We start from the raw sequence: 56,871 nt of genomic DNA, 5'->3' as shown, positions 1-56,871 counted from the left end.
CGCCCGCTCGAAGGCGGCAGGCCCTGCCAGCGACGCCTGAACCATCACGATCCGTGGCGAGGGAGCAAGCTCCCTCGCCACGAAAGCAACTGCGGCACTTCTTGGCGGTCCTTGTCGTCGAACAGGCATCTGGAAAGTTACCAGCGGCCTATTGTCGTTATGTTCCCGCAAGGTTTTTGAATGGATCACTACACCCCGCGCGCCTGGCAGCCGCACGAACGGCCGACGCTGCCCGGTTCGCCCTCGACGCCGTTGCATCCCACGCCCAAGCGGCTTGCCTACGCGCTGGTGGGCGTGCTGGTGGCATTGACCGGGGGCTTGGGCAATTCGCTGGTGATCGCCAATCTGCCCTATCTGCAAGGGTCGCTGGGCGCCACCACGGCGGAGATGGCCTGGTTGCCCGCGGCCTACGTCATGACTAACGTCTCGATGAACCTGCTGCTGGTGAAGTTCCGCCAGCAGTTCGGCTTGCGCGCGTTCACCGAAGTGTTCCTGGCGCTCTACGCCCTGGTGACCTTCGGCCATCTGTTCGTCAACGACCTGAACTCGGCGATCGCCGTGCGTGCGGCCCATGGCATGGTGGGTGCGGCCCTCAGCTCCCTGGGCCTGTATTACATGGTCCAGGCTTTCCCGGCCAAGTGGCGGCTCAAGGCACTGGTGTTGGGCTTGGGCACTTCGCAGCTGGCGCTGCCAATGGCCCGGCTGTTCTCTGAAGACCTGCTGCAAATCGCCGAATGGCGCGGCTTGTACCTGTTCGAGCTGGGCATGGCGCTGCTGTCGCTGGGCTGCGTGCTGCTGCTCAAGTTGCCGCCGGGTGATCGCTTCAAGACCTTTGAAAAACTCGACTTCCTGACCTTCACCGTGCTCGCCAGCGGCGTCGCCTTGCTGTGCGCGGTGTTGTCGCTGGGGCGCATCGACTGGTGGTTGGAAGCGCCATGGATCGGCGTGGCCTCGGCGGCTTCCATCGTGTTGATCATGGCAGGCCTGGCGATCGAACATAACCGCAGCAACCCGATGCTGATGACGCGTTGGCTCGGCAGCGGGGTGATGATCCGCCTGGCCCTGGCGGTGATTCTGATCCGCATGGTGACCTCGGAACAGTCCACCGGGGCGGTGGGTTTCCTGCAAGCGCTGAACATGAGCAGCCAGCAGATGCACAGCCTTTATGTGGTGATGCTGATCGGCAGTATCGCCGGGCTGGTGACCAGTGCGCTGACGATCAACCCGGCGCACCTGTTCATGCCGCTGATCATTTCCCTGGCGTTGATGGCCACGGGGTCGGTGATGGACAGTTATTCGAACAACCTGAGCCGTCCGCAAAACATGTATTTCAGCCAGTTCCTGCTGGCGTTCGGCAGCACATTCTTCCTCGGGCCGACGATGATGCTGGGTGTGCGCAATGTGCTGACCAACCCGCGAAACCTGGTGAGTTTTTCCGTGCTGTTCGGGATCTGCCAGAGCCTCGGCGGCCTGGTGGGGGCCGCGGTGCTCGGCACGTTCCAGGTGGTACGCGAGAAATTCCATTCCAGCCATCTGGTGGAGAACCTGAGTCAGTTCGACCCTCGCGTCGCCGCGCGGGTGGACAGCGGCGGTTCGGCGGTGGGTTCGCTGATTGCCGATCCGGGCCTGCGTCACCTGCAAGGCCTTCGCAGCCTCGCCACGGCCGCTACCCGCGAAGCCAACATACTTGCCTATAACGACGTGTTCATGCTGATCGCGGTGATCGCCGTGCTGACCATGATCTGGATTTCCATTCGTGCCCTGTGGCTGATGAGCACCACCCAGCCCGCCGCCGCAGCGCCTGCCCCTTCGACACAACCCAGCGGTGCCACTTCTCCATGACCGAGCCGACCACCACGACCACCAACGCCATCGCCGATACGCCGGAAGACCAGGCGCCTCCTGCCGCTCCGGCGACAAAACCGCGCTCTCTGCGAGTGCGGGTGCTGTCATCCCTCGGATTCGCCGCAGTGGCGATTGTCGGCGTGCTGGTGGTGCTTTATGCCTGGCAATTGCCGCCGTTCAGCAGCGCCGTGGAAACCACCGAGAATGCTCTGGTGCGCGGGCAGGTGACGATTATCGGGCCGCAGCTCAGTGGTTACGTCCATGAAGTCCCGGTGCAGGACTTCCAGTTCGTCAAGGCCGGCGATCTGCTGGTGCGCCTGGATGACCGCATCTACCGGCAACGGCTCGACCAGGCGCTGGCGCAGCTGGCGGTGCAACAGGCGGCCCTGGCCAACGTCGTACAGCAGCGCAACAGCGCCGAGGCGAGCATCAAGCTGCGCCAGGCCGCGCTGGCCGACAGCCAGGCCCAGGCCCACAAAGCCGCCGCCGACCTGCGCCGCAACGAGGCGTTGATAAAGGACGGTTCGGTGTCCAGGCGTGAACTGGATATCAGTCGCGCCGCCAGCGCCCAAGCCACCGCGGCCGTCGCCCAGGCCCAGGCCAGCCTGGAAATTGCCCGTCAGGACCGGCAAACCGTCATCGTCAACCGCGGCTCCCTGGAAGCGGCTGTCGCTAGCGCCGAGGCGGCGGTGCAACTGGCGCGCATTGACCTGTCCAACACGCGCGTGTTGGCGCCACGGGACGGTCAGCTGGGGCAGATCGGCGTGCGCCTGGGCGCCTACGTCAATTCCGGAGCGCAGTTGATGGCGCTGGTGCCGAACCAGAAGTGGGTGATCGCCAACCTCAAGGAAACCCAGATGGACAAGGTACGGGTCGGTCAGCCGGCAAGCTTCACCGTGGATGCCCTCGGCCATCGCCGCTTCCAGGGGCATGTCGAACGCATTTCCCCGGCCACCGGTTCCGAGTTCAGCCTGCTGCAGGCCGACAACGCCACCGGCAATTTCGTCAAGATTGCCCAGCGCGTTCCGGTTCGCATCACCGTGGATCCGGACCAGCCCGAAAGTGAACGCCTGCGGCCGGGGATGTCGGTGGTGGTGAGCATCGACACGGCCGCCGAACAGCAATGACCCGCAGAAGAAAGCCGTTTCCTGCACAGGGAACGCGTCACTCGTGCAGGAGTCGTAACCTCCATGCGTTTCTGACCCCCACGGAGATCCAATGAATCTGGAAGTCCCGAGCACCGATACCAATCGCCGCCAACTGCTGCAGATCATCGCCGGGCTATCGGATGGCGTGATGCTGATCGAAGTCGACCAGACGATTGCCTGGGCCAACGAAGCGGCCTTGACCATGCACGGAGTCGAGGAGCTTGGCGAGTTGGGCGCCAACGCCAAGGAGTACGCCCGGCGTTTCAATTTGCGTTATCGCAACAACCATTCGCTCCCCGAAGACAACTATCCCATCGCCCGCGTCGCTCGCGGCGACGAATTCAGCGATGTGCTGGTGGAGGTCACGCCCGTGGCCGATCCGGACCGCACCTGGGTGCACCGCATCCGCAGCATGGTGCTGACCGACCGCAACGATGAGCCGGAATACCTGGTGCTGATTCTCAGCGATGCCACGGAATGGGCCAGCGCCGAACAGCGCTTCGAGAAAACCTTTGGCGCCAACCCGGCACCAGCGGTGATCTGCCGTCTCAGCGATTTGCGCTATATCAAGGTCAACGCGGGTTTCCTGGAAATGACCGGCTACAGCCGCGAAGAGGTGATCGGGCGTTCGGTGTATGAGCTGGATGTGCTCGAGGCTGCCGAAAAGCGCGATCTGGCCGTCGAGCGCCTGGGGCAGGGCGCGACCATCCCGCAGATGCAGGCCGAACTGCGCTTGCCCGATGGCACCAACAAACAGGTGATCGTCGCTGGCCAGCCGCTGGACCTCCACGATGAAGACTGCATGCTGTTTTCGTTCATGGACATGGAGCCGCGGCGCAAGGCCGAAACGGCGCTGCGCCAGAGCGAGGAGCGTTTTGCCAAGTCGTTCCGGCTGTCACCGGTGCCGACGCTGATCTGTAGCGCCGAGCTGCAACTGGCGGAAATCAACGAGGCCTTCCTCCAGGCGACGGGTTATGCCAGCGAAGAGCTGTTGGGCAAGACCGTGGAGGAGATCGGCTTCCTCGAGAAGGAAGCGGCGGCGACGTTGTTCGGGCGCCTGGAAAAGACTGCCACCGTGTCCAGGGTCGACGTCAAGGTGCACAAGAAAGGCGGGGAGCAGATCGACTGCGAAGTGGCGGCCGATACCGTCATCATCCAGGGCAAGCCATGTTTCCTGCTGGTGCTGATGAATATCACCGAACGCAAGCGCTCGGAGCTGGAGCTGGTAGCGGCCATCGAAGAAGTGATGAAGGACGCGTCGTGGTTCAGCCGTACGCTGATCGAAAAACTGGCCAACGTGAAGAGTATCAATGCGCAGACCCCGACGACGTCGTTCACTGAGCTGACCGCCCGCGAACGTGACGTACTGGGGCTGATTTGCGAGGGCCTGGCCGACAAGGAAATCGCCGCGCGCTTGAAACTGGCCCCCAACACCGTGCGCAATCACGTGGCGACGCTGTATTCGAAACTCGACGTCCATAGTCGTAGCGAGGCGATTGTCTGGGCGCGGGAGCGGGGCTTGTTCGCGAACGAATGGCGGATAAAGGCACCATGATAGCCAGTGCAAATGCACCTGGTATTCTGGTGCAAATTCAGGTTCTGCGCAGGCTATAACCTCCCTAGGCTGGAGGGGTGCGGCATTGCTGTTGAACGCCGCGTCCCCACGAAACAGTCAAGGAATACGCCCCGATGTGCAGCAAACCCTTCAAGTGTGAGATCGACAGGACGTCTATGGGAGCCAGGAGGCCGGCCACCGGTCATTTGCGACTTCGAAGCTGAGGTACACAGATGACCCATCTGGCTCCGTTACGTACCCGTCTCGAGCAAAGCTTTGCGCCACTGGCCTGTGAATGCAGCCTCAACGGTGACGGCACCCTGACCATTCGCCTGTACCGCCAGGAAAGCGGCGAGGTCGACCTGGTGGTGAGCGGCATGAGCGTCGACAGCATCCGCTCCGAGGAAGGCTTGAACAAGCTGATCGATGAACTGCGTTATGAGCTGTACAACACGCCGCTGCATCGCAGCGATCCGGCCTGACCCATAAGACCGACGCGATCCCCCGTGGCGAGGGAGCTTGCTCCCGCTGGATCGCGCAGCGATCCCAAACCTGTCGAATCGGCAGTCCCCAGGCACATCGCGTCTAACAGCTTGCGGCTGCTGCGCAGCCGAGCGGGAGCAAGCTCCCTCGCCACGGAGACCGCGTCATCAATAGGACTGCGTAATCAAAGCAGCGTCGCCCGACAATCGAGCGCCAACCGCGCCCCGCCCAGCTCGCTGCGATCCACCTCCAGCGTAAACCCGTGCAGCGTGACAATCGCCGCGACGATCGACAGGCCCAGGCCGAAGCCGCCGTGCTGGCTGCTGCCCTCGGCGCGGTAGAAGCGCCGGAACACCGCCTTGCGTTCCGCCTCGGGAATGCCAGGGCCTGAGTCGAGCACTTCGATGCGGCTGCTGTCGCCCTGGTCGACGCCCCGCAGGATCACCTCGCCGCCCGATGGGGTGAACTTGATCGAGTTGCTCAACAGGTTCGACACCGCCTCGAACAACAATGCCCGGTCACCGTTGAGCAAGGGCAGGGTGTCGGGCACTTCCAGCTTGAACACCAGCTCGCGTTCCTCGGCCAGCGGCAGATAGAAGTCATGCAGTTCCTGCAACAACTGCAACGGATCCAGACGCACGAAACCGGAGCGGCGCTGCTGGTCCTCCAGTTCCGAAATCCGCAACAGACCGCGAAACCGCGCCATCAGCGTATCGGTCTCGGCGATCACCTGATCCATCTGCAACGCTTCCGGGGAGCCGTCCGCGGCCTCCTGCTGGATGCGATAAAGCTGGGCACGCAGGCGCGTCAGCGGGGTGCGCAAGTCATGGGCAATGTTGTCGCAGACGCCCTTGACCTCATTCATCAGCCGTTCGATGCGATCGAGCATGGCATTGACGATGGCTGCCAGCATGTCCAGTTCATCGCGACGGCTCGACAGCGGCAGGCGATGGGTCAGGTCGCCGGCGACGATGGCTTCGGCGCTGGCCTGCAAGGCGCGGATACGCCGCAGCGGTCGACGTCGCAACAGGTGCCAGCCGGCGATGCCCGGCAGGATAGTCAACGAGACCCCCCAGAGCAGCGCGTGCAGGATGATGCGGGTCACGGCGAACAGCGAGCCGTTGTCCCGCGCCAATACCAGCCAGCGGCCGTCCTGGGTCCGGGTCGCGACCGCGTCGCAACTGTCGGAGGGGATCATCGGGTCGTCGGAATCGACGCAGCCACCGAGCATATGGATCTTGCCGTCCAGCGGCAGGTCGGCGGGGATTTGCTGGATCGGCCCGCTCAGATGGCGCAGCTGCGGGTCGAACAGGCCGTAGGCGTCGACGCCGCGTTCATCCAGCGACAGGCTGGCCATGAGCGCGTCTTCCAGCTGTTCGCCATGGATACGCGCGAACAGGTGCTGGCGCTGCATCAGGGAATGCTTGGCGAGGCTGTCGAGGTAGCCGAACACCTCGTAATACATGACCCCCATCAGGATCGCGCTCCAGATCACGAACAGCGAACTGTACAGCGCCAGCAGGCGGCTGCTGGAGGAGCGCCAGCCCTTAGCGGGGTTCAGCAATGACATAGCCGGAGCCTCGTACCGTGCGAATCAGCGGTTCCAGGCCCGGCGGGTCGATCTTCTTGCGCAGGCGACCGATGTGGACGTCGATCAGGTTGGTGCCCGGATCGAAGTGATAACCCCAGACTTCTTCGAAAATCATCATGCGCGAGAGGATCTGGCCACTGTTGCGCATCAGAAATTCCAGCAACTTGTATTCGGTGGGCAGCAGGCTCAGTAACTGGCCGTTGCGGCTGGCCTCGCGGCTGATCAGATTCAGCTCCAGGTCCGCCACTCGCAGCACGGTTTCCGGCTCGCGGGCGCCGTTGTTGCGGCGCAGCAGCACTTCGACCCGGGCGGCCATTTCGTCGGTGGCGAACGGCTTGGTCAGGTAATCGTCGCCACCGGCCCGCAAGCCACGCACCCGCTCGTCGACATCGGAGAGGGCGCTGATCATCAGGATCGGCGTGGCCACGCCCATGCTGCGCAGCTGGGTGACGATCACCAGGCCGTCGAGTTCAGGCAGCATGCGGTCGAGGGTGATCAGGTCATAGTCACCGCTGACAGCCCGTTCCAGGCCCTCCCGGCCGTTGTCGACCCAGTCGACGTCCAGGCCGTTGCGGGTCAGTTCGGCGACGATTTCACGGGCGGTCACGGCGTCGTCTTCGATGGTCAGGATACGGTTCATGGGCGTTACCGGTTGGGAAGTGGAGCCATTGCGCAGCATTCTGCCAAAGATTACCTGTCGGCTTTCTGAAAAAAAGTTCATGGGCGCCGGCAAATGCATTCCCTGGCCTGGATCAATACTTCGTCACAAATAATCCCTAACATATTCCGGCACGCACCATCATGCTGCGTCCCTCGCTGTGTTCCGCCGCGCTGTCGCTGGCGGGCACTGACGAGAAGCTGGTGGCAAGTGGCGCAAGGAGCCGAGACCTACTGAACCTTAAGGATGAGTCGCATGATCAACTCCCAGAATGTTCTACGCCGTAAATTCGATATTCAACCGCTGAAACGGGCCGACATGAGCGTTCGCCTGGACGGCCAGACTGTCGACGCCGCCGAGGGTGAGACCGTACTCACCGTCATCCAGGCCATGGGCCAACGCCAGGTGGCCCGCAACGACCACGGCCAGGTGAGCGGTGCCTACTGCGGCATGGGCATTTGCCAATGCTGCCTCGTCAGGATCGATGGCCGCCACAAGCGACGGGCCTGCCAGACGCTGGTGCGACCGGGCATGCAGATCGAAACCCGGGCCAATCGCATCGCCGCAACGGAGGCGCCATGAACCTCGATCCGGTGATTGTTGGCGGCGGGCCGGCGGGTATGGCGGCGGCCATCGAGCTGGCCGCCAATGGTCTGCGTTGCACGCTGCTCGAAGAAGCGCCACGCCTGGGCGGCGTGGTGTACCGCGGGCCGTTGCGCGATGGGGTGAGCCTGGACTACCTCGGGGCGCGCTACAGTGAGGCCCTGGCAAAGCTCCATGGGGAATTCCAGCGCAACGCCGGCCTGATTGATGTGCGACTGGGCAGTCGGGTCATCGGTGCCGAGGGCGTCCGGGCCCTGATGCTGCTGGACGGCGACGAGCGCTTGCGGGAAGTGGCCTATTCCCAGTTGATCCTGGCAGCCGGTTGTCATGAACGCAGTGTGCCGTTCCCCGGCTGGACACTGCCGGGGGTGGTGATGCTCGGTGGCCTGCAATTGCAGATCAAGAGTGGCGTGGTCAAGCCGCCGAGCCCGGTGGTGATTGCCGGCACCGGCCCGTTGCTGCCCTTGGTAGCCTGCCAGCTGCACGCCTCGGGCGTCACCGTGGCGGGTGTCTACGAAGCCTGTGCCTTCGGCAGGATCGCCAAGGAAAGCCTGGCGTTATTGAACAAACCGCAATTGTTTCTCGATGGCCTGGGCATGCTGGCGTACCTCAAGCGGCACCGCATCCGGGTGCGCTATGGTTGGGGCGTGGTGCGCGCCGAGGGCGCGGGTGAACTGAGCAGCGTGACCGTTGCGCCTTACTCCGCCGACTGGAAGCCGGACCTCGGACAGGCCGAACAGCTATCGGCCGAGACGCTGGCGGTCGGCTACGGGTTTATCCCGCGTACGCAATTGAGCCAGCAGATGGGGCTTGACCATGGCTTCAGCGAGGACGGCTACCTGCGCGCCGTGTCCGATGCCTGGCAGCGCAGCAGCGAGGCGCATATCCACCTGGCGGGCGACATGGGCGGGATTCGCGGCGGTGAAGCGGCCATGTTGAGCGGGCGCATCGCGGCGCTGTCGGTCCTGCTGCAGCGTAATGTCCTGGATGAGGCCACGGCGCTGGAGCGCCGCAGGCGATATCAGGCCCAATTGGACCGGATCATTCGTTTTCGCGCCGCCGTTGATCGCTACACCCGGCGCGGCGCCGGGCAAATCGCGCTGCCAGCCGCCGATACGGTGATCTGCCGTTGCGAACACGCCACCCGCGCGGACATCGACCGCGCCCTTGAACAGGGCGTGCAAGACATGGCCAGCCTGAAAATGCGCACCCGGGTGAGCATGGGCGATTGCCAAGGTCGCCTGTGTGTCGGCTACTGCAGCGACCGCCTGCGCGAAGCTACCGGACGGACCGATGTGGGCTGGCTACGGCCACGTTTTCCGATCGACCCGATTCCTTTCTCTGCGTTCCAGAACGATGACCCGGAGGCGGTATCCCATGATCAGGCACTATGACGTAGTGATTGCCGGTGGAGGGGTGATCGGGGCGTCCTGCGCCTATCAACTGTCCAAGCGCAAGCACCTGAAGATCGCCCTGATCGATGCCAAGCGTCCAGGCAACGCCACCCGCGCATCGGCCGGCGGCCTGTGGGCCATCGGCGAATCGGTGGGGCTGGGCTGTGGGGTGATTTTTTTCCGCATGATGTCGGCCAACCGCAAGCGCCAGGCCCGAGGCGCCGCCGTGGCGGTGGATGCCAGCACGCCGCATATCCTGCCCGACTCGTTTTTCGATTTCGCCTTGCAGTCCAATGCGATGTATCCGCAATTGCACAGGGAACTGATCGAGCGTCACGGCATGGATTTCAAGTTTGAAGAGACTGGGCTCAAGTTCGTGATCTATGACGATGAGGACCGCTCCTACGCCGAACACATTGTCGCCTGCATTCCCCACCTGGCTGATCAGGTGCGCTGGCTCGACCAGGCGGCGTTGCGCGAGGCCGAGCCGAGTGTCAGCCATGAGGCCTTGGGCGCGCTGGAGTTTCTCTGCGACCACCAGGTCAGCCCATTCCGCCTGGCCGACGCCTACACCGAGGGCGCGCGGCAGAATGGTGTTGATCTGTTCTTCAACACCGATGTGACTGACGTGTTGCGTAATGGCAGTCGGGTGACAGGGGTGAAAACCGCCGAAGCCGGCACGTTCAACTGCCGGACGTTGATCAATGCTGCCGGCGCCTGGGCGGCGGACTTGAGCGAGCAGGCGACGGGCGTGCGGATTCCGGTCAAGCCGGTCAAGGGGCAGATCCTGCTGACCGAGCGCATGCCGAAAATCCTCAGCGGATGCCTGACCACCAGCGATTGTTATGTGGCGCAGAAGGACAACGGCGAGATCCTGATCGGCAGCACCACGGAAGACAAAGGGTTCGACGTGACCACCACCTACCCTGAAATCGAGGGATTGGTGCAAGGCGCGGTGCGGTGTATCCCGCAACTGGCCGACATCAACCTGAAACGCACCTGGGCCGGCCTGCGTCCCGGCTCACCGGATGAGTTGCCAATCCTTGGGCCGATGCGCGGCGTGGAGGGCTACCTCAACGCCTGCGGGCATTTTCGCACCGGCATCCTGACCTCGGCCATCACCGGGGTGCTGCTGGACAAACTGGTGAACGACGAGCCGTTGCCGCTGGACATCACACCGTTCCTGGCGGACCGGTTTGAAGTGGCGGCGGTTGCAGAACCGAGGAAAATGCAACCGGCCTGAGAGCTGGCTCGAACCCAGTGTGGGAGCGAGCCTGCTCGCGAAAGCGGCGTGTCAGTCGATGCCAATGTCGATGCACTGGCGCCTTCGCGAGCTGGCTCGCTCCCACATTGTTTTTCGGCTGGTCGCAGGTTTTTCGTCAAGCACAAGTCCTGTGTGGGAGCGAGCCTGCTGGCGAAAGCGGAGTGTCAGTCGACATCAATGTTGATGCGCTGGCGCCATCGCGAGCAAGCTCGCTCCCACATTGTTTTTCGGCTGGTCGCAGGTTTTTCGTCAAGCACAAGTCCTTTGTGGGAGCGAGCTTGCTCGCGATAGCGTCAGGACAGTCGACATCGATGGTGACTGGTGTGCCGTCATCGCGAGCAAGCTCGCTCCCACAGGTTTTGTACTGTGGGAGGTTATTCCACCGGTGTACTGACAAACGCTTCCAGGCCTTCGGCATAAGCGGTAAACGCGCTGATCTGCGGGAAAGCCTTGCCTTGCACCTGATCGGCCACCAACAGGTTGGTGAAAGTCCATGCCACCGCGACGCTGATGCCGGCCTGGTCGAGCGAGCCATCGGTGGGCAATGGTTGTTTCACCAATGCCTTTTCCAACTCGCCATATGCCGCCAGCAACTGGCCCGACACCCGCGTGAGCCACGGCTCATGCTGGATTTGTGCTGGGCGCAAAGTGCGTTCGTAATAGATCTGCACCGATTTTTCGCACGCCGCCAATGCCAACCCGATCAGTTGCAACGATTGCAACCGTTGCCCCGGATCGCTCGGCATCAGGCTCTTCCCGGGCCCGGCCAAGGTTTCCAGGTAATCGATGATCAAGGTCGAGTCCATCAACACCGAGCCATCATCCAGCACCAGGGTCGGGGCCTTGACCACCGGGTTGATGCGCTGGAATTGCTCGAAATGCCTGAACACCGAAACCGATTGGTGTTCCAGGGCGATGCCCAGGCGCTTGGCGGTAATGGCGACGCGTCGTACATAGGGCGAGTCCAGCATGCCGATCAGCTTCATGGCTTCTCCTTCAGCGGTTTGTTTCAGGCCGGGCTCAATCTTCGAATCCGACCTGTTCGTGGATTTCATCAACCTTGAGTTCAAGCCGGTAGGCCACGGCGATGAACAGCGCCTGGCACAGGCACAGGGTGGCGCTCAACGAGCGAAAGGCGAACGAGCTGCCTTCGTTCACCAGCAGCACCGCATTGGCCCGCTTGGCCAGGGGCGACAGGTTGCTGTCGGTGATGATCAGCGTCTTGGCCTGGTGATGCTGGGCGATGCGCAGGCAGTGCTGGGTTTCCTTGCCGTACGGGGTAAAGCTGATGGCGATCACCAGATCATTGGCCCGGACGCTGCGCATCTGCTCGCGATAACTGCCGCCCAGGCCCGACACGAGGTGAATACGCTTGTTGGTGTGCTGAAGGTTATAGACCAGGTAATCGGCCACCGCGAACGAGCGCCGCACACCAACGACGTAGATGTTGTCGGCGTTGACCACCAGGTCGACGGCTTTTTCGAACGCCTCGTCGTCGAGTTCCAGCCCCAGGCGCTCGATGCCCGACAGGGTGGCGTTGACGCATTCTCGAGCGAGATCGCCGGCGCTGGCCTTCTGCGACTTGTTGGCGATCATGCTGCGAATGCGTTGCTGGTAGTTCTGCACCGGGGTGGTCTTGTGGGTATACGCCTCGCGAAACAACGCCTGCATTTCGCTGAACCCGCTGAAGCCGAAGCGCTGGGAAAACCGCACGATGGCCGAAGGGTGCACTTCGCATTCCCGAGCGATGTCGCTGATGCGATCGACCATGATCCGGTCGCTCTGCTGGCTCATGTAGCTGGCGATGCGTTTGAGCTGGCGCGGCAGGCTTTCGTATTCATCGGTGATCAGTTGCAACAGGCGCTCGGCATTGATCGGCGGGCTCGGGAGGGCGGGTTCGGACGCGCTCTCGGTCGGCGCCGGCAGATCATCGGGGCGGGTCATAGAAAATCCTTCTGGCTTGTTCTTATAGGGCGGCCCGGAAAAAGGCCGGCCCTCGACAATAGGTTGGCTGGTCGCAGTCTACAGCGTAGGCGCGGGGAAAATCATGGGCGAACAAATGTTGCAGCAGTGCTGAAACGATGCACTGTGTCTGGTTCGCCTGGGTTGTAGCGTATTGGAAAAAATATTCCACGTAAAAAATTTATAGAATAATTATTGATTATTGCCCTCGGCTCGTTTTAGTCTGCATTCACCAACAGCGTTGGCGCCGGTGTCGGCGACAAACGCAGGCTGATAAAAATAACAGGAGCCAGCATGGGCCAGACTCGTTTTGCCAGTGGGCGTCAATTGGATGTGATCTGCCTGGGGCGCCTGGGCGTCGACCTCTATGCGCAGCAAGTCGGCGCGCGCCTGGAAGATGTTTCGAGCTTCGCCAAGTACCTGGGCGGTTCCTCTGCCAACATCGCCTTCGGCACGGCACGCCTGGGGCTCCGGTCGGCGATGCTGAGCCGGGTCGGGGACGACCACATGGGGCGCTTCCTGGTGGAGTCCCTGGCCCGCGAAGGCTGCGATGTCAGTGGCATCAAGGTCGATCCCGAACGCCTGACGGCCATGGTCCTGCTGGGTATCAAGGACCGGGAAACCTTTCCCCTGGTGTTCTACCGGGAAAATTGCGCCGACATGGCGCTGCGCGCCGAAGACATCGACGAAACCTTCATTGCCGCCAGCAAGGCCCTGCTGATCACCGGCACGCATTTCTCCACCGATGGCGTCTACCAGGCCAGTATCCAGGCCCTGGACTACGCGCAAAAGCACCAGGTCAAGCGCGTCCTCGACATCGACTATCGGCCGGTGCTCTGGGGCCTGGCGGCCAAGGCTGACGGAGAGACCCGGTTCGTGGCCGACCAGAAGGTCAGCCAGCATGTGCAAGGCATCCTGCCGCGTTTCGACCTGATCGTTGGCACCGAAGAAGAATTCCTCATTGCCGGCGGTAGCGAAGACCTGCTGACCGCGCTGCGCACCGTACGCTCGCTGACGGCGGCGACCCTGGTGGTCAAGCTCGGCCCCCAGGGCTGCACGGTGATCCATGGCGCCATCCCGGCCCGGCTCGAAGACGGTGCGATTTACCCGGGTGTTCGAGTCGAAGTCTTGAACGTACTGGGCGCCGGTGATGCGTTCATGTCGGGCTTTCTTGCCGGCTGGCTGGAAGATGCCAGCGATGAACGCTGCTGCCAGTTGGCCAATGCCTGCGGCGGCCTGGTGGTGTCGCGCCATGCCTGCGCCCCGGCGATGCCGACCCGGGCCGAGCTCGACTATCTATTTCAAAGCCCGGTGCCGATCACCCGGCCCGATCAGGATGCCGTGCTGCAACGGCTGCACCAGGTCAGCGTGCCCCGCAAGGCCTGGAAACAGTTGTTCATCTTTGCCTTCGACCATCGCGGACAATTGGTGGAGCTGGCCCAGAAGGGCGGTCGCGAGTTGAGCAGCATTGGCGAGCTCAAGCAATTATTCATCCAGGCCGTGGCGCGGGTCGAAGCCGACCTGCGGCACCAGGGCATCGAGGCCGACGTCGGTCTGCTGGCCGACCAGCGTTTCGGCCAGGATTCCCTGAATGCGGCCACCGGGCGCGGCTGGTGGGTGGCGCGGCCGGTGGAGGTGCAGGGCTCGCGGCCGCTGGCGTTCGAACACGGCCGTTCCATCGGCAGCAACCTGATTGCCTGGCCACAAGAGCAGATCATCAAATGCCTGGTGCAATTTCATCCTGACGACGAACCGCTGCTGCGCCTGGAGCAAGAGGCGCAATTGATGGGGTTGTACAAGGCCTCCCAGGCCAGCGGCCATGAGTTGTTGCTGGAAGTCATACCGCCCAAGGATCATCCATCACCGCACCCGGACGTGCTCTATCGTGCCCTCAAGCGCCTCTACAACCTGGGTATCTTCCCGGCGTGGTGGAAGATCGAAGCCCAGGGCGCGGAGGAGTGGCAGCAGCTCGACGAGCTGATTCAACAGCGCGACCCGTATTGCCGTGGCGTGGTGCTGCTGGGCCTCAATGCCCCTGCCGCCGCGTTGGCCGAAGGCTTTCGCCAGGCCAGCCAGAGCAGCACTTGCAGAGGGTTTGCCGTGGGCCGGACGATCTTCCAGGAACCGAGCCGCGCCTGGCTGGCCGGGGAGATCGATGATGAAACGCTGATCCGGGATGTGCAGGACCGGTTTGTGGAATTGATCGAGGCCTGGCGCGCCGCGCGCAGTTAAAGGAAGTCAAAGATTGTGAACACTGAGCCTGTGGGAGCGAGCTTGCTCGCGAAGGCGTCGGGTCTGCGGCGTTGATGTGACTGACCCACCGCTTTCGCGAGCAGGCTCGCTCCCACAGGGGTTCGCCGCCCTGGTTATGTAAAACAACAAAAAGGTGCAGCCATGCCCGCTATTCGAATTGGCATCAACCCGATTTCCTGGAGCAACGATGACTTGCCGTCGCTGGGCGGCGAGACGCCGTTGAGCACTGCGTTGAGCGAAGGCAAGGAAATCGGCTATGAAGGTTTCGAGCTCAATGGCAAGTTTCCCAAGGACGCCAAGGGCGTCGGCGACGTGTTGCGCCCTTACGACCTGGCGCTGGTCTCCGGCTGGTATTCCAGTCGCTTGGCGCGTCGTTCGGCGGCCGAGGAGATCGACGCCATCGCCAGCCATGTCGAGCTGCTGGCGCAGAACGGCGCAACGGTGCTGGTCTATGGCGAAGTGGCCGATTCGATCCAGGGCCAGCGGATTCCATTGGTCGAGCGGCCACGCTTTCACACTGACGAGGCCTGGCAGGCCTATGCCGACAAGCTCACCGAGCTGGCCCGCTTCACCTTGTCCCAAGGCGTGCGCCTGGCCTACCACCACCACATGGGCGCCTACGTTGAATCGCCTTCGGATATCGACAAGCTGATGGCGCTGACCGGCAGCGAGGTCGGCCTGTTGTTCGATTCGGGCCATTGCTACATGGGCGGCGGCGAACCGCTGCAGGTGCTGCGCAAACACACCGAGCGCATCTGCCATGTGCATTTCAAGGACGTGCGCAAACCCGTGGTGCAGTTGGCGCGCAACAACCTCTGGAGCTTTCCCGACTGCATCATCAACGGCACGTTCACCGTGCCTGGAGATGGAGATATCGACTTCGCCGCGTTGCTCGACGTGCTGCTGGCCGCCGACTACCAAGGCTGGCTGGTGGTGGAAGCCGAGCAGGACCCGGCGGTGGCGCCGAGTTATATCTATGCCAAGAAAGGCTACGACACCCTGCGTGCCCTGTTGCAGGAGAGAACTGCGCCATGAGCCTGCTGATCAAGAGCAATCCCAGCGACCGGACCATGGTTGAACTGCCCCGCGACGCGCTGGAATACGTCGGTTTTGCCGCCTACCGCTTGAGCCTTGGCGAAAGCCTGCCGGTGGCCGCCGCAGACCGGGAATTGTGCGTGGTACTGCTCAGCGGCCGCATCAACCTCAAGGGCGAAGCACCGGGGCAGGGCGCCTTCGATTGGGACAACCTCGGCGATCGCCAGTCGGTATTCGAGGATAAATCCCCTTACGCCGCGTATCTGCCGCCCGGCAGCCAGGCCCAGATCACCGCGTTGAGCGATGTGCAAGTGGCGGTGTGCGCCGCGCCGGGCGGCGCGCCGAATGCGTACGGCCCACGGCTGATCCGTCCCGAGAGCATGAAGCGCAGCGTGCGCGGCAAGGGCGCCAATACCCGCTACGTCTGCGACATCCTGCCGGACAGCGAGCCGGCCCATTCGCTGCTGGTGGTGGAAGTGCGCACGCCGTCGGGGCATTCGTCCAGCTATCCGCCGCACAAGCACGACACCGACGACCTGCCGCACCAGAGCTTCCTCGAAGAGACCTATTACCACCAGGTCAACCCGTCCCAAGGCTTCGTGTTCCAGCGGGTCTACACCGACGACCGCAGCATCGACCAGGCCATGGCGGTGGAGAACAGCGACCTGGTGGTGGTCCCCAAGGGCTATCACCCGGTCAGCGTGCCCTACGGGTACGAGTCGTATTACCTGAATGTCATGGCCGGCCCGAAGCGGGTCTGGCAATTCCACAACGATCCGCAGCACAGCTGGCTGCTGGATCTCTGACCCCACAAATACGCAGGGAGAACAAGCACGATGAGCGACGCCCCGGTAGTAGGCCATTACATCAACGGTCAGGTGCAGGACAGCGACAACAGTCCGCGGTCCAGCAACGTCTTCAATCCGGCCACCGGTGCGGTGCAAGCCCGGGTGGCCCTGGCCGAACCGAGCACCGTCGACGCGGCGGTGGCCTCGGCGCTGGCGGCGTTCCCGGCCTGGTCCGAGCAGTCGTCATTGCGTCGTTCGCGAGTGATGTTCAAGTTCAAGGAGCTGCTCGATCGTCACCACGACGAACTGGCGCAGATCATCAGCCGTGAACATGGCAAGGTACTGTCCGACGCCCACGGCGAAGTCACCCGGGGCATCGAGATCGTCGAGTACGCCTGCGGTGCGCCGAGCCTGCTCAAGACCGATTTCAGCGACAACATCGGCGGTGGCATCGACAACTGGAACCTGCGCCAGCCCCTGGGCGTCTGTGCCGGGGTCACGCCATTCAACTTCCCGGTGATGGTGCCGCTGTGGATGATTCCCCTGGCGCTGGTCGCCGGTAACTGCTTCATCCTCAAACCTTCGGAGCGCGACCCGTCCGCCAGTTTGCTGATGGCCCGCTTGTTGACGGAAGCCGGCCTGCCGGACGGCGTGTTCAACGTGGTCCAGGGTGACAGAGTGGCGGTGGATGCGCTGTTGCAACACCCGGACATCGAGGCGATCTCCTTTGTCGGCTCTACGCCCATCGCCGAATACATCCACCAGCAGGGCACCGCGAACGGCAAGCGCGTCCAGGCCCTGGGCGGGGCGAAGAACCACATGATCGTCATGCCCGATGCCGACCTCGACCAGGCGGCGGACGCTTTGATCGGCGCCGCCTACGGCTCGGCCGGCGAGCGCTGCATGGCGATTTCCATTGCCGTGGCGGTGGGCGAGGTCGGCGACGAACTGATCGCTCGCCTGCTGCCGCGCATCGACCAGTTGCAGGTCGGCAACGGCCAACAGCCCGGAACTGACATGGGGCCGCTGGTCACCGCCGAGCACAAGGCCAAGGTCGAAGGGTTCATCGATGCCGGCGTGGCCGAGGGCGCTCGCTTGATCGTCGATGGCCGTGGTTTCAAAGTGCCGGGGGCGGAGCAAGGGTTCTTTGTCGGGGCGACGCTGTTCGATCAGGTCACTGCCGAGATGAGCATTTACCAGCAAGAGATTTTCGGCCCGGTGCTGGGGATCGTCCGTGTGCCGGATTTCGCCACGGCGGTGGCGCTGATCAACGCCCATGAGTTTGGCAACGGTGTGTCGTGCTTCACCCGCGACGGCGGCATCGCCCGGGCGTTCGCCCGCAGCATCAAGGTCGGCATGGTGGGCATCAACGTGCCGATTCCGGTGCCCATGGCCTGGCATTCCTTTGGCGGCTGGAAGCGCTCGTTGTTCGGCGACCACCATGCCTATGGCGAAGAAGGCCTGCGCTTCTACAGTCGCTACAAGAGCGTGATGCAGCGCTGGCCGGACAGCATCGCCAAGGGTCCCGAATTCAGCATGCCCACTGCTCAATAACCCATTTCCATGAATGCCGGAGGGAGAACAACAATGAACAAGCCCCTGCGTTTTGCCTTGAACCGAATGGTTGCCCCACGCCTGTCACTGCCCGCGTTCATCGACTTGGCCCTGGCGTTGAAAACCGATGCCATCGAGATCCGCAACGACCTCGAGGGGGTCGAGATCGAAGACGGCATGCCGCCGGCCCGCGTCCGTGAGTTGTGCGAGGCCCGCGGCATCAAGGTGCTGTCGATCAACGCCCTGTACCCCTTCGATGTCTGGAACGAGGAGCGCCGCGCCCAGGCCGTGCGCCTGGCCGACTACGCCCGCGAATGCGGCGCCGAGGGGCTGGTGATGTGCCCGCTCAACGACCGCGCCGACCCGCGCAGCGAAGCCGAGCGTGCGGCGGGGCTGCGTACCGCCCTCAGTGAACTGGCGCCGATCCTGCGGGCCTTCGGTATCTACGGTTTTATCGAACCCCTGGGGTTCGAGGAGTGCTCGCTGCGGCGCAAACGCGCGGCGGTGGAAGCGATCAAGAGCATTGGCGGGCTGGATGTGTTCCGCCTGGTGCACGACACCTTCCACCATCATCTGGCCGGCGAGCAGGAGTTCTTCCCCGAACTGACCGGGCTGGTGCACATCTCCGGCGTCGAGGATGCGCAGGCGCCGTTGGCGAGTATTCGCGACGGTCATCGAGTGCTGGTGGGCGAGGCTGACATTCTCGGCAATGCCGCGCAGATCGAGGCGCTGCGCGCGGGCGGTTATGAAGGCTACCTGTCCTTCGAGCCGTTTGCCGAGAGCGTCCATGACCTGGCCGATATCCGCCAGGCTCTGGGGGCGAGTATGAGCCACCTGCAAAGCTCGCAGGCCTGAGCCGATTTCAAAAGGATGAGTGGACCCTGTGGGAGCGAGCCTGCTCGCGAAGGCGGCAGTACATTCAACACTGATGTCGCCTGACACGCCGCTTTCGCGAGCAGGCTCGCTCCCACAGGGGATTGAGCAATTCTCCGGATTTGCATTCCAGACAAGGTGCAAGCATGACCACAACACGACTGACCATGGCCCAGGCCCTGGTGAAATTCCTCGATAACCAGTACATCGAGGTCGATGGCGTCCAGAGCAAGTTCGTCGCCGGGGTCTTTACCATTTTCGGCCACGGCAACGTGCTGGGCCTGGGCCAGGCGCTGGAGCAGGACAGCGGCGACCTGGTGGTCCATCAGGGCCGCAACGAGCAGGGCATGGCCCATGCCGCCATCGGGTTTGCCAAGCAGCATCTGCGGCGCAGGATCTACGCCTGCAGTTCCTCGGTCGGCCCTGGCGCGGCGAACATGCTGACCGCCGCGGCCACCGCCACGGCCAATCGCATTCCCTTGTTGCTGTTGCCCGGCGACGTCTATGCCAGTCGCCAGCCGGACCCGGTGTTGCAACAGATTGAGCAGTTCCACGACCTGAGCATCAGCACCAACGATGCCTTCAAGGCCGTGAGTAAATACTGGGACCGCATCAACCGTCCTGAGCAATTGATGACCGCCGCGATCCAGGCGATGCGCGTGCTGACCGACCCGGCCGAAACCGGCGCGGTGACGCTGGCGCTGCCCCAGGATGTACAGGCCGAGGCCTACGATTACCCGGATTATTTCCTGCAAAAACGCGTGCACCGCATCGAGCGCCGGCCGGCCACCGAAGCGATGCTCGGCGATGCCCTGGCGTTGCTCAAGGGCAAGCGCCGGCCGTTGGTCATCTGCGGTGGTGGCGTCAGGTATTCGGGGGCCAACGCCGCGTTGCAGGCCTTTGCCGAGCGTTTCGACATCCCCTTCGCCGAAACCCAGGCGGGCAAAAGCGCCGTGGTCTCCAGTCATCCATTGAACGTCGGCGGCGTCGGCGAAACCGGTTGCCTGGCGGCGAACCTGCTGGCCAAGGAAGCGGACCTGATCATCGGCATTGGCACCCGCTACAGTGATTTCACCACGGCGTCGAAATGGCTGTTCCAGCATCCCGAGGTGCAGTTTCTCAACCTCAACATCAGCCCGTGCGATGCCTTGAAACTCGACGGCGTGCAACTGTTGGCCGACGCCCGTTCGGGCCTGGAGGCCTTGTCGGCCGCGATGGGGGATTATCGCGCCGAATGGGGCGGGCAGATCGCCGATGCCAAGGCCCAACTCGACGCCGAAGTGGACCGGGTCTACCAGGCGGATTACCAGGCCAAGGATTTCGTCCCGGAAATCAACGACCACATGGACCCGGCGGTGTTTCGCGAGTTCATCGAGCTCACCGGATCCTGCCTGACCCAGAGCCGCGTGCTCGGCACCCTCAACGAAACCCTGGCCGATGATGCCGTCATCGTCGCCGCCGCCGGCAGCCTGCCGGGTGATTTGCAGCGCAGCTGGCGCAGCAAGGGCGTGAACACCTACCACGTCGAATATGGCTATTCGTGCATGGGCTACGAGGTCAATGCCGCCCTGGGCGTGAAGCTCGCCGAGCCGGACAAAGAGGTCTACGCGCTGGTGGGCGATGGCTCCTACATGATGCTGCACTCCGAACTTGCCACCTCGATCCAGGAGCGCCGCAAGATCAATGTGGTGCTGCTGGACAACATGACGTTCGGATGCATCAACAACCTGCAGATGGAACACGGTATGGACAGCTTCGGTACCGAGTTCCGCTTCCGCAACCCCGAGACGGGCAAGCTCGACGGCGCCTTCGTGCCGGTGGATTTCGCCATGAGCGCGGCGGCCTACGGTTGCAAGACCTACAAGGTCAAGACACTGGAGGAGCTGCACGCCGCGCTGGCCGACGCCCGACTCCAGACGGTCTCGACGCTGATCGACATCAAGGTCCTGCCCAAGACCATGATCCACAAGTACCTGTCGTGGTGGCGGGTCGGCGTGGCGCAAGTCTCAACCAGCGCGCGTACCGATGCCGTCGCCAAGACCCTCAACGAACGACTGGCCAAGGCCCGTCAATACTGATTGCCCCAACCCTACGAAAGGAGTTCCACATGTCTTTGAAGCTGGGCGTCATCGGCACCGGGGCCATCGGCCAGGACCATATCCGTCGTTGCAGCCAGACGTTGCTCAACAGCCAGGTCGTCGCGGTGACCGACATCAACCTGGTGCAAGCGGCGAAAGTGGTGGCCGACCTGAAGTTGACCGCCGAGGTCTATCCCGACGGCCATGCACTGATCAAGGCGCCGGACGTCGAGGCGATCCTCGTCACGTCCTGGGGGCCAAGTCATGAAGAATTCGTGCTGGCGGCCATCGCGGCCGGCAAGCCGGTGTTCTGTGAAAAGCCGTTGGCCGTTACCGCCGAAGGTTGTCGCCGGATTGTCGAAGCCGAAGTGGCCCAAGGCAAGCGCCTGGTACAGGTCGGGTTCATGCGCCCCTACGACGAAGGTTATCGGGCGCTCAAGGCGGTGATCGACAGCGGACAGATCGGCGAGCCGTTGATGCTGCACTGTGCCCACCGCAACCCCAGCGTGGGCGAAAACTACAAGACCGACATGGCCATCACCGACACCTTGATTCACGAACTGGATGTGTTGCGCTGGTTGCTCGCCGACGACTACGTCTCGGTGCAGGTGGTGTTTCCACGCAAGACCAGCAAGGCCCTGGTGCACTTGCGCGATCCACAGATCGTCCTGCTGGAAACCGCCAAGGGCACGCGCATCGACGTCGAAGTGTTCGTCAATTGCCAGTACGGCTACGACATCCAGTGTGAAGTGGTGGGGGAGACCGGCATCGCCAGGCTGCCAGAACCGTCCCAGGTGCAACTGCGCAGCGGTGCCAAGCTTTCCAATGCGATCCTGATGGACTGGAAAGACCGGTTCATCGGCGCTTACGACGTCGAACTGCAGGCCTTCATCGACGGCGTGCGCGCCGGCCAGGTGGGCGGCCCCTCGGCCTGGGATGGCTTTGCCGCGGCGGTGGCGGCGGACGCGTGTATTGAAGCGCAGCAGAGCGGGCAGATCGTCAAGGTCGAGCTGCCCGAACGGCCTCGGTTCTACGGCTGAGCACATACCCTTTGGGCATGCAATCAAACTGTGGGAGCGAGCCTGCTCGCGAAGGCGGTGTGTCAGGTCACACAATCCAGCTTGACCCGACGCTATCGCGAGCAAGCTCGCTCCCACGGTCGACTGTGTTATCCCAAGAGTACTCGGTCAAATTTGTGGGAGCGAGCTTGCTCGCGATGGCGGTGGGTCAGGCGATATTGATGCTGGCGGGCCTGACGCTTTCGCGAGCAGGCTCGCTCCCACAGGTGCCGGCGCCCTATACAGATAAGGAGCTTTCATGCGAATCGGATTAGTAGGCTACGGCAAGGGCGGGCGTTTTTTCCATGCGCCGCTGATCAGCAGCCTGCCGGGGGCTACCTTCATCGGCGTGGTGACCCGCTCCGCCGAGCGGCGCCAGCAGCTGGCCAGCGATTACCCGAAGGTCCAGGCGTTCGACACTCTCGAACAGTTGGTGGCGGCGGGTGTCGAGGCGGTGGTCGTGTCTATCCCTTTGGACGGTCGCCCGGCCATCGTGATGCAGGCGATCGAACTCGGCGTGGCGGTGGTCAGCGATAAGCCTTTTGCCCTAGACGCCGCACAGGCCGAAGCGATGGTGCTGACCGCCGAACGCCGCAACGTGCCGTTGAGCGTCTACCAGAACCGGCGCTGGGATTCGGATTTCCTGACCGTGCGCAAGTTGCTCGGATCCGGCGCACTGGGGCAGGTGATTCGCTTTGAATCCAGCGTCGAACGTTACTCACCGTCCTCGCTGGGCAAGGGCAGCGGCGGCGGATTCCTGCGGGATCTGGGCAGCCATCTGGTGGACCAGGCGCTGCAATTGTTCGGGCCGGTGACCCGGGTGTATGCCGAGCTCGATTATCGACAGCCGGGCCAGGCGTTCGATAACGGTTTCTTCATGTCACTGACCCATGTCGGTGGCGTCATTTCCCACTTGAGCGGCAATTGCGTGCAAAACGCTCCACGCCCACGTTTCCGGGTCAGCGGCAGCGAAGGCTGCTATACCGTCGAAGGCCTCGACGGGCAGGAAGCCTTGGCATTGGCGGGGTTGAGCCCGGCTACCGAAGGCGAACGCTGGGGCGCAGAGGAGCACCGCCGCTGGGGCTGGTTCGAACACGGCGCAGAGCGCGAGCGGGTCGCCTCGGAGCGGGGATGCTGGCTGGAATTCTACCAGCGCCTCCAAGCCGCGTTGCAGGGCAACGGCCCATTGCCGGTGGCGGCCCGCGATGCCTTGGCCACGACGCGCGTTCTGGACGCTGCCAGGCAAAGTGCTGAGCAAGGCGTGGTGGTGTGTTTATCCACGCCCGTAGGACATGGAACAAAAAACGAATAAAATTCTAAAATAAGTTGATATGGAAAATATTTTCCAATAAAGTCGATTCCAGGTGACCGACAACCCTGTTCGCGTTTATCCAGGCTCGGCTTGAATGAACGACGAACTAAACAAAAACAAGAAACACAGCCAGGTACCGTCGATGAAAACCTTCAACCGCTCTGCGTTTCACCTGCCACTGCCCTTGCGTCTGTCCGCAATCCTTCCTTTTTTCGAATCCCTGTGCATCCAGCGCAAGGGTGCCGTGGTGTGCTGCATGCCCGGCGCACCGATCGTTCGTTTGCCGCGTTCCTGAAGTCCGTCACGCCTTATCCATAAGACCAACAAAAATGTGGAGAAAGACCGTTCATGAAGACCAAGACCCGTATTGCCTCGCTGGCCCTGTCGTTGATGTTCGCCAGCGGCTTTGCCCTGGCGGACCTGAAAATTGGCGTCAGCATGTCCCAGTTCGATGACACCTGGTTGACCTACCTGCGCGAATCCATGGACAAGAAAGCCAAGTCCCTGCCGGACGGCGTTACCCTGCAATTCGAAGACGCGCGCAGTGACGTGGTCAAGCAGCTCAGCCAGGTGGAAAGCTTCATCAGCCAGAAGGTCGATGCGCTCATTGTCAACCCCGTTGACACCGCCGCGACCCAGCGCATCACCAAGGCCGCGGTCGCCGCCGGCATCCCGCTGGTGTATGTCAACCGCCGCCCGGACGATCTGAAATTACCGGAAGGGGTGGTCACCGTGGCCTCCGATGACCTGGAAGCCGGACGCATGCAGATGCAATACCTGGCCGACAAGATGGGCGGCAAGGGCGACATCGTGATCTTGCTGGGCGACCTGGCCAACAATTCCACCACTAACCGCACCAAGGGCGTCAAGGAAGTGCTGGCCAAGTACCCCGGCATCAAGATCGAACAGGAACAGACCGGCACCTGGTCGCGGGACAAGGGTATGACCCTGGTCAACGATTGGCTGACCCAGGGCCGCGACTTCCAGGCCGTGGTGTCCAACAACGACGAGATGGCCATCGGCGCCGCCATGGCGCTCAAGGGCGCTGGCAAAGAGAAGGGCAGCGTCCTGATTGCCGGGGTCGATGGTACGCCGGATGGCTTGAACGCCATCAAGAAAGGCGAGATGGCGGTCTCGGTGTTCCAGGACGCCAAGGGCCAGGCCGATGGCTCCATCGACACGGCGGTGAAAATGGCCAAGGGCGAGAAGATGCAATCCGTCGTGGTGCCCTATCGCCTGATCACGCCGGAGAACGTCGATCAGTTCAAGTGACGTCCCACCCGTTCCATCACAACAATAAACAGGCAAGGTCGCCGCGCCGATCTTGCCGAGGGAGTACCTGACCATGTTCGCATCAGCGACTGCTACGAGCGCCCCGGCGGCGACTTTCCAGCCGGGCGCATTACCTGACGAACCGTACCTGTTGGAAGTCGTCAACGTCAGCAAGGGTTTTCCCGGCGTGGTGGCCCTGTCCGACGTGCAACTGCGGGTGCGCCCCGGCTCGGTGCTGGCCTTGATGGGCGAAAACGGCGCAGGCAAATCCACGCTGATGAAAATCATCGCCGGCATCTACCAGCCGGATGCCGGTGAGCTGCGCCTGCGCGGCAAGCCGATCACTTTCGACACCCCGCTGGCGGCCTTGCAGGCCGGGATCGCGATGATCCACCAGGAACTGAACCTGATGCCGCACATGAGCATCGCCGAGAACATCTGGATCGGCCGTGAGCAGCTCAACGGCCTGCACATGATCGACCACGGTGAGATGCACCGCTGCACCGCGCGCTTGCTGGAGCGCCTGCGAATCAAGCTCGACCCCGAGGAGCAGGTGGGCAACCTGAGCATCGCCGAGCGGCAGATGGTGGAGATCGCCAAGGCCGTTTCGTATGACTCGGACATCCTGATCATGGACGAACCGACCTCGGCCATCACCGAGACGGAAGTCGCGCATCTGTTTTCGATCATCGCCGACCTCAAGGCCCAGGGTAAGGGCATCATCTATATCACCCACAAGATGAATGAAGTGTTCGCCATCGCCGATGAGGTGGCGGTGTTCCGTGACGGTGCCTACATCGGTCTGCAACGGGCCGACAGCATGGACGGCGACAGCCTGATTTCGATGATGGTCGGGCGCGAGTTGAGCCAGTTGTTTCCCGAGCGGGACAAGCCCATCGGCGATCAGGTGCTGTCGGTACGCGACCTGAGCCTGGACGGTATCTTCAAAGGCGTGTCGTTCGACCTGCATGCTGGCGAGATCCTCGGCATCGCCGGGTTGATGGGCTCGGGCCGGACCAATGTCGCCGAGGCCATCTTTGGCGTGACCCCGGCCACCGGCGGCGAGATCCTGCTGGACGGCGAGCCGGTGCGCATCACCGATCCGCACATGGCGATCGAGAAGGGCTTCGCCCTGTTGACCGAAGACCGCAAGCTCAGCGGCCTGTTTCCCTGCCTGTCGGTGCTGGAAAACATGGAGATGGCGGTGTTGCCCCATTACGTCGGCAACGGCTTCATCCAGCAAAAAGCCCTGCGCGCGCTGTGCGAAGAAATGTGCAAGAAACTGCGGGTCAAGACGCCGTCCCTGGAGCAGTGCATCGACACCTTGTCCGGCGGCAACCAGCAGAAAGCGTTGCTGGCCCGCTGGCTGATGACCAACCCGCGCATCCTGATCCTCGACGAGCCGACCCGCGGCATCGATGTTGGCGCCAAGGCGGAAATCTACCGACTCATTTCCTACCTCGCCAGCGAAGGCATGGCGGTCATCATGATTTCCTCGGAACTGCCCGAGGTGCTCGGCATGAGCGACCGGGTCATGGTGATGCACGAAGGTGACCTGATGGGCACCCTCGACCGTAGCGAAGCGACCCAGGAACGAGTCATGCAACTGGCGTCGGGCCTGTCCTGATTGCCCGTCCGCCCAGATAACGAAGGTAAATGGCTATGAACGCGATACTGGAAAACAAACCCGCGGCCGCACCGGCCAGGACGCGTCGACGGTTGCCGACGGAACTGAGCATTTTCCTGGTGCTGATCGGCATCGGGCTGGTGTTCGAGATGTTCGGCTGGATCATGCGCGACCAGAGTTTCCTGATGAATTCGCAACGCCTGGTACTGATGATCCTGCAAGTGTCGATCATCGGCCTGCTGGCCATCGGCGTGACCCAGGTGATCATCACCACCGGCATCGACCTGTCGTCCGGCTCGGTACTGGCGCTGTCGGCGATGATTGCCGCCAGCCTGGCCCAGACTTCGGATTTCGCCCGGGCGGTGTTTCCTTCCCTGACCGACCTGCCGGTGTGGATCCCGGTGGTGGCGGGGCTGGGGGTCGGTTTGCTGGCCGGCGCAATCAACGGCAGCATCATCGCCCTTACCGGTATCCCACCGTTCATCGCCACCCTCGGCATGATGGTCTCGGCCCGTGGCCTGGCGCGTTACTACACCGAAGGCCAGCCGGTGAGCATGCTGTCTGATTCGTACACGGCCATCGGTCATGGCGCGATGCCGGTGATCATCTTCCTGGTGGTGGCGGTGATCTTTCACATCGCCTTGCGCTACACCAAGTACGGCAAATACACCTACGCCATCGGCGGCAACATGCAGGCGGCGCGGACCTCGGGCATCAACGTCAAGCGTCATCTGGTGATCGTCTACAGCATCGCCGGGCTGCTGGCGGGACTCGCCGGCGTGGTGGCTTCGGCGCGTGCGGCGACCGGGCAGGCGGGCATGGGCATGTCTTATGAGCTGGACGCGATTGCCGCGGCGGTGATCGGCGGCACCAGCCTGGCTGGTGGGGTGGGGCGCATCACCGGGACGGTGATCGGCGCGCTGATCCTCGGGGTGATGGCCAGCGGCTTCACCTTTGTCGGTGTCGACGCCTATATCCAGGACATCATCAAGGGGCTGATCATCGTGGTCGCGGTGGTCATCGACCAATACCGCAACAAGCGCAAACTCAAGCGCTAGGTCACTGCCGATGCGACAAAGCGCCACGCCTGATCCGCGTGGCGTTGCCATTTGTCTTCTTAATACAGCCATTGAAGCGAATTTCTTGTTATAAACGCACTCCGATGGCCGGTAGAAGCCTGTCGAGGCAGCATTTGAAGCGGTTGTCGGACATTTTCCCCATGTTTTCGGTTGCTGACACCCCAACTCGGCCTTAGACTGCCGCCCCTCGTAAATTGAGTGCCGGGTGGCGCTTGGAATAAACGGCGCCTTCCCGATGAGCGTGGCGGCTCAGGACGGGTACGAGAAGTCACGCAGGCGCCTTTCGTACCAAGTCCGGTGCGGGACGCTCCATAATTCGCCTTAATGCACGTTTTTTTATAGAGATATCAATGACAAAGGAAAAGTTGCTGGCCATGCCGGCGGATGACTACATGAATGCCGAGCAACTGGCTTACTTCACCAAGCTGTTGCAGAACATGAAGGTCGAAACCCACGAGCGCATCGAACAGAACCGAATCGCCATTGAGAGCCTGGACACCCCGGCCGACCCGGCGGACGCCGCTTCCGTGGAAGAAGAGCGCACCTGGCTGGTCAACGCCATCGATCGCGACCAACGCATGCTGCCGCAACTGGAGCAGGCCCTGGACCGCATCAACGACCAAAGCTTCGGCTGGTGCGACGACAGCGGCGAGCCGATCGGCCTCAAGCGCCTGCTGATCAGCCCGACCACCAAGTACTGCATCGAAGCCCAGGAACGTCACGAACAGATCGACAAGCACCAGCGTCAGGCCTGATTCCGTTCCAGAAAAAGATCGCAGCCTTCTTTCGGAGGCTGCGATCTTTTTGCTTTCGCCTGTTCGCCTATGCTCATTGAGCTGATGCAAAAAACACGACTAATGGACCATGGATAATGGCCTTGTAGTGGCGTTTAATGCGTGCATAACAATGATAAATGTGGGTGACAAACATGGCGACAGACGGATCTCTGGCGGCGGCAGCGTCGGCCTCGGTGCCCGCGGCGGGTGGCACGGCGCGCTGGGTTGCGCCGACCTTGCAAAGCGTCGCGCTGGTTTTGCTGCTTTGCGGCATGACATTGGGCGGTTGGTCGTTGTATCTGGGCCTGCCGCTGGCGCTGCTCATCGTCTGGTTGCCACGTCTGCGCTCACGCCTGGCCAATGCTCCCGCGCCAGCGGCGAGCGACAGCCTGGCCGAGCTGACCCGCGATCTTTCCTACACCACCAGCCATAACGCTCTGTCGGCGGCGGGGGTGGCCTATTCGGTCAAGCAATTGGCCGGCAAGGTCCAGTCGCAGCTGGGCGCCGCGGCGCAGATCGTCAGCAATGCCGAGGCGATGATCGCGACCGAGCAGGCCACCTCGCACCTCAGCCAGCAGGCGCTGGGCGCGGCCAGCGAGGCCCATCGCAGCAGTGTCGCCGGGCGCAGCGAACTGGTGGAATCCATCAGCCGCATGCATCAGCTCAGCCAGCGCGCCAATGACAGCCGTGAGTTGATCGAAGCGCTGAGCGTGCGCAGCGACGAAATCCAGCGCGTGAGCCTGGTGATTCAATCGATCGCCAGCCAGACCAACCTGTTGGCGCTCAATGCCGCCATCGAAGCGGCCCGGGCCGGTGAGCATGGCCGCGGATTCGCGGTAGTGGCCGACGAGGTCCGCGGCCTGGCCGGGCGCACTGCCGCGGCAACCGGCGAGGTCGGGGTGATGGTGGCGGATATCCAGCAGCGCACTGCGCAGGTGGTTGAACAGATCCGACAACTGGCTGGCGACCTGGACAGCGGCGTGCAGCAAGTCGAGCACACCGGCCAACACCTGGAGAACATTGCCCGGCTCGCCGCGGGTGTCGAAACCCAGGTCAGCGCTATCGCCCAAGGCACCGATACCAACCGCGAGCAGCTCGACAGTCTGTTCCATGCCATCGAGCAGATGCGCAGCGATCTGGCGATCAGCGATCAACAGACCCAGCGCCTGGCCGAGGCTGCCGTACAGATGGAAGGCCAGGCCGAAACCATCAGCGAGCGTTTGGCCGAGGTGGGCCTCGATGATTACCACCAGCGGGTCTATGACCTGGCCCGAGAAGGCGCGAGCCGGATTGCCGCGCAGTTCGAAGTGGATATCGATCAGGGCCGTATCAGCCTCGAAGACCTGTTCGACCGCAACTACCAGCCCATCCCCAATACCCACCCGGCCAAGTTCCAGACCCGTTTTGACCGCTACACCGATCAGGTACTGCCGGCCATCCAGGAACCGCTACTCGCCCGGCATGAAGGCCTGGTGTTTGCAATCGCCTGCACCCAGCAAGGCTACGTGCCGACCCACAACAACGCCTTCTGCCAGCCACTGACCGGCGATCCCCAGGTGGACACCCTGAGCAACCGCACCAAGCGCAAGTTTTCCGATCGCACCGGGATTCGCTGCGGCAGCCACCAACAGCCGGTGTTGCTGCAAACCTATACGCGTGACACCGGGGAACTGATGCATGACCTGTCGGTGCCGATCATGCTCAAGGGGCGTCACTGGGGGGGATTGCGGTTGGGTTACAAGCCCGAGAAGCCGCGCTGAGCCTCAACGCAACGGTGCGAAGAGCTCTTGTGGCGAGGGAGCTTGCTCCCGCTCGGCTGCGCAGCAGTCGCAAATCATGGGCCTGCTGCGCAGGCCAGCGGGAGCAAGCTCCCTCGCCACGAAAGCGGTCTGGCGATGCTCTTGGGTTATTTACCGTCGTGCAAGCGCACATTCAGTTGATCCACCAGCACTGCTTCCTCACCGTCGGCGAGTAGCCATTCACGCAGCAGGTCTCTTTGCTGGTCCGACCAGAAAGGCGCATCGACCAACTTGGTGTTCGGATCCAGCGGGTGTGCCATGATGAAGTCGTCGATGGCACTGCCTTCCGAAGGCAGGCCCAATTGATCAAACAGGGTTTTGAGCTCGTGTGATGGTTGTTCCATGTTGCAGGACTCCTCTGGACTGCCGCCGTCATGGCGCCTCGGTTGCTTCCCTTATCTGAGGCCAGGCAGTCGTCAGGAGTTCGATCGATTTCACGCTTTCAACGCACCTTCATCCACGGCGAGCTTCAATGCCCTTGCCGCATCCCTGGCGGCTTCGGCAGCAATTTCCGTAGTCTTGAACCAGCGATCCTTCTCCACCTGGTGGTAAGTGACAGCGTTGGAAGGTGATTTGGCGCGCATCACAATGACGGCCTGGAACTCGCCTTCGACCTCTCTGGCTTCGCCCCGGATGAAAAATTCGCCGATATCCAATTCCGTCACGTCGCGCCTTCCCTTCAAAGTCATTTTATTGTGCGCAGGCCGCCAATGGATGGCGGCCTGCGCTGGGCGGCCAGTATGGCAGCAGTTGCCGGTCGGCGGCTGAGTTAAGTCATGGACGGGGTGCGGATAAAACGCAAGCGCTCTGTTCGAGGCGCCTGGCCAGGTAGCAGGCTTCGTTATGATCGGCGCGGAAACCTCTTACACGTCCAGTCGCCGTTTCTTCGATATGGAAAAAACACGTCCCGGCCAGCACGACTCGGTATCGTGGCAGGATCAGGGCCGTTGCGAGGTGGTTCTCGGCACCAGAGCGCTCATATGCTTGGGCAGTACGCGAATCAAGGGGGCGGAGCAACGTTGGGGAAGTACCCATGTGAATTCCTTTTCATGGTTTACCGACGAATTGCCGGTTGTTTCGAGTAGTCTGCGCGCCATCGGCTGCTCTAGAATCGACGGCGCCGTGTGGACGGCTGTGCCTATCTAAAGCAATTTTTTTTGCACTCGATGTCAGAAAAATGCTTTTTTAACTGAGAAATTTCCCTAAAGTTAGTAGTCCCACCTTTTCCGATGCGCAGAGTGGCGTTTTCCTTCAGCCTCTGACGATCACGGGGAAAGGCAGCGAGAGTGGCAATCCATTAGTCTTCTCTCGCTTGGGTCTGGGCGCGTCGTTCAATTCGAATTCAACTTCAGGTCATTGCGACCTTGCGGGTTCTCGTGGTCCGTCTTTCAGGGTGGGCCATTCAAAGATGGGGATGTTTCCTTGGCAGTAAGTAATCTCGACATGCACGCGTTATTTGTACTGGGTGACCTTCGGGCAAAGCTGGTCAAGCAATTCCAGTCACGTTTTGTCTATATCACCGAACAAACCGCCGAGGGCATCTATGTTGCCGAGCTCGATACGGAATCGGCGCTGGTGGTTGATGACAAGCCTCGGCTTGAACTCAAGGTCGGTGATCATTTTCGCGCGGCGGTATTGCCAAGTCGCGAGGGTGGCAAGTTTGAAATCCGTTTTCGTGAAATCAAGTTGACGGTCTATGGCCTCGGTGACTATGCCTTCGTCACGACTGCCGATGGCCATGCGATTCTGTTCAAGGAAGGCCACAGCGTGTTGACCGTCTTCGCGGCCCACGAACAGTTGCAGGAAGGTTTGACCAAGACGCTGAAAGCGGTCACCGCCAAGGCCGCCAAATGGCGCAAGGGCGAACTCGTGACGTTCAAGGCCAGCGAATAGTCAGTCCGCGCCCATTGGGAAATGGCGCATGGGTCTGAATCTTTTTCTGCCTTCCTCATACCTTTAATAGTTTTTAAAAGGCTGTTGCTGGAACCTTGGCTACAGTCAAATGACTGAACTATTCACAGGCTTGCGTTCGCTTCGCAACGCCGTTCGGTTATTGCTGTGTCCGGCATGAGGTATCAAGCATGAAACGAGTTCGACAGTGGCTGGCTGGCTGCGCCACTACCCTCGCTGTGTTGGTTTCGCCACTTCCGGCATCCGCTGCTGCTTCGGCGCCGATCCACTTTGCCGACCTGAACTGGGAAAGTGGCAGCCTGATCACCGACATCCTGCGGATCATCGTCGAAAAAGGCTACGGGTTATCGACCGACACGTTACCGGGCACCACCATTACCCTGGAAACCGCCCTGGCCAACAACGATATCCAGGTGATCGGTGAAGAGTGGGCGGGGCGCAGCCCGGTGTGGGTCAAGGCCGAGGCCGAGGGCAAGGTGGTTGCCCTGGGCGATACGGTCAAGGGCGCGACCGAAGGTTGGTGGGTGCCGGAATACGTCATCAAGGGCGACCCGGCCAAGGGGATCAAGCCGCTGGCCCCGGACCTGCGCAGCGTCGAGGACCTGGCGCGCTACAAACATGTGTTCAAGGATCCTGAAAGCCCCGACAAGGGGCGCTTCCTCAACAGCCCCATCGGCTGGACGTCCGAAGTCGTCAACAAGCAGAAACTCAAGGCTTATGGTCTTTCCGACAGCTACGTGAATTTCCGCAGCGGTTCCGGGGCCGCGCTTGATGCGGAAATTACTTCTTCGATCCGCCGTGGCAAGCCGATCCTGTTTTACTACTGGTCGCCCACGCCGTTGCTGGGGCGTTTCAAGCTGGTGCAACTGCAAGAACCGGCATTCGATGCCGAGGCCTGGAAGACCCTGACCGACGCCGACAATCCGAACCCGAAACCGACTCGCTCCCTGGCCTCGAAGCTGTCGATCGGTGTGTCCGTGCCGTTCCAGAAGCAGCATCCGGACATCGCCGAGTTCTTCGGCAAGGTCGACCTGCCCATCGAGCCGCTTAACAAGGCCCTGGCCGACATGAGCGAGAAACGCACGCCGCCCCGCGAAGCCGCCGAGGCGTTCCTCAAGGCCCACCCACAGGTCTGGCAGGCCTGGTTGCCCAAGGACGTCGCCGACAAAGTCGCGGCGGGGCTGTAAAACTTGGTGATGCCAGCCTGTTGAACAGCTGATCCCGGGCAAATCGTCATCCGCTGGAACCTGGCAACCTGAGCCCGTCCAGCGAAATGTCAGATTCAAGCTAGGATGATTGTTCAACCTTTTTCAGGAGGCTGGCGAATGACGCTTTTATTGGCTCGGTCGCTGGTCGCAGTGTTTGCGACCATCAGCTTGTTTCATTTGTATTGGGCCCTGGGTGGGCGCTGGGCAGCCCTGGCGGTGGTACCACAGGTTCCGGTGAAGCAGGGCGACACGCTGCGACCGGCGTTCAACCCGTCAGGATGGCTGACGCTGCTGGTGGCCCTGGCGCTGTTGATGATTGCGCTGCTGGTGTGCCTGCGGGTCGGGCTGATTTCGCCGCCCGTCACTCATCGCGCCTTGCAATGGCTGATCAGTGCGATTGCTTTGCTGATATTCGCCCGGGCCATTGGCGAGTCGAACCTGGTGGGCTTCTTCAAGGAGGTCAAGGGCTCGACGTTTGCCCGGCTCGACACCTGGGTCTATTCGCCGTTGTGTGTCGTGCTGGGGGCGGGGTTATTGACGGTGGCGTGGGCTTGAATACAACCACAACCCCGTGGCGAGGGAGCTTGCTCCCGCTGGGCTGCGCAGCAGCCCCAAAAAAGACTGAACACCGATCAGCCTGACTCACCGAAGTGACAGATCCAGGGGCTGCTGCGCACCCCAGCGGGAGCAAGCTCCCTCGCCACAAAAAGCCGGTTTGTCAGTCGTTCTTGCGACTACTTACCTCCGCCGGCACGTCATCGCCGGCCATACGCTTGCGGAACAATGCCGCCCGGGCCAGCAGCAGGGTGGTCACCGGCATCGTGATGGACAGCAGGATCGGTATCAACCACGCATGCAGCACCGGCCCGGACTTGATCGCGGAAAAGTAGATGATCGAGGCAAAGGCAACGCACCAGGCGCCCAGCGTCGACGCCAGGGCAGGGGGGTGCATGCGCTGGAAATAATCTTTCAACCGTACCAGCCCGATTGCCCTGAGCAGGGCGAACAGGCTGCTGGCCACCAGCAGGATTGCCACTGAAATTTCCACCCACATCGACAGCTCGACGTTCATTCGATCACCTCGCCACGCAAGAGGAACTTGGCCAGGGCAAACGAGCCGACAAAGCCGAACAGGGCGATCAGCAGCGCGGCCTCGAAGTAGGTGTCACTGGCATAACGGATGCCCAGCACCAGCATCATCAGCATCGCGACGATGTACAGGTAGTCGAGGGCCAGGACCCGGTCCTGTGCCGAGGGGCCCTTGAACAGGCGCACCAGGGTCAGGACCATGGTCAGGGAGAACAGGAACAGGCTCAGCAGGATGGCATTGGACAGCAACGGGCTCATTCGAAAATCTCCATCAACGGGCGCTCGTAGGTGGCCTTGAAGTGCGCTATGAATGCGCCTTCGTCCTCCAGATCGAACACGTGCATCAACAGGATGCTGCGGTCCAGCGCCAGCTCCGACCAGACCGTCCCGGGAATCACCGTGGTGATCATTGAAAGCACCGCCAGGCCATTGGCGTCGTGCAGGTCCAGCGGCACCTTGACGAAACGCGAGCGAGGCGGGCGGCGTCCGGCATTCAGTACGCCCCAGGCGACGGCCAGGTTGGATACCAGCACATCGCGCCCCACCAGCAGGAACAGCCGCAGCATGACCCAGGGCCGGCGGATGCGAATGGGCCGCGGCCGCAGTGGACGCATCATCAGTGGCGCCAGGAAGCCCAGCGCCGCGCCCAGCAGCAGGTGGCCGGCGCTGACGGACAGGTTCAACAGCAGCCAGAGCAGCCACAACGCCAGTGACAACCAGGGTGCGGGAAACAGCCGCTTCATGGCTGCACCGCCTGCACTGCGGTGTCGACTTGCGGGTTGGGTACGGCGCGGGTGCCAAGCACCGCCATCACATAATGTTCAGGTGTGTTCAGCGCATCGGCGGCGGACTGGGTGTAGCGCAGCAGCGGCTCGGCCTTGAAGGTCAGGGCGATTCCGAGGCCGAGCAGCACGATGATCGGCACGCATTCGAACGGTCGCAACAGTGGCGACGGCCGCTCCTGTGGCGTCCAGAAGCGCTGGATGCCCAGGCGTGAGAAGGCGATCAGCGCGGCGAGCCCGGACAGAATCAACAGCGCCAACAGGCCCCAGGCGGCGGCAGAGACGGGCGTGTCGGTACTTGCTCCGAGTCCTTGGGGGTTGAGCAACGCGTTGAGCAGCCCGAGTTTTGCGATGAAGCCCGAAAGCGGTGGCATGCCGATAATCAGCAGCGCACAGGCGATGAAGCTCAGGCCGAGGAAGGCCATGGTCCAGGGGATCACTTGGCCGACTACGGCTTTCTGTTCGTCGTCGAGGTTGATGCCTTTGGGCGGTTGCAGCGATTCCAGTGGGCGCGGCAGGCTGTCGAGATCGTCTTCCAGCGGCAGATCATTGGCCGAGCGTGAACGCTCGATCAACTCGGCCAGCAAGAACAGCGCGCACAGCGCCAGGGTCGAGCTCACCAGGTAAAACAGCGCAGCCCCCACCAGGTTTGGCTGGGCAAAGCCGATGGCTGACAACAGGATGCCGGCCGAGACCAGGATACTCAGGCTGGCCATGCGCTCCAGGCGTTGGGCGGCGAGGATGGCGATGGCCGCGCAGGCGATAGTCGCCAGGCCGCCGTAGACCAGCCAGTCAGCGCCAAAATAGGCCGAGGCGCCGGCCTGCCCGGAAAACAGCAAGGTCCACAGCCGCAGGATGGTGTAGACGCCGACCTTGGTCATGATCGCAAACAGTGCCGCCACCGGTGCACTGGCTGCACTGTAGGCCGGCACCAGCCAGAAATTCAGCGGCCACATGCCGGCCTTGGCCAGGAACGCCACCGCCAGGATCGCCGCGCCGGCGTGCAGCAGGCCGCGGTCGGCTTCCGGCACGAGGGGCACCTTCAGGGCCAGGTCGGCCATATTCAGGGTCCCTGTAACGCCGTAGATCAGGGCTGCGCCAATCAGGAACAGCGACGAGGCCAGCAGGTTGATGGAAACGTAGTGCAGCCCCGACGACACCCGCGCTCGGCCCGATCCATGCAACATCAGGCCGTAGGACGCCGCCAGCAGCACCTCGAAAAAAACGAACAGATTGAACAGGTCCGCCGTGAGGAAGGCCCCATAAAGCCCCATCAGCTGAATCTGGAACAACGCATGGAAACTCGCCCCGGCCCGGTCCCAACGGGCCATGGCGAACAGCAGAGCGCAGACGCCGATGATCCCGGTCAGCACCAGCATCAGCGCTGACAGTCGATCGACCACCAGCACGATGCCGAACGGCGCCTGCCAATTACCCGGCAGATAGACGCCAATGGACGCGGGCAGCGCCTGCTCCTGGGTCCAGCGCAACAACAGCACGGCGATGCCCAGGCCCAGCAGGCTGGAGAACAGATTGATCCGCGCCTTGAGCGGGCGGTGCTTCTCGCCGAGCATCAGCATCACCGCGGCGGTCAGCAACGGAAGCAGGATGGGCGCGGCAATCAAGTGTGGCGTCAACGTCATTCCTTCGGCTCCCGGCCGTCCACATGGTCGGTGCCGGTCAGGCCCCGGGACGCGAGCAGGACTACCAGGAACAAGGCAGTCATGGCGAAGCTGATCACGATGGCGGTCAGCACCAGGGCCTGGGGCAACGGATCGGTGTAGTGCAGCAGGTCTTGGGGAACGCCGTCCTTGATGATCGGCTCCTTGCCGATGAACAGGCTGCCCATGCTGAAGATGAACAAGTTGACGCCATACGACAGCAGGCACAGGCCCATGACCACTTGAAAGGTCCGCGGCCGTAGCACCAGCCAGACACCGGAGGCGGCCAGTACGCCGATTGCGATTGCGATGACTTCTTCCATCAGGCGTTGGCTCCTTTGAGAGGGGCGACGGGTTTGGCGTGCAGGCCCGGCTTGTGGGCGCGCACTGACTGGTGGGCCAGGGCAGTGAGAATCAGCAGGGTCGAACCGACCACCACGGCATAGACGCCGATGTCGAAGAACAGCGCGCTGGCCAGGTGAATATTCCCCAGCAGCGGCAATTCGAAATGCCAGGTGTGCGTGGTCAGGAACGGATAACCCGCCGCCAGCGCGCCCAACCCCGTGGCGCTGGCGAACAGCAGCCCAGTGCCCATCCAGCGCAGCGGCCGCAGGCTCATCTGCGCTTCGACCCACTGGGTGCCGGCGACCATGTATTGCAGGATGAACGCCACCGACATCACCAGCCCGGCCACGAAGCCGCCGCCGGGTTGATTGTGGCCGCGCATGAACAGATAGAACGACACCACCAGGGCAATCGGCAGCAACAGGCGAACGAGCACCGACGGCACCATCATGAAGCCCAGCGCGGTATCGCTGGCGTGGCGCGGGTTGACCAGGTCGGTGACCACGTCCGGCGCCAGCAGGCGTTGTTGTGCCGGCAGTTGCATGCTTTCCTTCGGTGGACGGAAGCGCCGCAGCAGGGCGAACACCGCCAGGGCCACCGCCGCCAGCACGGTGATTTCCCCCAGGGTGTCGAAGCCGCGGAAGTCCACCAGCATGACGTTCACCACATTGCTGCCGCCGCCCTCAGGCAGCGCGCGGCTGAGGTAGAACGAGGAAATGTCGTTGGGGGTCTGGCGCGTCAGCATGGCATAGGACAACAGCGCCATGCCGCCACCCACCGCGCCGGACAGCAGCAGGTCCCGCAGGCGCCGGATGCGCGCGCGCCGTTCGCTGTCGGGCCGGGGCGATACGTCCTCGATCCGTCGGGGCAACCAGCGCAGCCCCAGCAGGATCAGCACCGTGGTGACCACCTCCACCACCAGTTGCGTCAAGGCCAGGTCCGGTGCCGAGAACCAGACGAAGGTCACGCAGGTCATCAGGCCACAGACGCTGACCATCGTCAGCGCCGCGAGACGGTGATACTTGGCTTGCCAGGCCGCGCCCAGGGCGCAGGCGATTGCCAGTACCCACAGGGTGACGAACACCACGGAGCCGGGAATCTTCGGCCGGTCGCCCCAGACCAGCGTGCTGTGCAGCATCGGGATCAACCCGGCCAGGAGCGCCGCCAGTACCAGCAGGAACAGTTGCGCCTGCAGGCGCCGAGTGCTGATCTTGCGCTCCAGCCGGCGGCCGTGGCGCATCATCAGCACCAGGCAGCGTTCGAACAGGCGCTTGCCGCTGAGGCGGCCGATCAGCGGCGGATGCTTGATTTGGCCTTGCTTGAATCGCTTGCGCAGCAGCAAGTACAGGACGATGCCCGCGGCCATCGCCACCAGGCTCATGAGCATGGGCGCGTTCAGCCCGTGCCAGATTGCCAGGCTGTATTCGGGCAGCGGGCCGCCCACCACGGGGAGTGCGGCGGCGGCCAGCAACGAGCCGACCACCTGGGCCGGGAAAATCCCCACCAGCAGGCAGGTGAATACCAGCAGCTCGACCGGCGCGCGCATCCAGCGTGGCGGTTCATGGGGCGTGTGAGGCAGGTCGGTGGCGGTGGGGCCGAAGAACACGTCCACGGTAAAGCGCAGGGAGTAGGCGACGCTGAAGGTGCCGGCGATGGTCGCGATGATCGGCAACGCCAGTTCGACCCAGGCGGTGGCCGAGATAAACACCGTCTCGGCGAAGAACATCTCCTTGGACAGGAAACCATTGAGCAACGGCACCCCGGCCATCGCCGCGCTGGCGACCATCGCCAGGGTGGCGGTGAACGGAATCAGTCGCACCAGGCCGCTGAGCCTGCGGATGTCCCGGGTGCCGCTTTCGTGGTCGATGATTCCGGCGGCCATGAACAGCGAGGCCTTGAACGTGGCGTGGTTGAGAATATGAAACACCGCCGCCACCGCCGCCAGCGGACTGTTGAGACCCAGCAGCAGGGTGATCAGCCCGAGGTGGCTGATGGTCGAGTAGGCGAGCAGGCCCTTGAGGTCGTTCTGGAACATCGCGCAGTAGGCGCCCAGCACCAGGGTGCAGGCCCCCGCGCCGCCGACGATATAGAACCATTGCTCGCTGCCCGACAATGACGGCCACAGCCGTGCCAACAGGAAGACACCGGCCTTGACCATGGTTGCCGAGTGCAGGTACGCCGACACTGGTGTGGGTGCGGCCATGGCGTGGGGAAGCCAGAAGTGGAAGGGGAACTGAGCACTTTTGCTCAAGGCGCCGATCAGGATCAGCGGCAGCAGGATCGGGTAGAGGGCGTGGTCACGAATCAGGTTGCCGGCGGCCAGGACCCTGTCCAGGTCATAGCTGCCCACCACATGGCCGAGCAGCATCACCCCGGCCAACAGGCACAGCCCGCCGGCACCGGTCACCATCAACGCCATGTAGGCGCCGCGTCGGGCGTCGGCGCGGTGATGCCAATAGCCGATCAGCAAGAACGAGAACAGACTGGTCAGTTCCCAGAAGAACACCATCTGGATCAGGTTGCCGGAGATCACCAGCCCGAGCATCGCGCCCATGAACGCTAGGAAAAACGCGAAGAAACGTGGCACCGGATCGTCCGGCGACATGTAATAGCGGGCATACAACGACACCAGCGTGCCGATGCCCAGCACCAGCAACGAGAACAGCCAGGCAAAACCGTCCAGGCGCAGCACGAAATTCAGGCCCAGGCTCGGCAGCCAATCATATTGTTCACGGATTACGCCGCCATCGGCGATCTGCGGGTACCACAAGGCCACCTGAACAGTGCCGGCCAGGGCTACGAGGCCGGCCAGCAGCGATTCGGCGTTACGGGCGTTATGCGGTAACAGCGCCGCGACACAGCTGCCGATAAAGGGCAAAAGCAATAGAACTATCAGTGACATAGGCTTCTATTCGGCAAAGGTTGTCCGGGATCATACGTGGCGTATTCCGGATCACCAACCGCCAGGGTGTCGCAGAATCCTACAAGGTAGGTGCAAGTATCCTGTTTTGCGTTGTTTCAGCTGAATCTTTGGGGCTGCTGCGCAGCCCAGCGGGAGCAAGCTCCCTCGCCACGGGATTTTGCTCGATCTGCATCAGTCGGTTGTGAGGAATGCCTATTGCTCGCGCTCAAGCACCTTGTCCACTTCGACAACGGCTTTGCTTCGAGTCTTCAGCTCACTGACGATCACCGCCGCCACAATCAACCCGGCGCCCACCAGGGCAATCGCCGGCAACCGCTCGCCGGCCAGGCGCCCGGCAATACCGGCCCACACCGGCTCGCCGGCATAGATCAGTGTGGCGCGGGTCGGCGAGACGCTTTTCTGTGCCCAGTTCATTGCCACCTGGATCGCCGCGCTGGCGGCGCCCAGGCCCACGGCGCTGGCCAGCAGCAACATGGAAAAATCCGGGATCGCTTCCTGGGTCGGCACCACCATCAGGAACGCCAGCACCGCCGTGCTTGCCAGTTGCACCACGGTCACCCGGCGCACATCGACCTGGCCGGCATAGGCGCTGATCAGGATGATCTCGGCGGCGATCGCGATGGCGCTGATCAGGGTGGCGATTTCCCCCGGACTGAAATTCAGTGACGCGCCGGCCGGGCCGGACACCAGCATCAGCCCGGTGAACGCGAGCATGATCCCGATGCTCGGCATCAACCCTGGCCGGCGGCCCAGCACCAGCCATTGCAACAACGGCACGAAGGGTACGTAGAGGGCGGTGATGAAGGCCGATTGGCTGCTGGGGATGGTTTGCAGGCCGACCGTCTGCAGGCCATAGCCGAGCATGATCGCCACACCGATGAAGGCTCCGGCCTTGAGTTCGAACCAGGTCAGGTCGCGCAGGTGCCGCCAGGAAAACAGCGCAACGAATGCCGCCGCAGCGGCAAAGCGCAGGCCGACGAAAAACATCGGTCCGCTGACGGTCATCGCGTGCTGGACCAGCAGGAATGTCCCGCCCCAGATCATGGTGATCAGCACCAGCACGCATTCGGCCTTGCTGAACCGTGAGAAACGGGAGGAAGCTTGCGGGGAGTTCACCAATGCCATGATCTTGCGCGCCACTTGTAGGTGGACGCACAATGCGCCCGAACGAATAAGTTGGGCAGTATAATGCGCAACCCCGGCAGATGAGCAATATAGTGCACAAAGATAATGGCCAGCGGGCGTCCGTCCTGCAATACGTCAGCCAGAACGTCCGCCGTCTGAGGCATGCGGCGCAGCTCAGCCAGACGGCGCTGGCCGAGCTGTCCGGGGTCAGCCGGCGGATGTTGGTGGCCATCGAGGCCGGTGAGAAAAATGTCAGCCTGACCACCCTGGACCGCGTCGCCGAAGCGCTGGATGTGGCTTTCAGCGATTTGATCCAGGCTCCCGATGCCCGCGACCCGAGCCGTATCAATGAGCTGGCCTGGGCCGGCGTGATTCCAGGCAGCAAAGCTGTACTGTTGGCCAAGGCCACCGCCAATCGCGAAGTGGAACTTTGGGAATGGCGCCTGGAGCCCGGCGAGCATTATGTCTCGGAGCCCGACGCGGACGGCTGGAGCGAGCAGCTTTATGTATTCGAAGGTTGCCTGACGCTACTGCTGGGCAGCGAGGAGCGTCGAATCGAGGCCGGTGAATTTTTCATGTTTGCCAGCAACCAGCCCCATGCCTATCGCAACAACGATTTGGTGGCGGCGCGGTTTGTGCGCAATGTGGTGATCTGAACTTCCGTTGCATCGCGAGTGCTACCAAAGAACGCTTCCGGAGCATCAGGCGATGGCAGTAAGGTAGCATCTCGTCGTTCCGTTGCTTCGGCGCCCCGTCAGGGCCTTGAGCCGCGAACGATAACCGCTGTTTTCATGACGGAAGCGTTCGATGACTGACGTGCCAACCTCGATTTCCCGTTCCGCCGATGTGCTGATCATCGGCGGTGGCCTGAGCGGTGCCATGCTCGCGGCGCAGCTGCTGCGGCTGCCGGGCCGGCGCGAGGTGTTGATTGTCGAGCCGCGCAGCGAGTTGGGCCGGGGCGAGGCCTACAGCGCGGTGGAGCTGGGCCACACCTTGAACGGCAACGCGGCGCGCATGAGTGTCGATCCGGACAACGCCGACGATTTGACCCAATGGCTCACCGCATTCATTGAGGCAGGCGGCTGGCCCGAGTCGGATCAGCAACACGTGCCCATTAGTGAGTTGTTCCCGCCTCGCGGCATATTCGGCCTTTACGCGCAGCAACGCCTTGCCGAAGCGCGCGAGTTGGGCGCACAACACGGTTCGACCGCCGAGCATGTGCGCGGGGAAGCCGCGGACCTACGGCTTGCCGACGGTGGCGTGATGGTGACGCTGGGCGACGGCCAGGTCTTGCATGGTCGTTTTGCGGTGCTGGCCACCGGCATGTTCCCGGCGGCGCGCACCCCGCAGACCGAATCCAGCGGCTTGAACGCCGCAGCCCTCGATCCTTGGGATGTGGCCGCGATGCGCCAGCTCGATCCGCAGTCCACAGTGCTGGTCATCGGCTCGGGCCTGACCATGGTCGATGCCGTGGTGTCTTTGGAGCAGGCCGGGCACCGTGGGCCGATCGAAGTGTTTTCCCGCCATGGCCTGTTGCCTCACGTGCGTCGCCAGCCACCGGCCTGGGTGGATTTCCTCGCCGAAGATCACAACTTGCGTTCGCCTCGCCAGTTGATGCGGGCGCTGCGCGAGCAATGCCGTCAGGCGCAAGCCCAGGGGATTGATTGGCAGGCGCCACTGGATACCGTGCGCGCGCACATCGGCCGTTTGTGGAACCAGGCCAGCGACGTGCAACGTCGACAGTTCGTCCGGCATGTGCGGCCGTGGTGGGAAAGCCACCACCATCGTTCGCCGCCGTTGAGCGCGGAACTGGTGGCGCGTCTGCATGGGGAAGGGCGGTTGCGGATTCAGGCGGCGTCGTACAAGGGGCTGGTATCGGCTGGCGAAGGATCAGTGGCAATCAACATTCGCCGACGGGGCGAGGCTGGACTGGAAGTGGTGCAGGGCGCCGCATTGATCAACTCCAGCGGCATCGAATATGACTGGCGCCGTGTCGCGCTCGCCCTGCCGCAACAGTTGCTGGCCCGAGGTCTGGTCCAGCCCGGTCCCTTGGCACTGGGCATCGCCGCGCGTGCAGATGGCGCGGTGTTGGACGCCCAAGGCAACCCCGCCGAGCGCCTGTTCGCCATGGGCCCGCCATTGCGGGGGATGTGGTGGGAAAGCACCGCCGTGACGGATGTCGCGAGCCAGGCCAAGGCGCTGGCGGGGCGGTTGGTTGAACTAAAAGCTCAAAACTGAGCACCGTGGCGAGGGAGCTTGCTCCCGCTGGGCTACGAAGTAGCCCTAAAACCATTCACCTCGGTGTGTCAGGTCAACTACCTCCCAATTCTCTGGGGTTGCTGCGCAACCCAGCGGGAGCAAGCTCCCTCGCCACAGAAGCGAGTTTCATTGCGACTGCACTTGTACCCAACGCTCCTCCCGCGCCGCCACGCGTATTGCCGCCGCCAGTCGTTCCACTTCCCATGCTTCTTCGAAATCCGTCCCGTTGCCGCCATCGCCCGCGAGGGCCATGACCAGCTCCTGGACTTCCAATGTCTTCAATTCGTTGTACCCCAGCTGGTGCCCGGCCGCCGGGCTGAAGGCGGCGTAGCCCGGCAGGTCGGGGCCGGCCAATAGTCGCTGGAAACCTGCCTGGCCGGCGCGGCACAGGCGCAATTCATTCAGTCGTTCCTGATCGAAGGCCAGCGTCCCGAGGGTGCCGCTGATCTCGAAGCTCAAGTGGTTCTTGTAGCCGTGCTTGAGCCAGCTGCTGCTCACCGTGCCCCGGGCGCCGCTGGTGAAGCGCAGCAGCGCCTGGACCTGATCGTCAACCGCAATGACCCGTTGTTCGATCGCGCCGGCGCTGGCCGGACGCCGGTTGTGAACGGTCTGGCTGTCGGCACACACCGAATCGACAGCGCCCAGCAGGTAACGAGCCATCGCCAGCAAATGGCTGCCCAGGTCAGCCAGGGCGCCGCCGGCATGCTCGGCTTCGCAGCGCCAGGACCATGGCGAGGTCGGGTCGGCCATGAAGTCCTCGCTGAATTCCCCCTGGAAGCTGACGATCTGCCCCAGCTCGCCGCGCTGGATCATTTCCCGCGCCAACCGGATGATCGGGTTGTGCTGATAGTTGTAGCCGACGCGTGTCACCACGCCAGCAGCCTTGGCCGCCTGGTGCATCTGCTCGGCCTGTTCCAGGGACACCGCAAGGGGCTTTTCGCAATACACCAGTTTGCCCGCAGCCAGCGCGGCCATGGCCATCGGGAAGTGCAGATGGTTGGGGGTGGTGATGGCGACCAGATGAACCTTCGGGTCGTCGATCAACCGTTGCCAGTCGCTGTGGGCCGTTTCGAATCCCCAGCTCCGGGCGCATTGGCGCGCACGTTGCGGATCGGCGTCGGCCAGGGCGGCCAGTGTCAGGTTCAGGGGGAGGTCGAACACTGCCTTGGCATTGTGGAATGCCAAGGCATGGGCACGGCCCATGAAGCCGGTGCCAATCAGACCGATGCCGAGTTCGCGCATGAGAGGAGCCCTTTGAATTGTTATTTTCAGAAGGCTCTTTATGGAATAAATATTCGCTAATTGCAAGTGCTGGAATAAATATTCATTTTATTCTCGGTACTGATTCCTGTGGGAGCGAGCCTGCTCGCGAAGACAATAGTTCAGTCAACATTGAGGTCGACTGACCTGACGCCTTCGCGAGCAGGCTCGCTCCCACAAGGGAAATATCCTCAGGACAAGAACCCACCATCCACATTCAACGCCACACCCGTGGTGTAGCTCGACGCATCGCTGGCCAGGTACAACACCGCGCCGGCCATTTCGCTCGGGTCGGCCACGCGCTTGAGGGGGATCTGCGCCAGGGCGGTCTTCAGGATGGCGTCGTTCTTGACCAGTGCCGAGGCGAACTTGGTGTCGGTCAGGCCCGGCAACAGGGCATTGCAACGAATGCCGAACTGCGCGCACTCCTTGGCGAAGACCTTGGTCATGTTGATCACCGCAGCCTTGGTCACCGAGTAGATGCCCTGGAAGATCCCCGGCGAGATGCCATTGATCGACGCGACATTGATGATGCTGCCGCCGCCGTTCTCGCGCATCAGCTTGCCGGCTTCCACCGACATGAAAAAGTAGCCGCGGATGTTCACATCGACGGTTTTCTGGAACGCGCCCAGGTCGGTGTCCAGCACGTTGCAGAATTGCGGGTTGGTGGCGGCGTTGTTCACCAGGATGTCCAGGCGCCCGAATTGCTCGCGAATCCCGGCGAACACCTGGCTGATCTGCTCCATTTCGCCGATGTGGCAAGCGATCGCGGTGGCCTTGCCGCCAGCGGCGATGATCGCATCGGCGACGTGCTGGCAGCCGTCGAGCTTGCGGCTCGAAACGATCACGTGGGCGCCTTGCTGGGCCAGCAGTTTGGCGATGGCTTCGCCGATGCCGCGGCTGGCGCCGGAAACGAAAGCGATCTTACCGTCGAGGTCGAACAACTGGGTCTTGGACATGCTGTTTCCTTGTTATAGGTGCGCTCAGAGCGTGGATTTGCTGATGACCTGCAGGCTCATCTGCTCCAGCAGTTTGTTCATCTGAACGAACTGCGCGAAGCGTTTGTCCTGGGTCTGGCCATGGAAGAAGCGGTAGTAGATCTGCTGGACAATGCCGGCCAGGCGGAACAGCCCGTAGGTGTAGTAGAAGTCGAAGTTGTCGATGCGGATCCCGGCGCGCTCGGCGTAGTAATCGACGAATTCGCGGCGAGTCAGCATGCCCGGCGCGTGGCTTGGCTGACGGCGCATCAATTGCACCGGTGCCGGATCGCCGGCCTCGATCCAGTAGGCGAGGCTGTTGCCCAAATCCATCAACGGGTCGCCAAGGGTGGTCAGCTCCCAGTCCAGCACCCCGATGATCTGCATCGGGTTGTCCGGGTCGAGGATCACGTTGTCGAAGCGGTAGTCGTTGTGGACGATGCTCGACGTTGGATGGTCGGCAGGCATCTTGTCGTTGAGCCAGGCCCTGACCGTCTCCCACTTGGGCGCATCCGGGGTCAGGGCTTTTTCGTAGCGCTCGCTCCAGCCACGGATCTGCCGCGCCACGTAGCCTTCGGGTTTGCCCAGGTCGGCCAGGCCGCAAGCGTTGTAATCGACGCGGTGCAGCTCGACGAGCCGGTCGATGAAGCTCTTGCACAGTGCTTCGGTGCGGGCGGCGTCGAAGCCCAGTTCCGGTGGCAGCTCGGCGCGCAGGATAATGCCCTTGACCCGTTCCATCACGTAGAACTCGGCACCCATCACCGCCTCGTCGGTGCAATGCACGTAGGCTTTCGGGCAGTACGGGAAACCTTCGCGCAACTGATTGAGGATGCGGAACTCACGGCCCATGTCGTGGGCCGACTTGGCCTTGTGGCCGAACGGCGGACGCCGCAGGACGAACTCCTGCTCGGGATATTCCAGCAGGTACGTCAGGTTCGACGCGCCACCGGGAAACTGGCTGATCACCGGCGTGCCGGTCAAGCCAGGAATGTGGGCCTTGAGGTACGGGTCGATCAGGTTGGCATCGAGTTCTTCACCGTCGCGCACGCGGGTGGACTGATCAGTCACTGCCATGCTTATCCCTTCTGCTTATTTTGGAGGCCATCGATCATTGGCTAATCTAATGGCGCGTGGGAGGCGTCACAAGCACGCCGGGGTCTTATAGGTTAGCGTGTTGCTGGATAATCAGCGGCCTTGATGCATGGCGTCCGTGCGCAGCGGGCGCTTGCGAGCTAAGGTTTGGAGACTGTCGCCTCCAAGGAGCAACCGCGATGGGATGTCCGCAAGTCTGTGGCACCGCGACCCTGCAATGCAGCTTCGGCGTGGCGCCGGCGGTGCTCAATGTGCTGCCGGTCAATCGCCTGCTGACCGGCGGGATGCCGGCGGCCAATATCATGGATCATATTCCCTTGGTGAACATCACCACGTTCGGCATGTGCCAGAGCCTGGCGAATCCGACAGTGGCCGCGGCCACTGCGGCGGCGTTGGGCGTGCTGACGCCCATGCCATGCATCCCGGCCACCGCGACCCCGTGGATCCCCGGCGGCGCACCGACCCTGTTGCTCGGCAACATGCCGGCTATCGACGCCAACAGCACGTTGATGTGTACCTGGGCCGGGGTGATCAAGATCGTCATGCCGGGGCAGGTGCAGATGTTGATTCCTTGATGGCGCTAAAAAGATGACTCTTGTGGGAGCGAGCCTGCTCGCGAAAGTGCCAACTCGGTTGGGCTCGATGTTGACTGAACTGTTGTCTTCGCGAGCAGGCTCGCTCCCACAAGGGAAAGGGGTAAGGCAGAAAATTCAGGGCTGCGCCGGGTCATTCCAGCGCCTGAACCACCAGCGCACCCGGGAGATCGGCTTGCCCTCGGCGTCCAGTGGCCGGCCGTCTTCGGCGTAGGCCTGGGCCGGTTCCAGCAGTTGGCCGTTGAGGTAGCGGGCCTCGACTGCCGGGCTGCCGTTGGGGTGCAGGCGCCGATAATGGCCGTCACGCACGCCGTCGCGATAGAACTCGGCTTCGGCCAGTTTCCCGTCGGGAAAATAATTGTTCGCCTCACCGTGCAACAACCCGCGGCGGTAACTGGCCTGGCGTTGCAAGCCGCCTTCGGCCGCGTAGAAGCTTGCCATTCCCTGGAGTTTGCCTTTGACGAACGGCAACACGGCCGAGACCTTGCCATTGGGGTGATACAACGTGCTGGTGCCTTCCAGTTCACCCTGGCTGTAGTTGAGTTTCGCTTGTGGGCGCTGCGCTTCTTCAATCTGCAATGGACCGTCGAGCTTGCCATCGATCAGTTGCCCATTCAGTTGACTGTCACCACGCTCGACGTCCAGTTTTTTCGAGGCCATGGCCGCTTCCTCAGTTGACCTTCACCAGGCCGCCCTTGATGGTCAGCATGCCGCCGCCGTCCACGGTCTGTTCGGCGGCCGCCTTGTTCACCAGGCTGATGCCAGCATCGTTGGTCAGGGTGGTGCCGGCCTTGTTTTCCAGCGAAGTACCCGCCTGATTGCTCAAGGCGGTGCCGGCCTTCTGGCTGATGGACGTGCTGGCCTGGGCGGCCAGGTCCGCGCCGCTCTTGATGGCGAAGCTGCCGCCGCTTTGCAGGGTCAGGGTGCCGCTGACCTTGATGGTCAGGTTGCCGTCCACCGTCAGGCTGTAATTGCCGGTGACCTTGTGATCGTAATTGCCGCCGGTACTGTGGGTCTGGTCCGAGCCCACGGTGACGGTGCGTGCGTCCTTCACGTCGAGACTGTCGCTGCCGGTCTGGATGGTCACGCTGCGCTTGCCTTTCTCAAGCGTGACGGTTTCATCGCCGTCCTTCACCGTGCGCGTGCGGGCGTTCTGCACCGTGAGGGTTTCATCGTGGCCGACGGTGGCGGTGGTGTCGTTGAGCACGTTGATGTTGAAGTCCTTTTGCGCCTGGAGAAACACCTCCTCGGCGTCTTTCTTGTCTTCGAAGCGCAACTCGTTGAAACCGCCGCCGCCCTTGGAGGAGTTGGTCTTGATCCCGGATTGGGTCTGGTTCGCCGGTAGCGCATAGGGCAGGGCATTGTCGCCGTTGTAGACGCAACCGGTGACCAGGGGCCGATCCGGGTCGCCGTCGATGAAGGTCACGATGACTTCCTGGCCGATGCGCGGCACGAACTGCATGCCGAAGCCCTTGCCGCTCCAGGGCAGGACCACACGCACCCAGCAGGAGGAGGTCTCGTCGTTCTTGCCGGTGCGATCCCAGGGGAACTGCAACTTGATCCGGCCGTACTCATCGGTCCAGATTTCTTCGCCGGCCTTGCCCACCACCACGGCCGTCTGGGTGTGCATGCGCGGTTTTGGCGTGATGCGGGCCGGTCGATAAGCCGTGGCCTTGGGGATCGCTTCGAAGCGGTTGCGATAGCTGTCGTGGCTAGCTTCATGGCTGACCGACGTCACCACCCAATCGATATTCAACGTCGTGTCTTCATGGCCGGCGAGGGTGAACCAATACCCCGGGACCAGCCAGCGGCAATCGCTTTCGCCAACGAAACGTTTCTCCTGGCTGCGCAGCCCGTCCACCCGCTGTTTGGTCAGCGCGTCGCCCTGGGCCTTGGCGGTGTAGCCGCCCGGGTGCTCATACATCGAACTCGGCCCGGCCACGGCTTCGGCCTGGCTGAAGAGCGAGGTGGTCGGTGTGGTGAACTCATAATCGGTGGCCTGGTACACCCCGGCCACCGCTTGCAGGCACACCTGGCCCGAACGGATGCCGTGCAGTTCCCGCTCGCCCATTTTTTGCCCGAGATAGTTCACCGTCGGCCCATTGGGAATGGGTGCGAAGGCGTCGTTGCTGTCGGCCAGTATCAGCGTGTGCTTGCCGGCTTCATGGCTGAAGAACCAGAAAATTCCGTCTTCTTCCAGCAGGCGCGAGACGAAGGCCAGGTCGGTTTCGCCGTATTGCACGCAATACTCGCGGGGTGTGTAGCTACCGGTGAGCTTGAGTTGGAAGTCGGTGAAGCCGTGGACCTTGAAAATCGTCGTGACGATGTCCGACGTGGCGAGGTTCTGGAACACACGGTTGTTACTGGCAAGGCTCAGCCACCAGAGCCAGGGGCGGAGCAAAAGTTGATAGCGCTCGGCGGTGGCATCGGCGGGAAGTTGGCGGATTTCGGCGACCAGCCAATCCAGGGGGCGCAGCAAGGCGTCCTTGTGCAGCGTCGTGGTGACATGGCTGGCGACGGCCGTGGTGAGGTCCAGCGAGGCGCCGTCGTTGATGCCGGTGAGGATGTGCGAGCCCAGGGCATTGAGGCGTTCTTCGCCGGACAGTGAGTCAGGGTAGAGCGCCGACAGCGAGCTGGCGGTGAGGGATAGGGTGGTGTTGCTATCGGTGGCGCGGGGCATGGAACGTCCTCGACAGAGCCTACGACGCGAGCAGTGCTTGCCGATTCATTTGTAATTGGTTTTTAGCGGACTCTTTCCTTTTTTCTCGCGGTATTTGCTTTCAAAGGCCTGCCAGACCAAGCGGATGTCGTACCAGGGCTGCGATATTTTCAGCTCGGTTGTCTTGCTGTGCAATTTCGCCGATATGGCGCCAAGATCGTTGGTATCCTTGATGATCTGAATCAGCGTGTCGGTCTGGCTCATGCTCTTTTTTTGCAGGTGATTCATGCTGTTTGTTTTCTTTTCTTCCTGGACGATCGTGGGCTTGTTCAGTTCAAGATAAGCAATCGCTTTGTCCAGGTTGATCGTCGCGGCAGGTGATTCCGGTCCACCGGAAGGGCCTGATTCGTGACCGTGGTATTCATCTTTTCCGCTATAGCCCTCCAGGCATTCAATGATCTTGTGCTGCGATATGAATATACGGTCAAAGTCTTGGGCTTTGCTCGTACGGTACGACTGGATGCAGCTCCACACGGTTGTCGCAGACATTCAATAACCCTCTCTCTGGATATGGGGACGGGATACGTCCTTGGCTTCACTCCAACACCCACTCCGCCAATTTCCCCGTCACCTGCGTCATCAACACATTCTCGACATCCCGTGCCCCGGCCGCGCTGCATTTGGCCAGCACTGCCTTGACGATCCCGGCATCGAACTCAAATTGCTTGCCGGTCGCGGCCTTGTAGCGGGCACGCAATTTCTCCAACTTCGCCAACACAATCCCTTCCAGCGTCGCTTCATCCAGCGGCCGGTACGCCACCACCGTCATCCGCGCCAAAAACGCCGGGCGAAACGCTTGCAGCAGCACCTTGTGCAAGGCGTCGTTGAAGGCGTCGCTGCCCAGTTGCGCCACTGGCGTGTCCAACAGCAGTTCGGCGCCGACGTTGCTGGTGGCGAGCATCACGGTGTTCTTGAAGTCCACCACCAGGCCGGTGCCGTCTTCCATCAGGCCTTTGTCGAAAACGTTGTAGAAAGCTTCGAGCACGTCCGGGTGGGCCTTCTCGATTTCATCCAGCAACACCACGGAATAGGGTTTGCGCCGCACCGCTTCGGTGAGCACGCCGCCGCTGCCGTAGCCGACGTAGCCGGGCGGGGCGCCCTTGAGTTGGCTGACGGTGTGGGCTTCCTGGTACTCCGAGAGGTTGATGCTGATCAGGTTGCGCTCACCGCCATACAAGGCATCGGCCAGGGCGTAGGCGGTTTCGGTCTTGCCCACGCCCGTGGGGCCTACCAACAAAAACACGCCGACCGGTTTCTGCGGGTCGGTGAGACCGGCGCGGTAGGCTTGCAGGCGTTGGGCGATGGTATTCAGCGCGGTGCCCTGGCCCATGACTCGCTGCCCCATGCGTTGGCCGAGGGTGCGCACGGCATGGGCTTCATCGGCGAGCATCTTGCCCACCGGGATGCCGGTCCAGCCGGCGATCACGGCGGCGACGGTCTTGCTGTCGACCTGTTCGGGCACCAGCGGATCGTCCTGGCGAATGGCATCCAGGCCCGCCTCCAGGCGCAGCAGTTCGGCGGCCAGGTGGTCGATGCGATTATCGATCTCGGTGTCGGCTTTTTCGCTGTCGGCACGTTCGCTCAAGGCGAGCAGTTCGCGGCGGGTGTCGAGCAGTTCGCGCACGGCTTCGCGCTCTTCGCCCCAGCGGGTTTCCAGCTCGCGAATGGCCTGCACGTTGCTGCTCGATTCGCTTTCCAGCAAGGTGATGCGCTCGCGATGATCCAGACCGGTGGCCTGTTCCCGGCGTAGGCGTTCGACTTCATCCTTGAGGCTGTTCTGCCGGTGGCGCAGGCTTTCCAGCGGCGGCGGTACGTCGTGCTGGCCGAGGGCAACCCGGGCGCAGGCGGTGTCGAGCACGCTGATGGCTTTGTCCGGCAACTGTCGTCCGGAGATGTAGCGGTGGGACAGCTTCACCGCCTCGTGGATGGCAGCATCCAACACCTGCACGCCGTGGTGCTGTTCCAATTTACTCGCCACGCCCCGGAGCATTTCCACGGCAGTGAGTTCGTCCGGCTCCTCGACTTGAACCAGTTGGAAGCGGCGGGCCAGGGCCGGGTCTTTCTCGAAGTATTTCTTGTATTCCAGCCAGGTGGTGGCGGCCAGGGTGCGCAGTTCGCCCCGGGCCAGGGCTGGCTTGAGCAGGTTGGCCGCGTCGCTGCCGCCTTCCGCACCACCGGCGCCGATCAACGTATGGGCTTCGTCGATGAACAGGATGATCGGTTTTTCCGCGCTGCGTACCGCGTCGATCACGCCCTTGAGGCGCTGTTCGAACTCGCCCTTGACGCCCGCGCCGGCCTGCAACAGGCCCAGGTCAAGCACGCGCAGGGTGACTTCCTGCAAGGACGGCGGCACATCCCCGGCGGCGATGCGCAGGGCGAGGCCTTCCACTACAGCAGTCTTGCCGACGCCCGGTGCGCCCACCAGGATCGGGTTGTTCTGCCGGCGTCGGAGCAGGATATCGATGCACTGGCGGATCTCGCCGTCACGGCCGACGATAGGGTCGATGCGGCCGTCCCGGGCATCGGCGGTCAGGTCCTGGGTGTACTGGTCCAGCACAAGGTCCTGTTTCGGTGGTGCTTCGCCGGGTTTGGCCGGGCGCACGCCGCCGACATGCTCGCGGGAGCTTTCGGTCCATTCCAACAGATGGGCGCGCAGGGCATCGCGGGGAATGCGCAGCAGGGACGAGGCGCTGTTGAGCAGCAGGCTGCGACGTTCGTCACGGTCCAACAACGCCAGCAACAATAGCCCGGAGCGAATGCTGTCCAGGCCCAACACGCTGGCCTGGACCACGGCGTCCTCCAGCAGGCCGATGGTTTGTGCCGACAGGGCGGGCGTGCGGGTGCTGCCGGATTTGAACAGGTCCAGGGCCTTATTGGTTTCGGCGGCCACCGCGTCACGCTCCAGGCCGAAACGCGGCAGCAGGCAGGCGAAGTCACCGCCTTCGATGTCGAGCAGTTCCAACAGCAGGTGTTCAATTTCGACGTAGTGGTGGCTGCGTTGCAGGCAGCGTTGCGCGGCCCGTTCCAGGGCTCGGCGATTGTCCGGATTGAGGCGTCCGATCAGGCTGGCCAGTTCCATTTCAGGCGATCTCCGGCTGGCGAAGGCGGGTTTCGATGCGTTGCACGGCCAGGCTCGGCTGGCGTTGCAGGCCACCGTTCCAATTCAGCCGTGGCGCAGTCTGGCGACTCAACTGCAACGGGCCGGCACCACGAACCAGCAGGACCAATGTGCAATCCAGGTCCGGGCTGAAATACAGCGCATAAAGGCTGGCGAGCAGCGGATGGATTTCGCCAGTGGGCAGCAAGCCGCTGGCTTGGGGCGCGCTCAGCGGTCCCAGCGTCAGGCGCACGCCGGCATGTTCGTCCCAGACCCGAGTGCCGGCGACTGCGTTGCGGCCCAGGCGCAGGTTGCGTCCGTCCGGCTGCAAGCAACTGCGGCTGGCCGGCGGGATTTCACGCCAGCCACCTTCATAACCGCTCAGCTCCACAGGCAAGCCGAACTGTTCACGGACAATCGCCGCGAACCCCTCCAGGGAGCGCCGGCCATCGGCATACAGCGCGGTGCAGGCCAGGACCGCCGAGTCGGGTGCGGCCTGGCGTTCCTGCAAGGCCTTGGGCAGCAGGCCGGTCAACGCGCGCAGTTGTGCGTGTACGGCGGACGCGCCTGGCGCCGTGAAACCGAGGGCGATGCGATGTTTGCGCATCACCTTGTACAGCAGGCTGAGCAGGCGGTGCTGGAACAGGTCGAGGAATTCCGCCGGGGCATGGTCCTTCGCCCGCGCCCGTTGTTGCAGCCATTCCTGGTAGGCGTAGGGCAGCGGGCCGTCCGGGCCGCCGAGGCCAAAGATCGGCGTCGTCAGGGTCGGCGGCAGGCCGGGTTCCTGGCCCAGGCTTTCGACCTCACTGGCGGCGAACAGTGGCGTCAGCGGTCCACGCAGACGCACGGCCTCGGCCTGTGGCGCGGTGCCGCTGCCCAGGGGCTCGGCCTGGGGATGTTCGCGTTCGAGCAGCAACAGGGCCTGGAGCCATTCGAAGCGTTGCGGGTCGCGCCGCAGTCGCTCGCCCAGGTTCAGAGCGCGAGGGGTTTGCCGGCTTGGGGTTGCCATGTCTTCACCTCCTTGTCGGACTGGACCAGCACGGTGCGCACAAATCGATTGGCGGTGGCATACAAAGAAAAGAATTGCGCCAGCACGCCGGAGAACAGCACGGCGCTGCTGCCGACGAAGTGATGCGGATCCAGTTGCAGGCGCACCTCCAAGCCGTTGCGCCACCCGCGCCAGGCATCCTCGCCAACATGGGCGATGACCCGCTCACAGGTCAGTCCGGATACGCCTTCGATCTGGCGGCGCGCGCTGGCCTCGTCCTGCAGGTTGTGCAATTCGAGAATCTCGCGCAATGCGTCCAGCGCCTGGTGACCTTCCACCAGTGAAAGATGATTGAGGGTCAGTTGCGACACCAGTCGCCAGCGCGACTCACCGTCCAGGCGCGGCAGGCTCTGCGGGCTGGGAGGATTGCGCAGGCGCGCCCAGGCCACCGGTCCGGGGCGCTCGAAACCCAATGGCGTGCCGGCCGGCAGGCTCTGGGCCAGGTGGCGGTTGGTGCACAGCAGCTCGGCGGTGAGGCTGTAATCCCGGGATTCGGCCAGTGGGTCGAAGCGGGTGTCCACCAGGCTGACCATCACGTCAGTGCCCAGTCGGTTCGGGCTCATGCCGCTGACCCGGCGCGCATGCCAGTAGCAAGTTTGCTCGTTGCCATGCTGGCTGCCGTAATAGGCCGGCACTTTGCGCACGCCCTGGCTGGAGATGGCGCGCATGCCCCGGATGCTGTGGATCTCGACGCTGTTTTCCCGATGACTGTCGGCCACCAGCCGATACTCGCTGCGAGTGCCGTCCGGGCGCAGCGGCTCGGAGGTCCGGGGAAACAGATTGATCACCGGAGCGCAGCCCAGGGCGATGTCGCTGGCCTGGAGCGGCAAGCGGCTGGTTGGTGCCCGGTCGAACGCGATGTACAGGTACAAAGAAGCGTTGTCGCTGTGGGCGCCGGCCAGCGGCAGGTCGAAAAAGCCGAATTTGTCCGCAAAGGCGAAATACTCCGCCAACAGGCGCATGCCTGGGTGTACGCCGTCCTCGTCCGGCAGCAAGGCTTGGTCGCTGGCGAAACCGACGATGCGTGGCAAACCCGCCAACGGTTCCGGCACGCTTCCCGGCGCGCCGGCCAAGACCTTGATGGCGTGAGCGCCCAGCAGATCGTACAGCCCGGCGTTGATCATCGGTGACGCCGCCAGGTGCACCCGCAGCGAATCGATGCCCAGCGTCGACCATTGGCTTTTTCCCAGGCAACGCAACTCCAGGCGCAAGGCCGAGCGTGCCTGGACTACTCCGGTCAACGCCTGGGCCTCGTCACTGCCCAGCAGCAACGCTTCGCTCACTTGCAGTGGCCATAGATGCACGGCAGCAGTGGTGCGGAAATGAATGCTCTGGCCTTTGTCCGTGGTGACGAACAATGGCGTGTCGCGGGGCAGGGGATAGCCCTCGTTCAAGTTGCCTTTGCTCGGGTCGGGCTCGAACTGCACGATGGCGCACGATGGCAAGGGTCGCATGGCCAACGGGTAAAGTTGTTCGAGCAGGGCATCGCTGAATTCGGCGTAGTCGTCATCCAGCCGGCGTTGCAAGCGCGCGGCCAGCAGCGCGAAGCCTTCCAATAGTCGTTCGACGTGGGGATCGGGACATTCACCGGGGGACAATTCCAGGCGCCGGGCAACCTTGGGGTAACGCTCGGCGAAAAGGCTTCCGGCATGGCGCAGCCAAGTCAATTCGCGTTGGTAGTAATCCAACAGTTGCGGGTCAATCGAGTCGCTCATGGCGCACCTCAAGGCCGTCGCCGGCGTGCTCGATTACAAACGCCACGGGCCATGGGTGCGGGTCCCCACGCAGTTCGCCCGACAGCCGTATGCACAGTTGCTGCGGATGGCCCGGCACCGGGCAGACTTCTACCTCGCCCAGGCGCAGGCGCGGTTCGAAGTGGGTGATGGCCTGGCGAATTTCCCGGGTCAGTTGACGACGGTCATCGCTGCGCTGCTGTTGCAGCGCGGTCCAGTCGGCGATGCCGTAGTCCAGGATGCTCGGTGGTTCGGTCAGCGCCCGTAGGCCGCGCCGGGTATTGAACAGGCGTGACAGTTCGGCATGCACCGAGTCCTGCAATGCCTGTCGATCGAACACCCGCCCGGCATCGTCTGCCGGGCTTGCCAAACGTTCGAACAGGGGCGGCCGCAGCCCGAAGCCAGCCATGGCGCGGCTTCCCTACTTGGTCATTTTGTTGGCGGCCAAATCCCAGGTCGTGCCGGCCGTGCCTTCCTTGGTGCCGTCATCTTTCTGGGCGGTGAGCTCCCATTTGATCTTGGTGAAGTTCAGCGACAGGGTTTCCACCGGTTTGCCACCGGTACCACCGCTGACACTGACGTTGGACAGCACGACGTTGGTCAGGGTGTAGACGATGAACGGCATGATCTGGCCGCTGCCTTCGGCGGCGTTGCGGCCGATGGTGACGACGGCTTGCGGGATCGGCTTACCGGCGCAGCAATATTCATTGAGCGACGGAGTTGAGCTGTCGATGAATTTGGTCAGGGTGAACTCGCCGATGTGCGGGCGGCCGGAGGTGCGCTCCGAGTTGCTGACGTCGTTGGTGACCTGCATCGCCACGTTGTGGCTGTAGGACATGACCTCGATCTTGTCCGTGAAACCCTCCAGCAGGCTGTCGCCCTTGATGTCGCCGCCGAGGTCGAGAATGATTGCGTCCATTGTGTGGAACTCCTGAAGAAGACAAATGAGGTAGTGCCCGATACCGATGAATCAACCGTGGCGAAGGTGCTTGCTGTGGCTAGAGTTTGTTGTGGCAAGGGAGCTTTTGTGGCGAGGGAGCTT

At 62.7% G+C, this 56,871-nt stretch carries 51 protein-coding genes and 1 pseudogene (1 of these 52 only partly in view); 28 read left to right on the top strand and 24 right to left on the bottom strand.

Annotated elements, in window-relative coordinates:
• From J3P97_RS16595 to J3P97_RS16575, 5 genes are all read left to right on the top strand, one after another.
• Positions 1-40, top strand: the 3' end of a protein-coding gene (locus J3P97_RS16595; RefSeq protein ID WP_434601158.1) for a hypothetical protein. It extends 239 nt beyond the left edge of the window; the window shows 40 of its 279 coding nt (coding positions 240-279); its start codon lies beyond the left edge, outside the window; the stop codon is at positions 38-40.
• 140 nt (positions 41-180) lie between these two features.
• Entirely contained in the window at positions 181-1,842 is a 1,662-nt protein-coding gene (locus tag J3P97_RS16590; protein ID WP_434672300.1) for an MFS transporter, read from the top strand.
• Complete coding sequence (locus J3P97_RS16585; RefSeq protein WP_434601156.1) at positions 1,839-2,972, top strand: HlyD family secretion protein; 1,134 nt, start codon at positions 1,839-1,841, stop codon at positions 2,970-2,972. The genes J3P97_RS16590 and J3P97_RS16585 overlap by 4 nt, the downstream gene beginning before the upstream one ends.
• A 91-nt stretch (positions 2,973-3,063) precedes the next feature.
• On the top strand, positions 3,064-4,548 hold the full coding sequence (locus tag J3P97_RS16580) for a PAS domain S-box protein (protein WP_434601155.1): 1,485 nt from the start codon (positions 3,064-3,066) through the stop codon (positions 4,546-4,548).
• Positions 4,549-4,781: 233 nt separating this feature from the next.
• Entirely contained in the window at positions 4,782-5,030 is a 249-nt protein-coding gene (locus J3P97_RS16575; RefSeq protein WP_305500349.1) for a DUF1652 domain-containing protein, read from the top strand.
• A gap of 185 nt (positions 5,031-5,215) precedes the next feature.
• On the opposite strand, the gene J3P97_RS16570 is transcribed toward J3P97_RS16575, so the two are convergent.
• Both J3P97_RS16570 and J3P97_RS16565 read right to left on the bottom strand, forming a co-directional pair.
• Positions 5,216-6,601: a sensor histidine kinase gene (locus tag J3P97_RS16570; protein WP_434672299.1), complete on the bottom strand. Its 1,386-nt coding sequence runs from the start codon at positions 6,599-6,601 to the stop codon at positions 5,216-5,218.
• Positions 6,579-7,262: a response regulator transcription factor gene (locus J3P97_RS16565; RefSeq protein WP_305500352.1), complete on the bottom strand. Its 684-nt coding sequence runs from the start codon at positions 7,260-7,262 to the stop codon at positions 6,579-6,581. The genes J3P97_RS16570 and J3P97_RS16565 overlap by 23 nt, the downstream gene beginning before the upstream one ends.
• Positions 7,263-7,535: 273 nt before the next feature.
• Here J3P97_RS16565 and hcnA point away from each other — a divergent pair, with 273 nt between their 5' ends.
• From hcnA to hcnC, 3 genes are read left to right on the top strand one after another with little or no spacing between them, the layout of a single operon-like run.
• Entirely contained in the window at positions 7,536-7,862 is a 327-nt protein-coding gene (gene hcnA, locus J3P97_RS16560) for a cyanide-forming glycine dehydrogenase subunit HcnA (RefSeq protein WP_434630195.1), read from the top strand.
• Positions 7,859-9,277, top strand: a complete 1,419-nt coding sequence (gene hcnB / locus J3P97_RS16555) for a cyanide-forming glycine dehydrogenase subunit HcnB (protein ID WP_434672298.1) — start codon at positions 7,859-7,861, stop codon at positions 9,275-9,277. Before hcnA ends, hcnB begins: the two co-directional genes overlap by 4 nt.
• Positions 9,261-10,520, top strand: a complete 1,260-nt coding sequence (hcnC, locus tag J3P97_RS16550; RefSeq protein WP_434672297.1) for a cyanide-forming glycine dehydrogenase subunit HcnC — start codon at positions 9,261-9,263, stop codon at positions 10,518-10,520. The genes hcnB and hcnC overlap by 17 nt, the downstream gene beginning before the upstream one ends.
• Before the next feature lie 395 nt (positions 10,521-10,915).
• Here hcnC and J3P97_RS16545 read toward each other — a convergent pair whose 3' ends face one another.
• Entirely contained in the window at positions 10,916-11,527 is a 612-nt protein-coding gene (locus tag J3P97_RS16545; RefSeq protein WP_434672296.1) for a glutathione S-transferase N-terminal domain-containing protein, read from the bottom strand.
• Positions 11,528-11,561: 34 nt separating this feature from the next.
• Positions 11,562-12,485 (bottom strand): MurR/RpiR family transcriptional regulator, encoded by a 924-nt coding sequence (locus J3P97_RS16540; RefSeq protein WP_434573478.1) that lies wholly within the window; start codon positions 12,483-12,485, stop codon positions 11,562-11,564.
• A 312-nt stretch (positions 12,486-12,797) separates the two neighbouring features.
• Between J3P97_RS16540 and J3P97_RS16535 the strand changes: the two genes are divergently transcribed.
• The 14 genes from J3P97_RS16535 (at position 12,798) to J3P97_RS16470 (ending at position 29,968) form a co-directional block, all read left to right on the top strand.
• Positions 12,798-14,735, top strand: coding sequence for a bifunctional 5-dehydro-2-deoxygluconokinase/5-dehydro-2-deoxyphosphogluconate aldolase (locus J3P97_RS16535; protein ID WP_434672295.1), 1,938 nt, complete (start codon positions 12,798-12,800; stop codon positions 14,733-14,735).
• Between the two features lie 162 nt (positions 14,736-14,897).
• Positions 14,898-15,791 carry a myo-inosose-2 dehydratase gene (gene iolE, locus J3P97_RS16530; protein ID WP_434672294.1) on the top strand — a complete coding sequence of 298 codons (894 nt, stop codon included), beginning with the start codon at positions 14,898-14,900 and terminating at the stop codon, positions 15,789-15,791.
• Positions 15,788-16,597, top strand: a complete 810-nt coding sequence (gene iolB / locus J3P97_RS16525) for a 5-deoxy-glucuronate isomerase (protein ID WP_434630206.1) — start codon at positions 15,788-15,790, stop codon at positions 16,595-16,597. The genes iolE and iolB overlap by 4 nt, the downstream gene beginning before the upstream one ends.
• Positions 16,598-16,627: 30 nt before the next feature.
• Positions 16,628-18,133, top strand: coding sequence for a CoA-acylating methylmalonate-semialdehyde dehydrogenase (locus J3P97_RS16520; RefSeq protein WP_434672293.1), 1,506 nt, complete (start codon positions 16,628-16,630; stop codon positions 18,131-18,133).
• 33 nt (positions 18,134-18,166) lie between these two features.
• Entirely contained in the window at positions 18,167-18,988 is an 822-nt protein-coding gene (locus tag J3P97_RS16515) for a TIM barrel protein (RefSeq protein ID WP_434672292.1), read from the top strand.
• 164 nt (positions 18,989-19,152) lie between these two features.
• Positions 19,153-21,084, top strand: a complete 1,932-nt coding sequence (gene iolD / locus J3P97_RS16510) for a 3D-(3,5/4)-trihydroxycyclohexane-1,2-dione acylhydrolase (decyclizing) (RefSeq protein WP_434672291.1) — start codon at positions 19,153-19,155, stop codon at positions 21,082-21,084.
• Between the two features lie 29 nt (positions 21,085-21,113).
• Entirely contained in the window at positions 21,114-22,124 is a 1,011-nt protein-coding gene (locus J3P97_RS16505; RefSeq protein WP_434601143.1) for a Gfo/Idh/MocA family protein, read from the top strand.
• Positions 22,125-22,401: 277 nt separating this feature from the next.
• Positions 22,402-23,454, top strand: coding sequence for a Gfo/Idh/MocA family protein (locus J3P97_RS16500; protein WP_434672290.1), 1,053 nt, complete (start codon positions 22,402-22,404; stop codon positions 23,452-23,454).
• A 94-nt stretch (positions 23,455-23,548) separates the two neighbouring features.
• Complete coding sequence (locus tag J3P97_RS16495) at positions 23,549-23,749, top strand: hypothetical protein (protein WP_434573496.1); 201 nt, start codon at positions 23,549-23,551, stop codon at positions 23,747-23,749.
• 53 nt (positions 23,750-23,802) lie between these two features.
• On the top strand, positions 23,803-24,726 hold the full coding sequence (locus tag J3P97_RS16490) for a sugar ABC transporter substrate-binding protein (protein WP_434672289.1): 924 nt from the start codon (positions 23,803-23,805) through the stop codon (positions 24,724-24,726).
• A 73-nt stretch (positions 24,727-24,799) separates the two neighbouring features.
• On the top strand, positions 24,800-26,353 hold the full coding sequence (locus J3P97_RS16485; RefSeq protein ID WP_434630219.1) for a sugar ABC transporter ATP-binding protein: 1,554 nt from the start codon (positions 24,800-24,802) through the stop codon (positions 26,351-26,353).
• Between the two features lie 35 nt (positions 26,354-26,388).
• Positions 26,389-27,411, top strand: coding sequence for an ABC transporter permease (locus J3P97_RS16480; protein ID WP_003180516.1), 1,023 nt, complete (start codon positions 26,389-26,391; stop codon positions 27,409-27,411).
• A gap of 371 nt (positions 27,412-27,782) precedes the next feature.
• On the top strand, positions 27,783-28,187 hold the full coding sequence (locus J3P97_RS16475) for a TraR/DksA family transcriptional regulator (protein ID WP_434557518.1): 405 nt from the start codon (positions 27,783-27,785) through the stop codon (positions 28,185-28,187).
• A 173-nt stretch (positions 28,188-28,360) separates the two neighbouring features.
• Positions 28,361-29,968: a methyl-accepting chemotaxis protein gene (locus J3P97_RS16470; RefSeq protein ID WP_434672288.1), complete on the top strand. Its 1,608-nt coding sequence runs from the start codon at positions 28,361-28,363 to the stop codon at positions 29,966-29,968.
• A 146-nt stretch (positions 29,969-30,114) separates the two neighbouring features.
• Here J3P97_RS16470 and J3P97_RS16465 read toward each other — a convergent pair whose 3' ends face one another.
• Positions 30,115-30,351, bottom strand: a complete 237-nt coding sequence (locus J3P97_RS16465) for a DUF2789 family protein (protein ID WP_434573505.1) — start codon at positions 30,349-30,351, stop codon at positions 30,115-30,117.
• Positions 30,352-30,441: 90 nt separating this feature from the next.
• Positions 30,442-30,672 carry a hypothetical protein gene (locus J3P97_RS16460; RefSeq protein WP_434573507.1) on the bottom strand — a complete coding sequence of 77 codons (231 nt, stop codon included), beginning with the start codon at positions 30,670-30,672 and terminating at the stop codon, positions 30,442-30,444.
• 778 nt (positions 30,673-31,450) lie between these two features.
• On the opposite strand from J3P97_RS16460, the gene J3P97_RS16455 reads away from it, so the two are divergent.
• The 3 genes from J3P97_RS16455 (at position 31,451) to J3P97_RS16445 (ending at position 33,681) form a co-directional block, all read left to right on the top strand.
• Complete coding sequence (locus J3P97_RS16455; protein WP_305500385.1) at positions 31,451-31,900, top strand: hypothetical protein; 450 nt, start codon at positions 31,451-31,453, stop codon at positions 31,898-31,900.
• A gap of 188 nt (positions 31,901-32,088) precedes the next feature.
• Positions 32,089-33,105: an ABC transporter substrate-binding protein gene (locus tag J3P97_RS16450; protein WP_434672287.1), complete on the top strand. Its 1,017-nt coding sequence runs from the start codon at positions 32,089-32,091 to the stop codon at positions 33,103-33,105.
• Between the two features lie 138 nt (positions 33,106-33,243).
• The gene (locus J3P97_RS16445) at positions 33,244-33,681 is read left to right on the top strand and encodes a DUF3995 domain-containing protein (RefSeq protein WP_434672286.1); all 438 of its coding nucleotides are present in this window, start codon (positions 33,244-33,246) and stop codon (positions 33,679-33,681) included.
• 163 nt (positions 33,682-33,844) lie between these two features.
• Here the strand turns inward: J3P97_RS16445 and J3P97_RS16440 are convergent, their stop codons facing one another.
• The 7 genes and pseudogenes from J3P97_RS16440 to J3P97_RS16410 form a co-directional block, all read right to left on the bottom strand.
• A complete protein-coding gene (locus J3P97_RS16440) occupies positions 33,845-34,198 on the bottom strand; it encodes a Na+/H+ antiporter subunit G (protein WP_434672285.1) in 354 nt (117 codons plus the stop codon).
• Entirely contained in the window at positions 34,195-34,473 is a 279-nt protein-coding gene (locus tag J3P97_RS16435) for a K+/H+ antiporter subunit F (RefSeq protein ID WP_186615355.1), read from the bottom strand. Before J3P97_RS16435 ends, J3P97_RS16440 begins: the two co-directional genes overlap by 4 nt.
• Complete coding sequence (locus J3P97_RS16430) at positions 34,470-34,958, bottom strand: Na+/H+ antiporter subunit E (RefSeq protein ID WP_434601137.1); 489 nt, start codon at positions 34,956-34,958, stop codon at positions 34,470-34,472. The genes J3P97_RS16435 and J3P97_RS16430 overlap by 4 nt, the downstream gene beginning before the upstream one ends.
• Entirely contained in the window at positions 34,955-36,640 is a 1,686-nt protein-coding gene (locus tag J3P97_RS16425) for a monovalent cation/H+ antiporter subunit D (protein WP_434672284.1), read from the bottom strand. Before J3P97_RS16425 ends, J3P97_RS16430 begins: the two co-directional genes overlap by 4 nt.
• Positions 36,637-36,981, bottom strand: coding sequence for a Na+/H+ antiporter subunit C (locus J3P97_RS16420; protein WP_003202835.1), 345 nt, complete (start codon positions 36,979-36,981; stop codon positions 36,637-36,639). The genes J3P97_RS16425 and J3P97_RS16420 overlap by 4 nt, the downstream gene beginning before the upstream one ends.
• Positions 36,981-39,905 (bottom strand): monovalent cation/H+ antiporter subunit A, encoded by a 2,925-nt coding sequence (locus tag J3P97_RS16415; protein WP_434672283.1) that lies wholly within the window; start codon positions 39,903-39,905, stop codon positions 36,981-36,983. The genes J3P97_RS16420 and J3P97_RS16415 overlap by 1 nt, the downstream gene beginning before the upstream one ends.
• A 213-nt stretch (positions 39,906-40,118) precedes the next feature.
• Positions 40,119-41,149, bottom strand: a pseudogene (locus J3P97_RS16410) (DMT family transporter).
• On the opposite strand from J3P97_RS16410, the gene J3P97_RS16405 reads away from it, so the two are divergent.
• Both J3P97_RS16405 and J3P97_RS16400 read left to right on the top strand, forming a co-directional pair.
• Positions 41,144-41,707, top strand: a complete 564-nt coding sequence (locus J3P97_RS16405) for a helix-turn-helix domain-containing protein (RefSeq protein ID WP_434672282.1) — start codon at positions 41,144-41,146, stop codon at positions 41,705-41,707. The pseudogene J3P97_RS16410 and the gene J3P97_RS16405 overlap by 6 nt on opposite strands.
• Before the next feature lie 151 nt (positions 41,708-41,858).
• Positions 41,859-43,289 carry an FAD/NAD(P)-binding protein gene (locus J3P97_RS16400; protein ID WP_434672281.1) on the top strand — a complete coding sequence of 477 codons (1,431 nt, stop codon included), beginning with the start codon at positions 41,859-41,861 and terminating at the stop codon, positions 43,287-43,289.
• 147 nt (positions 43,290-43,436) lie between these two features.
• On the opposite strand, the gene J3P97_RS16395 is transcribed toward J3P97_RS16400, so the two are convergent.
• From J3P97_RS16395 to J3P97_RS16385, 3 genes are all read right to left on the bottom strand, one after another.
• Entirely contained in the window at positions 43,437-44,552 is a 1,116-nt protein-coding gene (locus J3P97_RS16395) for a Gfo/Idh/MocA family protein (protein ID WP_434672280.1), read from the bottom strand.
• 209 nt (positions 44,553-44,761) lie between these two features.
• Positions 44,762-45,529, bottom strand: a complete 768-nt coding sequence (locus J3P97_RS16390; protein ID WP_003180553.1) for an SDR family oxidoreductase — start codon at positions 45,527-45,529, stop codon at positions 44,762-44,764.
• Between the two features lie 24 nt (positions 45,530-45,553).
• Positions 45,554-46,621, bottom strand: coding sequence for a phosphotransferase family protein (locus J3P97_RS16385; protein WP_434672279.1), 1,068 nt, complete (start codon positions 46,619-46,621; stop codon positions 45,554-45,556).
• Positions 46,622-46,818: 197 nt separating this feature from the next.
• On the opposite strand from J3P97_RS16385, the gene J3P97_RS16380 reads away from it, so the two are divergent.
• On the top strand, positions 46,819-47,214 hold the full coding sequence (locus tag J3P97_RS16380; RefSeq protein WP_434672278.1) for a DUF4280 domain-containing protein: 396 nt from the start codon (positions 46,819-46,821) through the stop codon (positions 47,212-47,214).
• 135 nt (positions 47,215-47,349) lie between these two features.
• Here J3P97_RS16380 and J3P97_RS16375 read toward each other — a convergent pair whose 3' ends face one another.
• Genes J3P97_RS16375 through J3P97_RS16340 form a run of 8 tightly spaced genes read right to left on the bottom strand, consistent with a single transcriptional unit; the run spans position 47,350 to position 56,748 of the window.
• Complete coding sequence (locus J3P97_RS16375; protein WP_434672277.1) at positions 47,350-47,892, bottom strand: toxin-antitoxin system YwqK family antitoxin; 543 nt, start codon at positions 47,890-47,892, stop codon at positions 47,350-47,352.
• A gap of 10 nt (positions 47,893-47,902) precedes the next feature.
• Complete coding sequence (gene tssI, locus J3P97_RS16370; RefSeq protein WP_434672276.1) at positions 47,903-49,912, bottom strand: type VI secretion system tip protein TssI/VgrG; 2,010 nt, start codon at positions 49,910-49,912, stop codon at positions 47,903-47,905.
• 45 nt (positions 49,913-49,957) lie between these two features.
• Positions 49,958-50,440 carry a hypothetical protein gene (locus J3P97_RS16365; RefSeq protein ID WP_434672275.1) on the bottom strand — a complete coding sequence of 161 codons (483 nt, stop codon included), beginning with the start codon at positions 50,438-50,440 and terminating at the stop codon, positions 49,958-49,960.
• Between the two features lie 46 nt (positions 50,441-50,486).
• Positions 50,487-53,030, bottom strand: a complete 2,544-nt coding sequence (gene tssH, locus J3P97_RS16360) for a type VI secretion system ATPase TssH (RefSeq protein ID WP_434672274.1) — start codon at positions 53,028-53,030, stop codon at positions 50,487-50,489.
• Between the two features lies 1 nt (position 53,031).
• Positions 53,032-54,057, bottom strand: coding sequence for a type VI secretion system baseplate subunit TssG (gene tssG, locus J3P97_RS16355; RefSeq protein ID WP_434672273.1), 1,026 nt, complete (start codon positions 54,055-54,057; stop codon positions 53,032-53,034).
• Positions 54,021-55,811 (bottom strand): type VI secretion system baseplate subunit TssF, encoded by a 1,791-nt coding sequence (gene tssF, locus J3P97_RS16350; RefSeq protein ID WP_434672272.1) that lies wholly within the window; start codon positions 55,809-55,811, stop codon positions 54,021-54,023. The genes tssG and tssF overlap by 37 nt, the downstream gene beginning before the upstream one ends.
• Positions 55,795-56,238 (bottom strand): type VI secretion system baseplate subunit TssE, encoded by a 444-nt coding sequence (gene tssE / locus J3P97_RS16345; protein WP_434601125.1) that lies wholly within the window; start codon positions 56,236-56,238, stop codon positions 55,795-55,797. The genes tssF and tssE overlap by 17 nt, the downstream gene beginning before the upstream one ends.
• Before the next feature lie 12 nt (positions 56,239-56,250).
• Complete coding sequence (locus J3P97_RS16340; RefSeq protein WP_186704839.1) at positions 56,251-56,748, bottom strand: Hcp family type VI secretion system effector; 498 nt, start codon at positions 56,746-56,748, stop codon at positions 56,251-56,253.
• Between the last annotated feature and the right edge of the window lie 123 nt (positions 56,749-56,871).

This window comes from Pseudomonas sp. R1-15, assembly GCF_051132085.1.
GTDB lineage: Bacteria > Pseudomonadota > Gammaproteobacteria > Pseudomonadales > Pseudomonadaceae > Aquipseudomonas.
Note: the sequence above shows the minus strand (reverse complement) of the source record. Positions and strands in the feature narration are given on the sequence as shown.

What these genes read in the sequence shown, in the direction of transcription:
- J3P97_RS16440 (WP_434672285.1), bottom strand. Translation starts at nt 34,198, where the DNA reads ATGAACGTCGAGCTGTCGATGTGGGTGGAAATTTCAGTGGCAATCCTG.
- J3P97_RS16565 (WP_305500352.1), bottom strand. Translation starts at nt 7,262, where the DNA reads ATGAACCGTATCCTGACCATCGAAGACGACGCCGTGACCGCCCGTGAA.
- J3P97_RS16390 (WP_003180553.1), bottom strand. Translation starts at nt 45,529, where the DNA reads ATGTCCAAGACCCAGTTGTTCGACCTCGACGGTAAGATCGCTTTCGTT.
- J3P97_RS16445 (WP_434672286.1), top strand. Translation starts at nt 33,244, where the DNA reads ATGACGCTTTTATTGGCTCGGTCGCTGGTCGCAGTGTTTGCGACCATC.
- tssE (WP_434601125.1), bottom strand. Translation starts at nt 56,238, where the DNA reads ATGGCTGGCTTCGGGCTGCGGCCGCCCCTGTTCGAACGTTTGGCAAGC.
- J3P97_RS16475 (WP_434557518.1), top strand. Translation starts at nt 27,783, where the DNA reads ATGACAAAGGAAAAGTTGCTGGCCATGCCGGCGGATGACTACATGAAT.
- tssF (WP_434672272.1), bottom strand. Translation starts at nt 55,811, where the DNA reads ATGAGCGACTCGATTGACCCGCAACTGTTGGATTACTACCAACGCGAA.
- J3P97_RS16380 (WP_434672278.1), top strand. Translation starts at nt 46,819, where the DNA reads ATGGGATGTCCGCAAGTCTGTGGCACCGCGACCCTGCAATGCAGCTTC.
- J3P97_RS16450 (WP_434672287.1), top strand. Translation starts at nt 32,089, where the DNA reads ATGAAACGAGTTCGACAGTGGCTGGCTGGCTGCGCCACTACCCTCGCT.
- J3P97_RS16585 (WP_434601156.1), top strand. Translation starts at nt 1,839, where the DNA reads ATGACCGAGCCGACCACCACGACCACCAACGCCATCGCCGATACGCCG.
- J3P97_RS16480 (WP_003180516.1), top strand. Translation starts at nt 26,389, where the DNA reads ATGAACGCGATACTGGAAAACAAACCCGCGGCCGCACCGGCCAGGACG.
- J3P97_RS16490 (WP_434672289.1), top strand. Translation starts at nt 23,803, where the DNA reads ATGAAGACCAAGACCCGTATTGCCTCGCTGGCCCTGTCGTTGATGTTC.
- J3P97_RS16465 (WP_434573505.1), bottom strand. Translation starts at nt 30,351, where the DNA reads ATGGAACAACCATCACACGAGCTCAAAACCCTGTTTGATCAATTGGGC.
- J3P97_RS16470 (WP_434672288.1), top strand. Translation starts at nt 28,361, where the DNA reads ATGGCGACAGACGGATCTCTGGCGGCGGCAGCGTCGGCCTCGGTGCCC.
- J3P97_RS16495 (WP_434573496.1), top strand. Translation starts at nt 23,549, where the DNA reads ATGAACGACGAACTAAACAAAAACAAGAAACACAGCCAGGTACCGTCG.
- iolE (WP_434672294.1), top strand. Translation starts at nt 14,898, where the DNA reads ATGCCCGCTATTCGAATTGGCATCAACCCGATTTCCTGGAGCAACGAT.
- J3P97_RS16435 (WP_186615355.1), bottom strand. Translation starts at nt 34,473, where the DNA reads ATGAGCCCGTTGCTGTCCAATGCCATCCTGCTGAGCCTGTTCCTGTTC.
- J3P97_RS16575 (WP_305500349.1), top strand. Translation starts at nt 4,782, where the DNA reads ATGACCCATCTGGCTCCGTTACGTACCCGTCTCGAGCAAAGCTTTGCG.
- J3P97_RS16415 (WP_434672283.1), bottom strand. Translation starts at nt 39,905, where the DNA reads ATGTCACTGATAGTTCTATTGCTTTTGCCCTTTATCGGCAGCTGTGTC.
- hcnA (WP_434630195.1), top strand. Translation starts at nt 7,536, where the DNA reads ATGATCAACTCCCAGAATGTTCTACGCCGTAAATTCGATATTCAACCG.
- J3P97_RS16515 (WP_434672292.1), top strand. Translation starts at nt 18,167, where the DNA reads ATGAACAAGCCCCTGCGTTTTGCCTTGAACCGAATGGTTGCCCCACGC.
- J3P97_RS16365 (WP_434672275.1), bottom strand. Translation starts at nt 50,440, where the DNA reads ATGTCTGCGACAACCGTGTGGAGCTGCATCCAGTCGTACCGTACGAGC.
- iolD (WP_434672291.1), top strand. Translation starts at nt 19,153, where the DNA reads ATGACCACAACACGACTGACCATGGCCCAGGCCCTGGTGAAATTCCTC.
- J3P97_RS16455 (WP_305500385.1), top strand. Translation starts at nt 31,451, where the DNA reads ATGCACGCGTTATTTGTACTGGGTGACCTTCGGGCAAAGCTGGTCAAG.
- tssH (WP_434672274.1), bottom strand. Translation starts at nt 53,030, where the DNA reads ATGGAACTGGCCAGCCTGATCGGACGCCTCAATCCGGACAATCGCCGA.
- J3P97_RS16505 (WP_434601143.1), top strand. Translation starts at nt 21,114, where the DNA reads ATGTCTTTGAAGCTGGGCGTCATCGGCACCGGGGCCATCGGCCAGGAC.
- J3P97_RS16420 (WP_003202835.1), bottom strand. Translation starts at nt 36,981, where the DNA reads ATGGAAGAAGTCATCGCAATCGCAATCGGCGTACTGGCCGCCTCCGGT.
- J3P97_RS16520 (WP_434672293.1), top strand. Translation starts at nt 16,628, where the DNA reads ATGAGCGACGCCCCGGTAGTAGGCCATTACATCAACGGTCAGGTGCAG.
- J3P97_RS16400 (WP_434672281.1), top strand. Translation starts at nt 41,859, where the DNA reads ATGACTGACGTGCCAACCTCGATTTCCCGTTCCGCCGATGTGCTGATC.
- J3P97_RS16375 (WP_434672277.1), bottom strand. Translation starts at nt 47,892, where the DNA reads ATGGCCTCGAAAAAACTGGACGTCGAGCGTGGTGACAGTCAACTGAAT.
- tssG (WP_434672273.1), bottom strand. Translation starts at nt 54,057, where the DNA reads ATGGCAACCCCAAGCCGGCAAACCCCTCGCGCTCTGAACCTGGGCGAG.
- J3P97_RS16500 (WP_434672290.1), top strand. Translation starts at nt 22,402, where the DNA reads ATGCGAATCGGATTAGTAGGCTACGGCAAGGGCGGGCGTTTTTTCCAT.
- J3P97_RS16395 (WP_434672280.1), bottom strand. Translation starts at nt 44,552, where the DNA reads ATGCGCGAACTCGGCATCGGTCTGATTGGCACCGGCTTCATGGGCCGT.
- tssI (WP_434672276.1), bottom strand. Translation starts at nt 49,912, where the DNA reads ATGCCCCGCGCCACCGATAGCAACACCACCCTATCCCTCACCGCCAGC.
- iolB (WP_434630206.1), top strand. Translation starts at nt 15,788, where the DNA reads ATGAGCCTGCTGATCAAGAGCAATCCCAGCGACCGGACCATGGTTGAA.
- J3P97_RS16425 (WP_434672284.1), bottom strand. Translation starts at nt 36,640, where the DNA reads ATGACGTTGACGCCACACTTGATTGCCGCGCCCATCCTGCTTCCGTTG.
- J3P97_RS16430 (WP_434601137.1), bottom strand. Translation starts at nt 34,958, where the DNA reads ATGAAGCGGCTGTTTCCCGCACCCTGGTTGTCACTGGCGTTGTGGCTG.
- J3P97_RS16580 (WP_434601155.1), top strand. Translation starts at nt 3,064, where the DNA reads ATGAATCTGGAAGTCCCGAGCACCGATACCAATCGCCGCCAACTGCTG.
- hcnC (WP_434672297.1), top strand. Translation starts at nt 9,261, where the DNA reads ATGATCAGGCACTATGACGTAGTGATTGCCGGTGGAGGGGTGATCGGG.
- J3P97_RS16385 (WP_434672279.1), bottom strand. Translation starts at nt 46,621, where the DNA reads ATGGCAGTGACTGATCAGTCCACCCGCGTGCGCGACGGTGAAGAACTC.
- J3P97_RS16485 (WP_434630219.1), top strand. Translation starts at nt 24,800, where the DNA reads ATGTTCGCATCAGCGACTGCTACGAGCGCCCCGGCGGCGACTTTCCAG.
- J3P97_RS16340 (WP_186704839.1), bottom strand. Translation starts at nt 56,748, where the DNA reads ATGGACGCAATCATTCTCGACCTCGGCGGCGACATCAAGGGCGACAGC.
- J3P97_RS16590 (WP_434672300.1), top strand. Translation starts at nt 181, where the DNA reads ATGGATCACTACACCCCGCGCGCCTGGCAGCCGCACGAACGGCCGACG.
- J3P97_RS16570 (WP_434672299.1), bottom strand. Translation starts at nt 6,601, where the DNA reads ATGTCATTGCTGAACCCCGCTAAGGGCTGGCGCTCCTCCAGCAGCCGC.
- J3P97_RS16545 (WP_434672296.1), bottom strand. Translation starts at nt 11,527, where the DNA reads ATGAAGCTGATCGGCATGCTGGACTCGCCCTATGTACGACGCGTCGCC.
- J3P97_RS16540 (WP_434573478.1), bottom strand. Translation starts at nt 12,485, where the DNA reads ATGACCCGCCCCGATGATCTGCCGGCGCCGACCGAGAGCGCGTCCGAA.
- J3P97_RS16535 (WP_434672295.1), top strand. Translation starts at nt 12,798, where the DNA reads ATGGGCCAGACTCGTTTTGCCAGTGGGCGTCAATTGGATGTGATCTGC.
- hcnB (WP_434672298.1), top strand. Translation starts at nt 7,859, where the DNA reads ATGAACCTCGATCCGGTGATTGTTGGCGGCGGGCCGGCGGGTATGGCG.